A 57,671-nucleotide genomic window follows, 5' to 3' on the forward strand; every position below is an offset into this window, starting at 1 on the left:
CCGGGGAGCACACCGTCAATCTCGACCGGCAGCGCGGGCAGGCGCACCGAGCGGCCATCGGTCAGCGTCAGGTCCACCAACGCGCCGTTGGCGTTGAGGTGCGCGTCTTCCAGCAGATCCTGCGGGCGGGCGATCGGCGCGAAGGCGACGCCGCTTTCCTCCAGCTTCGCCAGCAGGGCTTCGCGCGTGAAGCCCTTCGCCAGTTCGCGCATGCGTGGCAGCAGGGCTTCGCGGGCGAGCACGCGGGCATTGTTCTCCGCCAGCGCCGGGTCTGCGGCGAGATCGTCGAGCCCGAACGTCTTGGTGAACGCCTGCCACTGGCCGTCGCTGACGACGCCGATGAAGACCTGCTCCTCGGGCCGCGCCGTCTCGAACACGTCGTAGATCGCCCAGGCCGAGATACGCTCCGGCATCGGGCGCGCCGCGTTGCCGGTGACGGCAAGCTGCGCGATGTGCTGGCCGACGAGGAACGCGGTGGTCTCGTAAAGTGAGGAACGCACGACCGCGCCCTTGCCGGTACGGTGGCGCTGCTCCAGCGCGGCGAGGATGCCGATCACGCCGAACATGCCGCCGGTCACGTCGATCACCGAGGCGCCCGCGCGCAAGGGACGGCCGCTGGGGCCGGTCATGTAGGCGAGGCCGCCCATCATCTGCGCCACTTCGTCAAGCGCGGCGCGGTTCTCGTAAGGGCCGGTCAGGAAGCCCTTGGCGGAGTAGTAGATGAGGCCGGGATTGCTTTGCGCGAAGTCGTCCGGGCCGAGGCCCAGCTTGGCGAGCGCGCCGGGGCGGAAGTTCTCGATCAGCACGTCGGCCTGGTCGACCAGCCGCTTGGCTGCGGCAACGCCTTCGGGCGACTTGAGGTCGATGGCGATGCTCTGCTTGTTCCGGTTGTACATCGGGAAGTAGCCCGCGCCCGAGCCGAGCAACTTGCGGGTACGGTCGCCGCCGATGGGCTCGACCTTGACCACAACGGCACCCAGGTCGGCCATAACGACACCTGTGGAGGGTCCCATCACCATGTGGGAGAACTCAACCACCTTGATACCCGAGAGAGGAAGGCCGCCTTCCTGAATCATGTCGCGTTCCGTCTTGACTGTCATTTTGGTATATCTACAGTACAAATCAGCAATCGCAAGGTCCGCTGGGGGCGAGAGCGCGGCAGTGTTCGCGTCGCGAACAATCGGCCCGGCCCTCCTATGGCAGCGACCCGATCGGGCGCACCTCTCCCCGTGGGGCCATGTAGCCAGGTAATGGAGCACGAGAATGAGTGAGATCGTCGGCACGCGCATGATCCGCGAGGACAAGACCGCGCGCGAACTCTTCGAGCAGGTGATGGCCAACCCCGCCCGCACCAAGTTCGGCTTCGGCGAGAAGCTGGCGATCGTCAACGTCGACTTCCAGAACGCCTATACCCGGATCGACGAGTTCAAGACCGCCTACGAAACCGACCCGCGCCAGATCGAGTACACCAACACGATCTCCGCCCTCGCCCGCGCGAAGGGAATGCCGGTGATCTGGACCCACGTGGCCTATGCCGAGGATGCCAGCGACGCCGGCGTCTGGGGCACCCGCACCAACACGCCGGACTCGCTCCAGAACATCAAGTACGAGAGCCGCCGCCACGCCTTCGACGACCGCTGCGCCATCGACCCGGCAGACATGATCTATACGAAGCGCATGCCTTCGGCCTTTTTCGAGACGCCGCTGCAGAGCCTGCTGATCTGGCACAAGGTCGATACCGTGGTGATCACCGGCGGCTCCACCTCGGGCTGCATCCGCGCGACGGCGGTGGATCTCGCTCAGCCGCGGCTACCGCACCATCGTCCCGATCGAGACTTGCGCGGACAAGCACGAGAGCTATCACTTCGCCAACCTGACCGACCTGCAGCTCAAGTATGCCGACGTCGAGCCGGTGCAGACCGTCATCGACTGGCTGGAGGCCCGCTGATGCGCGAGGGCAGATCCGAACGTACGGGCGATCCGGGCCTCTACGACTACGTCCCCTATCGCGGGCGCAAGCCCTTCGCCTGGCCGGGCGGCAAGAAGGTGGCGGTCTGGATCTCCCCAACCTCGAATTCTACGAGCTTGATCCGCCGGCCAACCCGCACCGCAAGTCGTGGGCCAAGCCGCATCCGGACGTCGTCGGCTATTCCCACCGCGACCACGCCAACCGCGTCAGCCACTGGCGCATGGCCGACGTGATGACCAAGCACGGCTTCCCGGGCTCGGTCTCTCTCTCGGTGGCGCTGTGCCAGCACCACCCGCGCGTGGTCGAGGACGCCAGCCAGCGCGGCTGGGAGTTCTTCAGCCACGGTATCTACAACACTCGCTATTCCTACGGCATGGACGAGGCGCAGGAGCGCGCGATCATCGAGGACTCGATCCGCACCGTGCGCGACGCTACGGGGCAGACGATCAAGGGCTGGCTCGCCCCCGCCCTCACCCACACGCCGCGCACGCTGGACCTGATCGCCGAGTACGGCCTGACTTATACCTGCGATCTCTACCACGACGACCAGCCGATGCCGGTGAATACCGCCAGCGGCCGCCTGATCTCGATGCCCTACAGCCTCGAAGTCAACGACCACTACGGCTTCTTCGTCTACAACATGAGCCCGCGCGAATACGCCGACACGCTCATCCGCCAGTACGAGCGCCTTGCCGCCGAGCCTTCGGGCACGGTCATGTGCATTCCGCTGCACTCGTACCTGATCGGCCAACCGCACCGCATCGGCCCCTTCGAGGAAGTGCTGCGCCACATCGCCGCAGACGACCGCGCGTGGATCACCCGCTCGGGCGACATTGCAGATCACTGGATTTCCAATGTGGGAGACGCCGCATGAGCCTCGACCCCGCCTACCTCGAATATCCGCGCCGCCGCGAAGGCTACGACCACGATCTCTACACCTGGTCGCCGATGCGCGAGCGTCCGCCCGTGGCATGGCCCGAGGGCAAGACGCTGGCGGTGTGGCCGGTCGTCAGCCTCGAGTGGTTCCCGATCACGCCGAATGACAAGCCGTTCCGCGCGCCCGGGCACATGCAGACGGCCTACCCGGATTATCGCCACTACACCTCGCGCGAGTACGGTTCGCGCGTAGGCGTCTACCGCCTGCTCGATGCCTTCGCCAAGGCCGGCGTGAAGGCGTCCTTCGCCACCAACGCCGCGATTGCCGAGCGCTACCCCTCACTGGTGGCGGACGTGGTTGCGGCCGGGCACGAGATCATCGCGCACTCGACCGACATGAACGGCACCATCGCCTCGGGCCTGCCTGAGGACGAGGAGCGCGCGCTGATCGCCAAGTCGCTCGATGCGCTGGAGAAGGCGACCGGCACCCGCCCGCGCGGCTGGCACTCGATTGCGCGTTCGCAGAGCTTCGCAACTCCGCGCCTGCTCGCCGAGGCGGGCGTCGCCTACTGCTGCGACTGGGTGAACGACGAACTGCCCTACGTCATGACCACCGAGGCGGGTGAACTGGTCAACATTCCGCTCAACCACGAGTTGTCGGATCGTCAGATCATCACGGTGCAGCAGCACTCGGCCGACAGCTACGTGGAGCAGATGCTCGATGCTGCCGACTGGCTGACGGCGGAAGCGGCGCGCGAAGGTGGCGGGCGCATGTTGCCACTGCAGCTGACGCCTTACATCATGGCCCTGCCCTACCGTATCGGTTCGCTGGAAACGCTGCTGGAAACGCTGGCGGCGCGTGCCGACGTGTGGTTCGCGACGGGTGGTGAGATCCTGGATAGCTGGAAGGCGTAAGCAAAATCCTCCCCGAGCTTGTCTCGGGAGGGGGACCGCCGCCGCAGGCGGTGGTGGAGGGGATAAGCAGGCCCCCTCCGTCAGCCCTAACGGGCTGCCACCTCCCCATCGCTTCGCGACAGGGAGGATTTTTTGCGGCTACCTCGCGCCCCAACACCTCGTCACCCTGAACTTGTTTCAGGGTCCATTGCGCCGCAAACGGTGCGTCGGGACCAGTAAACCGCCGGTGCCATTTGCTGTTCTGCACTCCGGCACCAACTGCCCGATGGACCCTGAAACAAGTTCAGGGTGACGGCGTGGCACTGCTGCGGACTTTGTGCTCCCACCCTGGGATTCGGCACGAAAAAGGCCGGGCGATTGCTCGCTCGGCCTTTCCCTCCCCTCCAGGATCAGATCAGAAGCGCAGCGTTGCTTCCATGCCGAATTCCGGCGGACGCGGCGCCGAGGCGTAGAGGCACTGCTGGTTCGTGCCATACGTCGCGGTGTCGCGCTCGATGAACATGCAGCTCGCGGTCGCACCCGCGAGGCCCGAACCGGTCGCGCGCTGGTTGTTGAGGATGTTGCGCCCGAACAGCGCCAGATCAACCATGTCGCTGGTCAGGTTGAGCCGCGCGTCGACCGTCCAGGCCGAACGCACCTTCACGGTGTTCGACAACGTGGCGAAGTAGCTCCCGCGATAGCTGCCGTCGACGCGCAGCGAGGGCAGGAAGCCGCCGACTTCGGGAAGCTGGTACTCGCCGCCGACGAAGCCGTTCCAGTAAGGCACGTTGGCCTGGGTCAGCCCGTCGAGCACCACCGAACCGTTCGTCGTCACCGGGAAGCCCGCCGTCGAGCCGGAGCTGATCAGGATCGGGTCCGGATTGGTGAACTCCTGCTTGGCATAGCCGACCGAGCCGCGCAGCGTCAGCTGCGGGGTCACGCGCCAGTTGCTCTCTGCCTCGAAGCCGACGATGCGCGAGGAACCGACGTTGCCCACCGCCGAAACGGTTACGGTCTGGCCGGATACGGTGCGCTCCAGCGTGCTGACCAGCTGCTGGTCCTTCACCTCGTCATAGAAAGCCGCAAGGTTCAGCGTCAGCGCGCCGCCGAAGAAGCTGTTCTTGCTGCCGATCTCGTAGTTGTAGAGCTTTTCCGGGTCGGCATAGACCGGCTGGGTGACACCGCCCACCGTCACGTAACCGGCGCGCGCACTCTTCACGCCCTTGGAGAACAGCGCATAAAGCATGTTCTGCGGCGTCGCCTTGTAGCTGACGGTCACGCGGGGCGAGAAGTCCTTCGACACCTGCGAATAGTCGCTCGTGGTCGGATAGAAGGCGCAAGTCGGGCAGCTCGGCGCGAAGATCCGCTCACGCGCATAGCGGCCTTCGAGGCTGAGCGTCAGCTGCTGGGTAAAGTCCCAGTCGAGACCGCCGAAGATCGCGCGGTTCTCCAGCCGGTCGTCGCGGGTGCGGCCCGCCGGGTTGGCCGTGGTGGCGAAGGACGTGAAGCCGGTGTCGTCGCGCTCCCAGAAGTAGTAGGCGCCCACGCGCCAGCGCAGCGGCTTGTCGCCGGGCGAAAGCAGCATCAGCTGGTGGCTGGTATTGGTGAACTTCTCGTAGGACGGGAAGGTGCCGAGCGAGGCGGCGCGCAGGGTCACTTCGTTGTTGGCAAGCGCCTCGCCGAAGACCTTGTCCTGGCCCACGCCGCTGGCGCGCGGGGCGTTCGGCGCGTCGGCGGTGCGCGATTCATTCACGTAGCCGCCGCGATAGCTCAGTTCGTAGTCGCCGAACATCTTGGTGACGACGGCGCTGGCGAAGTAGCGGTCGCGCGCATAGCCGTCCGCGCCGCTGGTGCCGATGTTGTCGATGTCGGGATCGGGCAGGTACTTGGGGAAGATCGACCCGCTGCCGCGTGCGAAGGGTGCGGTGGCGATGCCCGACTGCACCCATTCGCGCGGCTGCTCGACGACTTGTGCGGCCACCGAGTCCCGATCATGCTGGTACATCCCGCGCAGCTTGATCGAGAACGTGTCGTCGGGCTTGAAGTAGAGCGTGCCGGACACCGCCTGCGTGCGCTCGCGTCCGATCGGCGCCCCGCCGTCGCGCGACTTGGCGATGGCGCCGTTCTGGAACACCGAACCCGCGACCGAGGCCCAGAGTGCGTCCTTCACCAACGGCGCGGTGACCGTGCCGCCGAAGTAGTAGCTGGCCTCCGGCGCGGAATTCATCAGGCTGCCGCGCGCCTTGACGAAGCCGGTGACCTCGTCGCCCGAAGGATCGACGGTGACGTAGTTGATCGCGCCGCTGTACGTGGCGCGGCCGAAGTTGGCGCTCTGCGGCCCCTTGATGACTTCGACGCGCTGCAGGTTCTCAAGGTCGAGCGAGGCGAGCTGGCCCGACAGCGCGACGCCGTCGATGAACACCGAGATGCCCTGATAGCGTTCGTCCGAAGTATTGGGCGCAAGACCGCGCAGCGAATAGGCGGAAGGATCGTTGCGACCCGAGCCCGCGAAAAGACTGAGGTTCGGCGTCACCTTCTGAAGATCGCGCACGTCGCGGATCTGCGCGCTGGCAAGATCGTCGCTGGTGAGGGCGGTAATGGCGAGCGGAACTTCCTGCAGCGTTTCCTTGCGGCTCTTGGCCGTCACGATGATCGCATTGGAAGAGACGTCTTCATCGGCGGCGACTTGCGCCAGTGCCGACGTACTGCAGAACATCATGGCGATTACTGCAATACCAACAGAAGATGAAAGAGTCCTCATCATTACCAACTTCCCCTTGATGTGTTTGATTTTATCGATATGCGCCTGAGAGAACTCCAAGCTAAGTCATGTCGATTTCTCGACAACAATTTGTGATTTAATGTCCGCTAGGCGAGTATTATTCAAATCTTATCAGGTATAAATAAAACTTTATCTTGACGAATAGTGATGGGCATGGGCCGGCAGCGCAGCGCCAGCCCACACCTCAACCCGCTGCGCCGATGCGCTTGCGCAGGACCGGGACCAGCCCCTCGCCGAACAGGCGCACGTCCTCGATCGTGTAGAAGCCGTTCAGCAGGAACCGGTTGACGCCGATGGCGTGATACTGCTCCAGCGCCGCCGCGACCTGGTCCGGCGTGCCGACCAGCGCGGTTGCATGGAGCCGTCCCTCGGTGGCGCGGGTCATGCCGGTCCACAGGCGTTCGTCCAGCCGATCACCCATCGCCGCCTGCCGCTTCAACGCCAGGGTGCCGGGATCGTTGTCGCCCTTGTCGCGGCCGATCTGCCTGCCGCTCGCCAGATGATCCATGACCGTGCCGAGCAAGCGCTCCGCCTTCTCCCATGCCGCGTCCTCGGTATCGGCGACGATGACCCGCATCGACATCGACACGTCTGGATTGCGTCCGTGCAGCGCCGCTTCCTGCTTGAAGCGCGCGATCGTCGCCCGGGTATCGGCAAGCGTCGCCGGGCCGATCGCATAGACGTCGCAGACTTGCGCGCCCATCTGCACCGCCGCATCGGAGTTCCCTGCCCAGAACACCGGGATCTGCTCCTGCACCGGCTTCACCAGCGCGAAGGCGCCGTTGAAGCGATACCACTCGCCCGCGTGATCGAAGGGAACCTCGCTCGACCACATGCGGCGCAGGATCTCCACGTATTCGCGGCTGCGGTGGTAGCGTTGCTCCTTGGTCAGGTAGTCGCCGTCCGCCTGAGTCTCGACGTCGCTGGCGCCGGTGATGATGTGGACGCCCGCACGCCCGCCACTCGCCCGGTCGAGCGTCGCGAACATGCGCGCGGCCATGGTCGGCGCGATGAAGCCGGGGCGATGTGCGACCATGAATTTCAGCGTCTTCGTCACCGCCGCGATGTGCGCGGCGGTCGAGAGCGGATCGGGCCACGTCGCCGTCTGCCCGACAAGGACGCGGTCGAAGCCCGCCTCCTCGTGCGCGACGGCATAATCGCGCAGAAACTGCGGGTCGTAGACCCCGCGCACCGGATGGGCCTCGGACAGATCCGCGAAGAAGTGGAGGCCGACGACTTCGAAGGCCATCACCGCACCTCCATCGCGGCTTCCCGCTCGGCCACCTTGCGGCGCAGGGCGGGAATGATGTCGCGACCGATGATCTCCGCGTCCCCGATCGGGTCGTAGCCGCGCAGGATGAACTTGTGCACGCCCGCGTCCCAGTAATCCATGATCGCGTCGACGAGCTGGTCGGGATCGCCGACAAGGGTGCCGCTGTTGCTGTGCGCGCCGCGGATTTCGTTGATGCCGTTCCAGAAGCACTTCTCCAGCCGTTCGCCCTTGCCGGCGAGTTCGGCCGTGCGCGCAGATCCGGCGGCGCTGGCGGCGACCTTGTTCTTCTCCGCCTTGCTCTCGAGCGCGGCGATGCGGCTCTTGAGGTCCGCCGCCTGCGCCCACGCCTTGTCTTCACTTTCCCCCACGACGAGGCGCAGCGAAACGAGGAAGTCGGGCTTGCGGCCCAGCGGCTGCGCAGCGGCGGTGACTTTCTGCACCACCTCGGTCATGCCCGCCACGGTATCGCTGAGCGTGGCGAAGACGTCGGCGCAGGCCGCGCCGGTGGCGATCGCCATCGGCGACATGCCGCCGAAGAACACCGGAATCGTGCCGTTCAGCGGCTTGATCTCGGCATAGCCGCCGTTGAAACGATACCACTTGCCGTCGTGGTCCACCGGGGTCTCGCTCGCCCAGATGCGGCGCAGGATGTCGATATATTCGAGGCTGCGGTCGTAGCGTTCCTCCTTGGTGTGGAAGTCCCCGTCGCACTGCATCTCGATGTCGCTGGCACCGGTGATGACGTGGACGCCCAGCCGCCCGCCGAGGAGCCGGTCGAGCGTCGCCAGCATCCGCGCGGCCATGGTCGGCGCGATGAAGCCAGGGCGATGGGCCAGCATGACGCCCAGACGTTCGGTGACGGCGCCGACATAGGCGGCGGTGGTGAAGTTGTCCGGCATCGTCGCGGCATTGGCGATCAGCACGCGGTCGTAGCCCGCCGCCTCCTGCACTTTGGCCAGCTTCACGATGGCGTCGATGTCGTAGTGCGACACCGGCACCGGCGACAGTTCGGAGGCCATGTTGTGATTGATGAGACCGTTGATTTCTATCGGCATGCGCGTTCCCCTGGAATCTGCGCAAAGCCTATGTGCGCCTCCATGCATGGCCTCAGCAGCCGGACGCATATCTCCGCATGACGGTTAGAATCCCCGCAATCGGCGCGTTTGCGGCGAAGAACGCATAGGATGATGCGGCGGACTCATGCCCCCTGCAGAAGCAATCTTGCAGCGATCAACTCCACAGAGCGGACATGCCTTCCTCGGACGGTTGTGTCCGGCACGCCAAGCGCATTGCATGCCCGCATGATCGAGGTCATTCCGATCTCTGACCTACCGGAACGATGCGCATGTCGACCTCCCTTTCCCGCCGTACCCTTCTTGCAAGCGCCCTGCTCGGCGCCACCGCCGCCTGTGCGGGCGGTGCATCGCGCAGCGTCGTCGCGGCACCGATGCCGGAACGCCGCACTTTCGACCTTGCCGGTCCGGGCGGACGCACCATCTCGGTCAGCGAGTGGGCGGGCACTAGCGGCAAGCGCGGGACGATCCTGTTCTCGCACGGCGCCCTGTCCGCGCCGTGGTTCTACGATCGCATCCTCCAGCCGCTGCTGGCCTCGGGCTACCGCGTGCTCGCGCCGCTCCACGTCGATTCCGCGCAGCACCCGCACACGGCCGAGTACAAGGGCCTTGCCAGCTGGCGCTGCCGCATCGAGGACATGCGCACCCTCATCGCGCATATCGGCGACACGCCGTTCATCGCCATGGGGCACAGCTACGGCGGCCTGATCGCCACCGTTCTCGGCGGCGCGGCGGGCGTCATACCCGAAGGGATGGAAGGCCCGCTCATGCCGAGGCTCGCGACGAGCGTGGTGGCGTTCTCGCCTCCGCCGACGATCCCGGTGATGATGACGGCGGAAGGGTACGGCGCCCTCGCCGTGCCCGCGCTGATCCAGACCGGCACCATCGACCTGCTACCCGGCATGACGCCGAGCGATGCGGAAGGATGGCGCGCGCACCTCGCCGCGTTCGACGCCGCCAAGCCGGGCGGGCACCGCTACGGCCTCGTGCTGGAGGGCGTGAATCACTATTTCGGCGGCGCCATCTGCAATTTCAGCCAGCCCGGACCGATGCAGCTTGACGGCCTCAGCCACGCGAATGCAGTGGCGGGGCTGTTCCTCGACGCCTTCGCCAGCGGCAAGGCGAATGCCAAGGCCCTCGCGCGGCTCGACGCCGGGGTCACCGACGCCCTCCCCATCCGCCTGATGCGGCGCTGAGGCCAGCGCTCGTGACTGACGTTCTGGGCTGGCGCAAGCTGCTGGGGGTGATCGCACCCTCGACCAACACCGTCGTGCAACCCGACATGGAGCGCATGCGCCCGCCCGGCGTCACCAACCATCTCTCACGCATACACGTCGAGGACCCGGTGGCGCTCTCGAACGAGGACTTCATCGCCGGAACCACCGCCATTGCCGAGAACACGCTGGACGCCGTGCGCTCGGTGATGACCTGCCGCCCGGACTATCTGGTGCTCGGCATGTCGGCGGTGACCTTCTACGGAGGCGTGGACGGCTCTCGCCGCTTCAAGGCCCGGATCGAGGCGGAAGCCGGGGTGGGCGCAACCACCGGGGCGGAGGCCGTCGCCGCCGCCCTGACCGCCGTGGGCGCGAAGGCGGTGAGCTTCGTCTCGCCCTACTACCCGGTGGCGAACGCCGAGGTCCGCCGTTTCCTTGAAGAATCCGGCTTTGCCGTCAGGCGAGACCGGGCGCTGCAATGCCGCCGCTGGACCGACATTGCCAAAGTCACGCCCGAAACGCTGCGCGAAGTCATCGCGCAGCTCGACGGAGACGACGTCGATGCCATCGTGCAGGTGGGCACCAACCTCTCCATGGTCGATCTCGCCGCCGAGTACGAAGTGACGCTCGGCAAGCCGGTGATCGCCATCAACACCGCGACCTACTGGCACGCCCTGCGCGCCTGCGGGATTTCGGACAAGCTGCGGGGCCTGGGCCGTCTGTTGAGCGAATTCTAGAACGAGAACACGTTGTCATCCCCGCGCAGGCGGGGATGACGGCGAAGGGGCGGCAAATCCACCCTGCGGCCATATCACCAAACGGCATTAGGCCATCGCCCCGAGCCCCCGTGTTCTGCTTTTCAAGCACGAGTACGGAGAACCGCGTGGCAACAGGATCAGGTAGGGCGGCCCATGCAGGCGCCGCAAGTTCCAGAGCATGGTCGATCAGGATAGGGTCGCTGCTGATCCCCCTCGCCCATGCGGCGGGACAGAACGTCGTGACCGTCCTCGGCCTGCGGTTCATGACGGACAGTCTGGCGATCTCCGCCGGGACCGCGGGGCTCATCTTCGCCCTCGTGAAAATCTACGACGGCTTTCTCGACCCCACCGTCGGCGCGTGGAGCGATCGCTTCCAGTCCAAGTGGGGCCGCCGCCTGCCATTCCTCTTCGCGGGCGGACTGGCGATGCCGCTGGGCGTCGTCATGCTGTTCGGCGCGCCCGACGTGGGATCGGTGCTGCTGACCGAGGCTTTCGTGACGCTGGCGCTGATCATCCACGCATCCGGCTATACCCTGATGACGATCCCCGGCTTCGCCATGGTCGTCGAAAGTTCCACCGACCCCGACGAGCGCGCCCGGCTCATGGCATGGCGCACTTACGGCAACGCGGTCGGCACCCTGCTCGGATCGACGCTGCCGACATGGCTGCTGGGCATGATCGGGCCGGGCCGCCAGAGCCACCTCATCCTCGCGGTGCTGGTCGGCGCGATCGTCTTCGTCGCGACCACCGCCGCCGTGCGCCTGCTACGCGACGCCCCCGCACGGCGCCGAGTGCCGAGGCCGCCCGCAAGCCGCGCGGCCGCTTCGAACTGTGGCGGCAACTGGTGGTGGTCTGGGCCAACAAGCCGTTCCAGATCCTCGCGATCGCGCATGTCTTCCTGCTATTCGGCACCGTGATCGGGTCGGCCACCCTCGCCTACTTCACCCGCGTCGTGCTGAAGGTCGGCGATGCCACGCTGGGCACCTATTTCATGCTTTCGACGGTCGCGATGGTGCTGTCGATGCCGGCCTGGGTGTTCGGGTCGCGCCATCTCGGGCGCAAGGCGTGCTACATGATCGCGCTTGCCGTCTACGGCGCCAACCACCTGACGTGGCTGCTTGCCGGGCCGGGCGAGAGCACCCTCGGCATCGGCGCCCGTGCCCTCGTCGGCGGCTTCGCGGGCGGCGGCATGATCCTGTGCGCCTATGCCCTACTTTCCGACGCGGTACGCTATGACTTCGTCCGCAGCGGCGAGCGTCGGGAGGGCGCGTTCGCGGGCATCACCACGCTGCTGGACAAGCTTTCCTCCGCCGCCTCGCTGGCCGCGCTGGGCGCATTCCTGTCGGCGATGGGCTACGTGTCCTCGGCCAGCGGTGGCTCGGGCGCGCAGGGTGCCGACGCCGAATGGGCGATCATGATGTGCGAGTCCGTGATCCCGGCGCTGGCGATGGCCGGTGCCTTCATCACGATGTGCTTCTACCGCCTCGACGCCGGGGAACTGGCGCTGGCGGAAACGACGGCAGCACCCGCGCTTGACCCTGCGGTCGATCCCACGGGCGAACCGACCTGAAGGAAATTGCAGCCCCGGCGGTTAAAGTCGGGGCTTTTCCCTACTCCAACCTCGTCATTGCGAGCGAAGCGAAGCAACCCAGGGCGGCGTTAAACTGCCCTGGGTTGCTTCGCTTCGCTCGCAATGACGAAGTGTTTTCGATCAATTCGCGTGAGGACGCTTTTCCACCAGAACCGCAACCGGAACATGCGGGATCGCCCGGCTTTCCTCCACGTCCGGTCGCCCGACATGGGCGCGCAGCTTTTCGGCGAAGAGTTCCGCCGAACGCTTGATCTCGGCATCCGCCCGGAACAGCAGTCCCGCGCGCAGAGGGCGCGGCATCCGCTCGACATTCAGCGCGACCGCGCCGGTGCCCTCCATCAGCGCATCGGGCAACATGCCCAGCATGCCTTCCTCCAGTACCAGCGACTTCATGAACGAAACCGAGCTGGTCCTGACCCCGGCGGCCGGCATCCCGGCGTTGCCGACCGCGAAGTAGTTGCGAGTGGCTGCCAGCCAGTGCTTCTGGTCCAGCATCGCCCATGCCCAGCGTGTCAGCTCGGCGGGCGTGATACCGCTACGGTGCGCAAGCGGGTGCCCGGGCGCGGCGTAGATCGAGCAGGACGAACTGCGGATCCGCTCATAGGCCAACTTCTCCTGCATCGTAGTCGCCGGAACGGTGGTGAAGACGAGATCGACCTTGCGGTCCATCAGGGCGGGAACGGTCTCGTCAACATGCCCCTCGACGATCCGCAGCGATACGTCGGGATGCTCGCGCGTGAATTCCGCCACGACGGCGCGCAAACCCATCTGTGCCTGCAAGGGGCAGATCGCGGCCACCAGTTCCTCGCCCAGCCCGCGCTTGGCAAGGGCGATGCGCTGCTGCGCCCGCTCCTGCTCGTTGACCATGAGCCGCGCATGCTCGAGCAGCGCGGTGCCCGCCGCCGTCAGTTCCACCCCGCTGGAACGGCGGTCGAACAGCCGCGCATCGATCTCGTCCTCGAGGGTCTTGATGCTGCGGGTAAGCGCGGGCTGCGTCAGGAAGACCCGCTCTGCCGCCCGGGAAAAATTGCCCAGCTCCGCAACCGCAATGAAGTGCCGCAACTGACGAAGATCCATGATCCCACCTCAAGCCTTATGACGGAAAGAGGAAGGGGAACCCGGAGCTGCCCCCGGGTCCAGAATTTAACGCTTCCTCCCCGCTCTGCGGACAATCCTCCGCGCTTATTTCCCTGTGGCGGGTGTCGCCGGAAGTGCGTCGATCCATGCCTTGAGGTCGCGCCCGGTCTGCTCGGGCAGTTCGATCATCGGGTAGTGGCCGACGTCGGGATAGTGGATGATCTTCATCGGCGCATTGGCGAACATCACCCGCGCGTCGTCGGCCCGGTCCTTGGGGATGACGATGTCTCGGTCGCCCCACTGCAGCAGCACCGGCACCTTCACGGCCGCCGCCGCATCGCCCGCACCGGACTTCCACACCGCCTTGGTGTTCGCCTCGTAATAGGTCTTCACCCGCGCGAAACCGCCGGGGATGTTGTTGGTCATGTAGTACCAATGGACCGTCTCGGGCTTCAGCCGCTCCGGACGCCCGTAGAGTTCGGCCAGCGAATGGCGGTAGAAGAACTCGGGCATGTAGTTGGGCACGAGGTTCGTGTGCACCCACAGGACCGATGATACGAGAGCCGAAGTCTCGGTCGGAGGGGCGCCTTGAGCGGCAGGGTGGATACCGCCAGCGCGCGGACCTGCTCGGGATGGCGCGCCGTGTACATCGTCGCGATCGTCGCCCCGCTGGAGCTGGCGACGATGACGAACTTGCCAAGGCCCTTCTGCTTCACGAAACGCTCGATCAGTTCCACGACGCTCGGCATCCCCTGCGAGGCACGCGGATCGACGGAGAGCCCATAAGGCGGCCAGTCGAAACGGATGACGCGGTAGGAGCCCTTGAGCTGGTCGGCCCAGCCGTCCCAGATCCGCAGGTTCGACATGGAACTGTGCAGCATCAGGATGACCGGCCCCTGCCCTTCGTCGCGGACATGCAGCTTGACGTCGCCGACCATCTCGAACTTCGACGGCCCGGTCGCCTGCTCGGCCGCGACAGCCTCATAGCTGGGGTTCCACCAGCCAAGCCGCATAGTGCCCAGCGTACCCGCCGCGACGAGCGCCACTGCCGCCACCACGCCGCCGACGATCCTGCCCACCCGGCGGCTGCCCTTTTCGGAACTGCTTTCGGCCCGATCCCTGACGCTCATCCATGATCCCCTGTGCTGAAACGCCGATGATGACGGGGAGCGCGGCGCGGCTCCAATCAGTAGATTGCAATGAGCCATACCCGCACCGCATGGCGCCACACTACGCGAGCCAATGTCTCCGGCAGGTGGGTAAACGGCGCCTCCCCAAGAATGAGCGGCGGAGAATCGCGCTATCGAACACTCCAAACCGACAGAGGGAGATCAAGATGCGCCACGCCCCGCCCCCGCCTTATGTCCTCGCCACGTGCGCCTCGGCGCCGCAGTGCGTGTTCGCGAATGGCGCCGTGGACCGCGCCGCGATCGACCACAACATCGCGCAGACCATCGCCCTGACCGAGCGGGCGGTCGGCGATCACGGGGCACGGCTGGTCGTGTTCCCGCAGTTCGGCCTCACCGGCTATGCCATGGTTTCCCCCGAGGCCTGGCACGACGCCGCCTTCGCGCTCCCCGGCCGCGAGATCGAGCGCATCGCCGAAGCCTCCCGCCGCACCGGCGCATGGATCGCCGTCCAGGTGCCCGAACGCCACGACGCCTTTCCGGGTCGCCACTTCCTTTCCTGCGTCATCGTCGGTCCTGACGACGGCATCGCCCTCGTCCACCGCAAGGGCTATTCGCTATCGCTGCGCACCAGCCCGATCGATGTGTACGAGCGGTTCGTGGAAGTCTTCGGCAAGGACGCATTCCACCCCGTGATCGACACACCGATCGGCCGTCTCGGCGCGGTGATCGGGGCCGAATTGCACTGGCCGGAAGTGTGCCGTTCACTGGCACTCAAAGGCACCCAAGTGGTACTCAACCCCATAGCAGCGGCGCCGCACCTCGACTATCTGCAGCGACCGGGCGCACTCCACGTTCGATCCGTGCGCGCCTTCGAGAACATGGTCTATCTTGCCACCGCCAACATCGCCGGACCGGCCGACACACCCCCGTCGATCATCTTCGATTACAAGGGCGCCTCCATCGCCGAGCCTGTCGAGGGTGCGCCCGAGATCACCCTCGCCACGATCGACATCGCCGCAATGGAAGCGTGGCGCGGAGCGCCATCCGCCAATTTCCTCGCCCAGATCCAGCCGGCCACGACGATCCACCCGGACCCGCACCTCCATTGGCCCCGCAACGCATGGCCGGCGCAGGCACCATCGACGTTCGAGGATCTCGCTGCCACGGAGGCGGATACCTGGCGCAAGTTGAACGCGCACTGGGGCTGAACGGGTTATGCATCCGAGCGATTGCATAGCTAATCATATTTAGCTACCTATATGCTCGAAAATTCGCGTAAAAACCGCGATTTTATCGAGTAGTTCAAGCATGAATTCCGCTCCTGAGGATGCCCCGGCAGCCCCCTTGAAGCTGACGCTCTCATGGCGTTCGGCCATATGTGCGGCGCCTTGTCGTATTGCCCTGAAGCAACCCTGCGGGTCTTTGCCGGGCAGGCCTTGCGCCACACGCTGATCGCGGCGCTTCGGCAGGAGGGGCATGCCTTTACGGAAATGCGCTTTCACGCCTGGTTCGCAGGGCTGACCACGCTCTCCGAAGACAGCCCGAGAAGCGCCCGCCCCGCCCGCGCCTTGTGCAACGCGATCCTGACCGAGCTTGCCAACTGGGGCGATACGGCGCTCGCCGCCGCAGCAGGCCAGCTGAAGACCGCCCTGCTCGCGCCACTGGAGGGCCACGACGAGAACGCGAACGCGGAAGCCAATCGCATTTTCGAAGCCGCGCGCCTGGTGATCGGCACCCTGCCGACAGCGAAGACCTCCCCCTTGCCGACATGGCAGCGTTGCATGCCGCGATTGCCGGCAACATCGACTTCGCGCCGCCGGAGCGAGCACCTTCTCGCCTTGCCACGCCACTGCGGCAATTCAAGATCGAGCCCCCTCCCTCAAGGCGCCACTCTGGGCGATCGACCTGGTCTTCTCGCGGCGCCTGTTCGAGCAGCGGAACTTGCGCACTGCCCTCCCCTTTCCGGCCTCGCCCGAGCCAACGCCATAAGTGAAGCGGACGTCCTGCAGCGGCGGCTCATCTTCGCCGACGCTATGCAGAGCGCGGTCGGCCCGATGCTGACGATGATGCAGAACGCCGATGCTCTCGCCCGCTTCGCCCATGCTCCGGCACCGGGCCGTCGCGGCAATTCGAGAGCACCCTTGCTGATGGAATTGCTGGCCGGCTTCGGACCGCTACGTTCACGGCAGATCGAGACGATACTTGGCGCGTCGCGCCTCGGCGTCGCGGGAATGATCGAAAGTTGGGAAGCCTTGGGCGCGATCAGCCGGACGACGATCTCGGGTTCGCACCTGCTGGAAATGCGAACCATGCAACGAGCATCAGTACAATCCCCGAGGCCAGAGGCACCCGCATTCTCGACATCGGTTCTCGCCGACTACGAGTCATCGATGGAAGCCATCGACCGCCTTCTGGCACGTCGCGATGACGCGCGACAGGATGACGGCTCCACCTGATCGACCGGCGCCTGAGAACCTTCCCACGGCAAAATGGCGTCAATTTAACCGGATTGCCCGGTTTTTGACCTCCCCGGAAATGGGCCTTTCAGCGCCATAACGATCTGGAGACAACCTGCAGGTCATAAATGTCGCCGCGGCGCCCTACGAGGCCCTGAGGGCAAAAATCGAAAATTCGGGGCCAACACAATGCGCATCGGCCCCGAATATATGTCAGCCTTCGATGAGCCCACGAATCGCGGTCATCAGTTCATCGGTCGATGCGCCGGAGCGCGGAACGATCTTCAGGGTCAGTCCGCTGCGTGCCGAACGGGCGTAACGGAGCATCGGTTTGCCGTTCGCGGCCTTGACCACCAGTTCGCCGCCGCCCGTCTTGGTCTTTGCGACGGTCGCCGCAATCAGCCGCTTCGCCACTTCCGGACCCGACAGCTTCACGCCAAGGTCCGCGCGATCTTCGCGCACGCCCCTGCCCTCTTCGATCATCAGCGCCAGTGCGCGCGGATCGCCGGTCAGTGGTTTGATATCGCGCGCCACGCGTACCGTCAGGTCATGGGTATCGGCGAAGATCTCGACGATCTCTGCAGGCAGTCGCGCCACGTCGAGCAGGCGGCTGAGCCACGAGCGGGAAATCTTGAGATGCTCGGCCATCTCGCTCTGCGAACCGTCATAGAACTCGTCGAGCGCGCGAAGATATTCGTTGGCGCGCTCCCAGTCGGAGATGTCCTTGCGCGACCGGTTCTCGATGTCGGAGACGCGGAACGCCTCTTCGTCCGACACATGCTGGATGGTGACAAGATATTCGTACTCGGGATGGTGGTGCGCCCGCAGCCACTGGACCGTCCACCAGCGACGCACGCCGGCGATGATCTCGTAGTCGTAGTCAGGGTCGTTCGTCAGCCTGCGGACGATCGCCGGGATGCGCTGCTTCTTCGCCGAGAGGAATGCATCGATCAGGTCGCGGCAGCTCTCCTCGTCGAGGTGATCGAGATCACGGTTGTGAAGACGCCAGGGGCGACACCGTGCCGGGTCCACCCACTCGGTCCGGTCAGTGACGACCTTGCCCGAAGCCAGCCGTGCGAGGGTCTGGCTCCGGCTGGCCATGATGCTTTCCGACGGCGCCGAGTTGTCCAGATCCGCGTCATCAAGCCCATCGGTGAGGCTGCTCCCAAATCCGCGATTGCCCTTTGCCATAGTCACTTCCCGTCCGCCGCAGCGCCTGTTCCAGTGCCGGTTGCCACGTGGCAACACCGACACACATTCCCGTTTTTACTCTCGATCCGGATGCAGACAACAACCGGATCGAAACTCACATCACCTTGAATTCAGGCGAGTTTCTTATTCGTTGCCACGTGGCAACTGCTCAATCTATCCGACCAGCCCGGCTCGCCCAGGTTCGCAGAACGTCCTGTTCGATGTCGTGGCAGACATCGTTGAGGAAGCGAACGCAGCGGTTGTGCACCTCATGCGACGTGACCGGGCGATCGAGTTCGAAGACCGTCTTCATGCGCGAGCTGGCGTTGTCGATCTCCGCGCTGACCTTGAGCACGGAGTTGATCATCGAACCGCCGAATACCTGCCGCATCATACCCAGGATCTCGCGGTGCATGGACTTGCTGTCATCCACGCGGCTAGCGACCAGACGGATGAAATTGTACGCAGGGCGCACTCGCCCGCCCAGTTGCTCCAGCTGCTTCATGGTGGTGCGGGCCATGTCGATGAACGAGACGGTCGATGCGAAGTCGATGACGCTCGGCGGCGCCGGAATGACCATTGCATTGGCAGCCTGGAGCACCGCCATCGATACCATGCCGAGCGCCGGCGGCGGGTCCATCACGACGATGTCGTAATCGTCGACGACTTCGTCGATGGCCTGGGCAATGATGTCGATGACGTCGAAGCTCTGGTTCTGGGCCAGGTAGCCGGCGATCTCGTACTCCAGATTATAGAGCTTCAGATTGGCCGGGATCAGGTCGAGCCCGAAGAAGTGCGTCTTGCGAATGATCGAGCGGACGCCCAGCAATTCCGGATTATGGAAGTGCCCATAGAGAGTGTCATCCTCTCCCAGGTCCACGTCGGGACGATAGCCGAACATCATGGTCGAGCTGGCTTGGCTGTCGCAGTCGATGAACAGGACGCGGTAGCCGCGGATCGCGAAGTGCTGCGCCATGTGCAAAGCGAGGGTGGACTTGCCGACGCCGCCCTTGAAATTCGACACCGAGAGGATGGCCGGGGTATCGCCCGGTGCACGCCACGGCCGCGTGCCGAAGACGGCCCGCATGTGATCGAGTTCCTCCAGCGTATATTGCACGCGGTGTCCCGAAGCCGTGCGGTCTCGTTCGGGCAGGCGTCCATCGCGTTCGGCCTCCCGAATGGCGGACGCAGTGCGGCCGACCAGCGAGGCTGCCTTGGAGATCGGGAAGGAAGGGCCGACCTTGTGCCCCGTCTCCGGATCGAGCGCGCCGTCGCGGATACGCTTGAGAATAGTGAGAGCCTTGCGATGAAGCAGGCCAAGGCTATCTTCCAGCAGTTCGTCACCGCTGATTTCAGAAGGAGCAGGGGTCGTCGCCATAGATACCCGTCTTGTGAGTTTGAGGCCCAACCCTACCCCCGTTGGAAGTTTCGAGCAACGACCCGTCCACCAGTGTTACAAAACCACCGATGATCTCCGTGCTTTTTGCCCCATTCCGAGTCGCACGAGACACATGCACGAGTCGAATGACCGATGATCTCGGTGCCGTTAGCGAATCCGGAGCCGTGAAATGACTCTGTCGCGCCATCCGATCTGCATTTCTGTCGTCCTGAGATCGCCGTTTTCCCCCGCTACCGATGATCTCGGTGCCCAGCGATGATCTCAGTGCGTAACAGCGATGATCTCGGAGCCGTTTGGACCGATGATCTCGGAGCGCAAACCTATACAAGAATCCCTAATCAAAATCCGATTCGCGAATCGGTTCGATTGAAAAGCATGGGAAATTGAGTCGAACCTGCAAAACGCACCGAGATCATCGGTGAGGTTGTAGGTTTGAACCGCTAATTCCTGCCGAAACTGCCAAGCTCCTTGCCAATCCGGGCGAAACCTGTTGTCTAAGCGGCAGATGACAGCCCCATGAGTCGGGCAAAGCAGGGCGATATGAACTCGGATAGCAGCAAGCCGATTGGACACCAGTATGCCCTCGCCATGATCGATGGCGGCGAGGAACGGGTGCGTTCGCTTGCCCGGGCCGCAGGGTCGCAATTGACGATGGATGCATTTCTGCGCGTCCATGACGAAGAGCCGGTGCCGGCGTTCCTGCATTCTGCGCTTTGTGCCATGTCGCTGCCGACGAAGCGACCCAAGGACGAGACCCAGCCGATCCTGCGCGAAGACGGCAAGTATGCGCTGGCGATCAACCCGCGGCCGGTCCTGCAAACGGTGGATGGCAAGCCGCTCCTGCGCAGCCTTGGCGTACCTTACGGCGCCTATCCCCGCGTCGCGCTGATCTACCTTTTGTCGCAGGCGGTTTCGAAGCGTTCGCGCGATGTCTATCTCGGCCGCAACTTTACCGAGTGGATGCGCCGATTAGGGTATCAGACCGTGTCCTATGGGCCGCGCGGTACGGCCAACCGCATGCGTGAGCAGGTCGACAGGCTTCTCGCCTGCGAATGGCAGATCTCGCTGGGATGGCACCGAGGCCGACGACAATGCCTTCGCCGTGCGCGACGTCAAGATTTCCAACGAATATGCGGGTTCGCTCGAGAAGAACGGTGCCTTCGCCCGTGAGATCCGGATGTCGGAAGGCTTCTATGCGCACCTCATCGACCATGCGGTGCCGCTCAACGAAGTGGCGATCCGCGAGCTGAAGGGCACGCCTACCGCCCTCGACCTCTATACTTATCTGGCCTATCGTCTGCCGCGCATCGCCGCCGACAAGGGGCAGACGATTTCCTGGGATCAGCTGGCGCGCCACCTAGGCAACGATGCGGACAGCAAGCGTTTCCGGCAGACCGTGCGCGAGACGATGCAACTGGTTTCGGCCGTCTATCCCAACGCCAACATCGACATGACCGGCCGCAAGGTCGTGCTCTATCCTTCGCCCGCGCCGCTGGAACGCAAGCTGGTGGGGCCTCATCTGCGGCTGCTGGGTGCGCCAGCGGCAAAAGAGGCACCGAGATCATCGGTCATGCCGAAGGCCAAGACCCGCAAGGAGGAGGCCGCCAACGAGGGACCCCTGCTCGAATTCCCGAACGGCAGCATGAGCTTCGGCACGCGCGAGGCGGCATACCGCAAGATCGGCCTCGACAAGGGACACCCCTGGTCGGTGGACCAGATGGCCGACGCCTTCCGCGCCGGGTTCCCCGGAATTTCGCGCAAGCGCAGCGAAACCGAGTGGCTGCGCGTATGGGATGCTTTCGTTATCAGCTATGCCAAGCGCAGGGGAGCAGCCGAGGGCGAGTGACCGATGATGTCCGAGCCGTTTGACGGTCAGGGCTGCGCTATGGTCAATCGCCGACCGGTTCTATGAGGCTGCGGAAATTGCGCGTCGTCGGTGAGGCGTCGCGCAGATGGAACAGCACGAGCTGGCTGGAAAACGGCATGTCGATGGGCCGGAACGTCAGCGTGTCGACATTCAGGCGGGCCAGCGACCGGGACAAGATCGTTATGCCGAGCCCTGCGGCGGTCAGCCCGACGAGGGTTCCGAAACTGTCGGCTTCCAGCGCGACGGTCGGACGGAAGCCAAGTTCCTCGCAATGGGTGCTCAGCATCTCATTGAAACCCGCGCCGTTCATCGAGCCAAAGAGGATGAGCTGCTCGCCCTCGATGTCGGCAAGCGACAAAGGCCGATCAGTGCTCCGCAAGGCGGTGATCGCGCCGCATCGCCACCATCATGCCTTCGCACTGGAGCGGAAGGACCTGCATCTGCGGCAGCAGCGCCAGCGGTGAGAAGGCGCGCAAGATACCGATGTCGAGGGTGCCGCGCTCGACGCGGCTGATCTGTTCCTCGCGCGGGAGCTCGCTCAGTTCGACATGCACTTCCGGGAACTGCGCCCGAAACCGCGCGAGCGCGTCGACGACATAAGGCGTGAACGGCACCGAAGGCGAGAAGCCCAGACTCAGGCGGCCGACTTCTCCCGAATCCGCCAGCTTGGCGATGCGGGCGGCACGGTCGGCTTGTGCCAGCGTCTCGCGCGCCTGGGGCAGGAACTGCAGCCCGGCGCGCGTCAGTTTTACGCTTCTGCTCGTACGGTCGAACAGGCGCACGTCGAGTTCCTCCTCCAGCGCACGAATCTGCTGGCTGAGGGGAGGCTGCGATATGCCCAGACGCTGCGCGGCTGCCCCGAAGTGGAGTTCTTCGGCCACGCAGACGAAGTAGCGCAAGTGCCTAAGCTCCAAAGGTCACGCTCCGATTGAGAGGTTTTCGATATTGATCGTGCCTCCATATATATTGGACAGAAAAGATCCAAGCGCGCATCGGCGGTTTCGTGAGGGGTTCCTCTCACGATGCGGCCGGACAACACCGCTCCCGAACAACAAGGCGGGTGACCGATCCGTTTCCTGACGCCGGAGCCACCGGCCGGGCCTTCGTCCTGCGCTTCAGTCGCGGCGGGGCAGGGCGGTGCGACCGGCTTGCGACGAGGATGGCGGTGAAGGGGCCGTGAGGCGCGGATCGACCGTGCCTTCGCGGCACATGGAGAAGTCGATGATCGGTATCGTCAAAGTTGCCCTGAACCGCCCGCTGACGTTCATCGTCATGGCCATCCTGATTGCCGTCGGCGGTATCCTCGCGGCGTTCAGAACGCCGGTCGACATCTTTCCCGAGATCAAGGTTCCGGTGATCGCGGTCGCCTGGCAATATGCGGGCCTGCCGCCGCAGGACGTCGGCGATCGCATGATCACGCCTTACGAGCGCGTGCTGACCACCACCGTCAACGACATCGAACACGTCGAGAGCCAGTCCTACCAGGGCATCGGCATCGTCAAGATCTACTTCCAGCCGGGCGTCGATATCCGCACCGCGACGGCGCAGGTCACCTCGATCTCGCAGACGATCCTCAAGCAGCTTCCGCCGGGTGCGACGCCGCCGCTGATCCTCAACTATTCCGCTTCCACCGTGCCGATCCTGCAGCTTGCGCTATCGGGCAAGGGGCTGACCGAGCAGCAGCTTTTCGATCTGGGCCAGAACCAGATCTCGTCCGCGCCTCGTCACCGTGCCCGGCCTTGCCATGCCGTTCCCGTCCGGCGGCAAGCAGCGTCAGGTCCAGATCGACCTCGATCCGCAAGCGCTGCAGGCGCGCGGGCTTTCAGCGCAGGACGTCGGCAACGCCATTGCCGCACAGAACCAGATCAACCCGGCTGGTTTCGTGAAGATCGGTGCGACCCAGTACAGCGTGCGCCTCAACAACTCGCCGAGCACGATCGACGCGCTCAACGACATCCCGGTCAAGGTCGTCAACGGCGCCACCATCTATATGCGTGACGTCGCCTACGTGCGCGATGGCAGCGCGCAGCAGCAGAACATCGTGCATGTCGATGGCAGCCGCTCGGCGCTGCTGACCGTGCTCAAGAACGGCGCAGCCTCGACGCTGGCCATCGTCAACGGGGTGAAGGAGGCCATGCCTTCCATCCAGCAGACGCTGCCCGACACGCTCAAGGTCCTGATCGTGGGCGACCAGTCGCTGTTCGTGAAGGCGGCGGTCAGTGGCGTCATCCACGAAGGTGCGATCGCCGCCGCGCTGACCTCGCTGATGATCCTCCTGTTCCTCGGCTCCTGGCGCTCGACGGTGATCATCGCACTGTCGATCCCGCTGGCGGTGCTGGCTGCCGTCATGGCGCTGGCGATCTTCGGGCAGACGCTCAACGTGATGACGCTGGGCGGCCTTGCGCTCGCGGTCGGCATCCTCGTCGATGACGCGACGGTGACGATCGAGAACATCAACTGGCACCTCGAGCAGGGCAAGGGCGTCGTGGAATCCATCCTCGACGGCGCGGCGCAGATCGTGACGCCGGCGTTCGTCTCGCTGCTGTGCATCTGCATCGTCTTCGTGCCGATGTTCTTCCTGCCGGGCGTCGCGGGCTATCTTTTCGTGCCGATGGCGCTGTCGGTGGTCTTCGCGATGATCGCCTCGTTCATCCTGTCGCGCACGCTGGTGCCGACCATGGCGATGTACCTGCTCAAGCCGCATGCCCCGCACGGCGAGAACCATCACAACGCCGGAGAGCCAGGCTCGCGCAACGTGTTCGTCCGCTTCCAGCGCGGCTTCGAGGCGCGGTTCGAAAAGGTGAGGGCGGTCTACATCAGCCTGCTGCGCCGGGCGTTGGGATCCAGCAAGGGCTTCATGATCGGCTTCCTTGCGATCGTGCTCGTCTCGTTCGGACTGATGCCATTCCTGGGCAGCAACTTCTTCCCGGCGGTCGATTCCGGGCAGATCGCCATGCACGTGCGGTTGCCCGCAGGCACCCGCATCGAGACTTCGGCCTCGCGGTTCGAGGCGATTACCAGCGAGATCCGCCGGATCATTCCGGCAGAACAGCTTGGCACTGTCACCGACAACATCGGCCTGCCGGTCAGCCCGCTCAATACCATCTATTCGAACAGCGGAACGATCGGTCCGCAGGATGGCGACGTTCTGGTCACTCTCAAGGAAGGCCACCAGCCGACCGAGCAATTCGTCGATCGTCTGCGTGTGGAAATGCCGCGCCGCTTCCCCGGCGCCACGTTCGCCTTCCTGCCCGCCGACATAACCAGCCAGATCCTCAACTTCGGTTCGCCTTCGCCGATCGACATCCAGATCGCGGGCAAGGACCAGGACGCCGCGCGTATCTACGCGCACAAGCTGATGACCAGACTTTCGCGCATTCCCGGGATCGCCGACATGCGGCTGCAGCAGCCCGCGCGCTCGCCGCAGCTTGACGTGGAGGTCGATCGGGCACGCATCGGTCAGTACGGACTGAGCGAAAGGGACGTGACGACCAGCCTTGCCAGTTCGCTGGCCGGCACGGCGCAGACCGCTCCTCTGTTCTTCGTGAACCCGGAAAACGGCGTGTCCTATCCGGTCGTGGCGCAGGCGCCGGAGTATCAGGTCGGTTCGATGAACGCGCTGTCGGACATCCCGGTCTCGGGCACTGCCGGAACGCCCACGCAGCCGCTCGGCGCGCTGGCCTCGCTTACCCGGTCGAGCACGACCTCGGTGGTCTCGCACTATAACATCCAGCCCGTGATCGACATCTATGCGACCACGCAGGGCCGTGATCTCGGCAATGTCGCGGCCGCCGTACAGTCGGCGATCAGTTCGCTCGAGAAGGAACAGCCCAAGGGCACGACCGTCACGATCCGCGGCCAGTACCAGACCATGAACACCGCTTTCTCCGGCCTTGGCTTCGGCTTGCTGGGGGCGATCTTCCTGATCTACCTGCTGATCGTCGTGAACTTCCAGAGCTGGGTCGATCCCTTCGTCATCATCACCGCGCTGCCCGCCGCGCTTGCCGGGATCGTATGGATGCTCTTCGCCACGGGGACCACGCTTTCGGTGCCTGCCCTTACCGGCGCGATCATGTGCATGGGCGTGGCGACCGCGAACTCGATCCTCGTCGTCAGCTTCGCGCGCGAAAAACTCGCCGAACTGGGCGATGCCACCAAGGCGGCGATCGAGGCGGGCCTCGTGCGCTTCCGCCCGGTGCTGATGACCGCGCTTGCGATGATCATCGGCATGGCGCCGATGGCGCTCGGGCTGGGCGAGGGCGGTGAGCAGAACGCCCCGCTCGGCCGCGCGGTGATCGGCGGCCTGATCTGCGCTACGATCGCAACCCTATTCTTCGTCCCTACCGTGTTCAGCTTCGTCCACCGCCGCCGCACCCATGGCGACGAGCAGACCCGTTCGATGGAAATGCAGCCCAGCCATGCTTGAACCCGAGATCACTGAAAACAACAGCCTCTCCAGCGGCACGCTGAAGAAGGTCGGCATCGGCGCCGCCGTCGTCGCGCTGGCCGTCGTCGCCTTCGGCGTCGCGAGCCGGATCAGCGCCACCAACGACCTTGAGGCGGTGGCCGCCGACGCTGCGGTTCCCACCGTCACCGTCGTCTCGCCCGCCACGGCCGAGGGCGGCGACGGGCTCGTCCTGCCAGGAACCATCCAGGCCTACAACAGCGCCGCGATCAACGCGCGGACCAACGGCTACGTCCGCCGCTGGCTGGCCGACATCGGTGATCACGTGAATGCCGGGCAGACGCTCGCCATCCTCGACGCGCCCGAGATCGACCAGCAGCTGGCACAGGCCAAGGCGGACTACCAGACCGCGCTCGCCAACCAGCGCCTTGCCGCGACGACATCGAAGCGCTGGCAGTCGATGCTGGCGCAGGACGCCGTCTCGCAGCAGGAAGCGGACGAGAAGGCGGGCGACCTCGCGGCCAAGACCGCGCTGGCTAACGCTGCGCTGGCCAGCGTGCGCGAACTGAACGCCAAGCACGGCTTCACGCAGCTTTCCGCGCCGTTCAGTGGTGTCGTGACCAGTCGCTCGGCCCAGATCGGCGCGCTGGTCGTGTCGGGTAACGCGGCATCGCAGCCCCTCTTCACCGTCTCCGACGTGCACCGCATGCGCATCTACGTGCGCGTGCCGCAGGTCTATTCCTCCCAGATCCATGCCGGGATGAAGGCCAGCCTCAACCTGCCCGAATTCGCAGGCCGCGATTTCGAGGCGTCGCTGACCCGTTCGGCGGGCTCGGTCGATGCCCAGTCGGGCGCGATGCTGGTCGAACTGCAGGCGGACAATTCCGACGGCGCGCTCAAGCCCGGTGCCTTCGCCCATGTGCGCTTCGCCATCGACGGCGTCGGCGGCGGCCTGCGCCTTCCCGGCAGCGCGATCATGGCTGCGGAGGACGGCCCGAGCGTCGCGATCGTCGGCAAGGACGGGACGGTCACACTGCGCCGCGTCACCATCGCCCGTGACGAGGGCAAGACCGTACTGGTCTCGGTGGGCCTGAAGACCGGCGACAAGGTCATAGACTCCCCGCCGGATGCGATCCGCACCGGCGACCACGTGCGCATTGCCGTGCCGGACAGCAAGGACGTCAAGGGGACCGGCGGCAATGGTTGACGCCATGGCGGACAAGGGCAGGGCCGTGCTCGCCCGAGCGCTGGCATTGCCGATCGCTCTTGCGCTGGGTGCCTGCTCGATGGCGCCGGACTATCAGCCACCCCAGACCGCTGCGCCTGCGCAGTTCAAGGAAGTTGCCGGCTGGACCGCCGCCGCCCCGCGCGATGGCGAGGGCAGGGGGCCTTGGTGGGAGGTCTATGCCGATCCGATGCTTACCGATCTGGAGGCGCGGGCAGCAAAAGCGAGTCCGTCGCTTGCCGCGGCGCTTGCACGCTACGACGCGGCACGCGCCGCAGCGCGGGTGGAGCAGTCGGATCTCTACCCGCAAGCGGGCGTGAGCGGGCAGGCTTCGCGCGAACGGCTCTCGGAAAATCGTCCGCTGAGCACCGGCACCACACGCAAGTACAACGACTATACCGTCGGCGGCTCGATCGACTACGAGCTGGACCTCTGGGGGCGCATCCGCAACCAGGTGAAGGCGGCGACGGCGGAATCGGATGCGAGCCGCGCGGATCTCGCCTCCGCGCAGCTGAGCCTGCAGGCGGCGGTGGCCGATGCCTATTTCCGGCTGCGGGGCCTCGACGCGCAGGCGCAAGTGCTCGACCAGTCGGTCGAGGCTTTCGCGCGGGCCTACGACCTGACCGATAAGCGGCACACCGGCGGCGTCGCCTCCGGGATCGACGTCAATCGCGCCCGCACCGTCCTCGGCAATGCCCGCGCACAAGTGGCGACGATCGCCAACCAGCGCGCCGCCACCGAGCATGAGATTGCGGCCCTCGTCGGCGAAGTGGCTTCCGGTTTCAGCCTGCCGGTGGCTGCGGCCGACCTCGCGCCGCCCGCGCCGCCCGCCGCGACGCCGTCCGATCTGCTGCAGCGTCGCCCCGACATCGCCGCCGCAGAGCGGCGGGTCTTCGCAGCCAACGCCCGCATCGGCGTGGCCAAGGCGGCGTTCTTCCCTTCGCTGACGCTGGGCGCGGCGGGCGGATGGGAGACCACCAACGGTCAGTTGCTGACGACGCCGAACACGTTCTGGTCGCTCGGCCCGCTCACCAGCCTGTTGACGATCTTCGACGGCGGCCGCCGGTCGGCACAAGTGAAGATCTCGCGCGCGGACTACGAGGAGACGGCGGCGGACTACCGGGAAACCGTGCTCACCGCGTTCCGGCAGGTTGAGGACGCCATTGCCGCGATGCATCACCTCTCTTCCGCCGCCGTGGCGCAGAAGGAGGCGGCCGATGCCGCGCAGCGCACGCGGGACATTGCAATGTCCCGCTACCGCGACGGTGCGGCGGGCTATCTTGACGTGGTGACCGCACAGACCGATGCGCTCGATGCGCAGCGCGCGTACATCTCGGTGCAGACGCAGCGGATGCAGGCGAGCGTGGCCTTCGTGAAGGCTCTCGGGGGCGGTCTAACGGCACCTGCGGATGCTACGGCGGGGCATTAATTGAGCCTTAGTTCGCCCTGGAGTGCTTCGCTCCGGGGCGACTGTGGCGCCGGACCCGATCGCCCCATCAGACACCGCGCTCCGCCGACCAGCGTATAGACCGCGTGGCGCCCGCTCCGCGGTTCTGGTGATCGACGCGAAAGCCCTGGTAGTGGCGCCGGATCAGCCCGGCATGCACCAGTTCAGAAACCGCGCGGCTGAGGTTGGTCTTGCCCGACTTGCGGATACGTTCGTGCACCTCGGCGGCGATCACCGCTTCGGCCGCCTGCGGTTCCGCCGGGGCCTTGCCGGAGGCGAGCAGCTCAAGGCGCACTTTCTCCGCCAGCATCAGCCGCTTCGGGTCGCGTGCGCCCATCGGGGCGAGCGCGTCGCAGAGCCAGTCGCGCAGCAGGGTGCTGCGGCCTGCGCGCAGGATGAAGGGCCCCGCGCTGCCGTCGGGCCGCGCGATTTCGGCGATGAGGCTCAGAACCATGAAGGCATAGCGCGGCCGCGAACTTGTCTGTGCCACGCGGTCGAGGAGATCCGCCATGTCGCTGGTCTGCCCGCGATGCGGGGAGAGAGGCGTGTAATGGAACATAGCGAGGCAAAATAGAGCACATAAATGGAATCGTGAGAATCCCCTTTCCGGACCATGTTTCGCTTTGTCAGCAATGACACTTTACCGGGGGCAAAGTGTCACGGGTGAGATCCTCCATTACGCTCATGATTCGCTACGCCCGGCGAACCTTTCACGCCAATTGACCCGATGCGCGTGCAATCAAACATACCCGCGAATTGGTAAGACCGACGTGGGTATCGGACGCACCAAACATTGCCGGTAAGAAGTAGGGGGCGGCGAATTGCGCCGGAATACTTCGGAAAAGTGTCATTTCCGGCACTTATCCTGCCTTCATGCGGACTTGCCTCGACAAATCGCCACAGCGAATGCCCGCACGAGCATCATCGCCGGGAAGATGTTGGCCGCCACTGCTTCATTACTCCGCCGCCCGCCCGTATGGTCCAGCGGCTGATTGCGGAGCTTTCCGGCCTCGCAATTGGACGGACAGGTTCCCGCGTCGACGGGGGCCGCCGAAGAAGGCTCCGCCGCCAAGACGGGGCGATCGACGGGCGTTTCCAGCACCATGCGGCCTCAGGGCCGCAGCCGGGAGCGACCGAACGGTAAGACCAATGATGGGGATGATGTGATGAGGCTGTTTTCGTCTGTACTTCTGTGTTCCGCCAGCCTGGCAGGTCTCTCGACCCCGGCCCTTGCGCAGGATGCGGACACGTCCGCCGACGAAGCGGTCGCCGGCAACGTCATCATCGTCCAGGCTCGCCGCCGCGACGAGGCGGTGCAGGACGTTCCGGCGGTCATCGACACGGTGACGGCGGACGACGTGGCCAAGCTCAACATCCGTGACTTCAAGGAAGTCTCCACCCTCGTCCCCGGCCTCCAGCTCACCACCGAGGCGAACGGCGTCGGCGGCGGCGGCCGCCTGCGCGGCGTCAACTTCGACGTCTCGGCCAGCGGCACCAACCCGACGGTCGAATTCTACTTCAACGACGCGCCGATCACGGCGGGCGTGATCCTGCAGCAGATGTACGACATCGGCCAGATCGAAGTGCAGCGCGGGCCTCAGGGCACGCTGCGCGGCCGCGCCGCGCCTTCGGGCTCGATCACCATCGGCGCCAAGAAGCCCGATCTCTATTCGGTGGGCGGCTTCACCGACATGACCGCCAACGATATCGGCACGCTCAACTTCAAGGGCGGCTTCAACCTGCCCATCATCGAAGGCATCGCCGCGATCCGCGTCGCCGGTGTCTGGGACGAGAACGAGGCCGACCGCGTCCGTCCGATCACTTCTGCGCGCGATCCCTTCCAGCGCACCAAGAGCGGCCGCATCTCCGCCATCGTGCAGCCGACCGACTGGCTGAAGTTCGAGGGCATGTACCAGAAGATGGACCGCAAGGCCCGTCTCTACGATCAGGTCGCGTCCTTCAGCGAAGTGAACCCCGACGCCGCCGCGAGCCCGGTCTATATCGACAGTTCGGACCGCCGCTCGATCATGGAATCGCCGCGTCCGATCCACCAGATCTACGACATCTACAACTGGCGCGCGGAGGCATCGGGCTTCGGGCAAGTGCTGATCTATCAGGGCCAGCACTATACCCAGAAGATCACCGGCATCGAAAATTCGGACGAGGCCAACTTCTTTTCCGCCGGCACCGTTCAGGATACGTATTCGTCGCCCAAGGCGACCTCGCATGAAGTGCGCCTGCAGAACGACGCGCGCATCGCCGACATCTTCGATTACGTCGTCGGCTTCTTCGACTACAAGAACGACAACCCGACGACTCTCAACCGTCCGACCATCCTGGGCTATCCGACGAGCGCGACGACCGGTGCCATCTTCGGCATCGTCAACACCGCGATCCAGCGTACCAATACCAGCCACGAGCAGTCGTTCTTCGGCAACCTGACCGCGCATCTGGGCGAGGGGACCGAAGTTTCCGGCGGCGTGCGCCACATCTCCTACACTTCGCAGAACGGCTTGTTCATCAATGGCGCCTCGACCGCCACGACCGGTCAGGACGCGAAGAAGTGGATCTACTCGGCTTCGGTGAAGCACAATTTCTCGCCAGACTTCATGGTCTATGCGAGCACGGGAAGCTCCTGGCGGCCCGGTATCAACGTGGTTGGCGATTTCAGCCAGCGCATGTCGGAACTGGAGGAGAGCTTCGTCAACCTGCCGCCGGAAAGCTCCAAGTCCTATGAGCTGGGCTTCAAGAGCACGCTTCTGGGCGGCCGCATGCGCCTGAACGCGACGGCCTACCACCAGAAGTTCAAGAACTATCCGTACCGCACCGGCGGACGCGGGGTCTACTTCGTGGACTACACCAATCCGGCCAACCCGGTGGTGACCCAGTTCAACTTCGTCGGCGCCGTCCCGGTCGAGGTCAACGGCATCGAGGGCGACGTCTCGATCGACGTGATGGACGGCTGGAACCTGGGTCTCGTCGCCAGCTACTCGATCGGCAAGATCAAGAGCGGTACGGTTCCATGTAACGACCTCAACGGGGACGGCGTGCCGGATGTGATCACGTCCGCGCCTTCGCTGCCGGTTCTGCAGGCTGCGGTTGGCAGTGACAACATTTCGGCTTGCCAGGTCAACCAGCGCTCCGGCTTCCAGGCGCCGTTCAGCGCAACGCTGACCAGCGAATACAGCTTCGCGGTGAGCGATCACGTCAATGCGTACGTGCGCGGCCTGTTCAACTTCTTCGGCAGTTCGCGCGTCGACCCGGTGAACATCTACGACAACCTCGGCTCTTACGGTCTGGTCAATGTCTTTACCGGCATCCGCGACGCCAAGGGGGCGTGGGAAGTCTCGCTCTTCGCCAAGAACCTGCTGGACACCACCAAGACGCTGACCCGGACCGACCCGCTGTTTACGTCCTATCGCAACATTCTGGCGGGTGGCGCGGCGACCACGTTCACCAGCACTTACAACGGCGTGACCACCACCGCCCCGCGCGAGTTCGGTATCAACGTCCGCTACGCCTTCGGCAGCCGCTGAGAGGCCAAGGACTTCGTCATTGCGAGCCGCGAAGCGGAGAAGCAATCCAGGGCAGCTTTGCGTTGCTCTGGATTGCTTCGCTCCGCTCGCAATGACGAAGTGAGGCGGACTTTCGCTAATTCGCCGTTTCCCCGCCAATAGAGCGGGCAATCGGCGGCGCAGCAGCGCCACGAACAGGCTGACCTTGGGGGAGAGGTGCTTGAGGCGTGGATAGACGGCCCAGATCGGTTCGTCGTCGGGACATTCTCCGGCGAGCACTTCCTCCAGCCGGCCCTCTGCGATCGCCGCTGCCGTATAGAACGCGGGCAACTGGCACACGCCCATGCCTTCCAGCGCCGCTTCCAGCACCATCGTTCCGTTGTTGCAGCGCCAGCGCCCTTCCGGACGAAAGGTTTCGCCGCGCTGGAAGTGCCAGAGCGCGGCCGAGCCGACGAGACAGTCGTGCTCCTTCAACTCGGCGATGCGTTGTGGGCGTCCCTTCGCGGCGAGATAGGCGGGCGCGGCGACGGTGACCATCGCCCGCGAAGCCACCCGTGTCGCGACGAGGCGCGAGTCCTCCAGATGCCCCGTGCGGATGGCGATGTCGTAGCCGTCGCGGATCAGATCGACGACGTCGTTGTCGAGGTCGCAGGCGATCGCGAGCCTGGGATGCTCACGCGCATACTCGCGCAAAACCGGGCCGATGAACCGCTCTCCCAATGTGTACGAGCAGGTGATGCGCAAGTTGCCGCGCGGGCTACCCTGCGCGGTGACGGCGGCGATGGCGTCCTCGCGCTCGGAGATCAGGCGGCTGCCGGTCTCGTAGAAGATGCGGCCCGCTTCGGTCAGCCCCAGCGAGCGGGTGGTGCGATGGAACAACTGGCTGCCGAGCTTCGCCTCCAGCCGGGAAACGGCGCGGCTCATGTGCGTGACCGAAGCGCCGAAGCTGCGTGCGGCGGCGGTGAAGCTGCCGGTCCGCGCCACCGTCACGAATTCCTCGATGCCGTCCCAGGCTCCAATCACGATTTTTTCCACTCGGTTATAATGCTTTTCCCAAGAACCCCATTAACGACAATCCGGCAAGGCGCTAGAACCCGCGGCGAAAAGGAGACACCCCGCATGAAGACCCGCGCCGCCGTTGCCTTCGAGGCGAAGAAGCCGCTCGAAATCGTCGAAGTGGACCTGGAAGGGCCGAAGGAAGGCGAAGTCCTGGTCGAGATCATGGCGACCGGCATCTGCCACACCGACGCCTACACGCTCGACGGCTTCGACAGCGAGGGCATCTTCCCCTCGATCCTCGGCCATGAAGGCGCCGGGATCGTGCGCGCGGTGGGGCCGGGCGTCACCAGCGTGAAGCAGGACGACCACGTGATTCCGCTCTACACGCCGGAATGCCGCCAGTGTAAGTCGTGCCTCTCGGGCAAGACCAACCTGTGCACCGCGATCCGCGCCACGCAGGGCAAGGGCCTGATGCCCGACGGCACCAGCCGGTTCAGCTACAAGGGCCAGCAGATCTTCCACTACATGGGCTGCTCGACGTTCTCGAACTTCACCGTCCTGCCCGAGATCGCGGTCGCCAAAATCCGTGAGGACGCGCCGTTCCAGTCCTCGTGCTACATCGGCTGCGGCGTCACCACCGGCGTGGGCGCGGTGATCAACACCGCCAAGGTGCAGGTGGGCGACAACGTCGTCATCTTCGGCCTCGGCGGGATCGGCCTCAACGTCATCCAGGGAGCCCGCCTTGCTGGCGCGAACAGGATCATCGGCGTCGACATCAATCCGGATCGCGAGGAATGGGGCCGCCGCTTCGGCATGACCGACTTCCTCAACACCAAGGGCATGAGCCGCGAGGACATCGTCGCGAAGATCGTGCTGATGACCGACGGCGGGGCCGACTATACCTTCGACGCCACCGGCAACACCGAAGTGATGCGCACTGCTCTGGAAGCCTGCCATCGCGGCTGGGGCACCTCGATCATCATCGGCGTGGCGGAAGCGGGCAAGGAGATCGCGACGCGCCCGTTCCAGCTTGTCACCGGCCGCAACTGGCGCGGCACCGCGTTCGGCGGTGCCAAGGGCCGCACCGACGTGCCCAAGATCGTCGATATGTACATGACCGGCAAGATCGAAATCGATCCGATGATAACCCACGTCATGGGCCTTGAAGAAATCAACAAGGGCTTTGACTTGATGCACGCGGGCGAATCCATTCGCTCGGTCGTGGTCTTCTGAAGAGGGAAATTTCGATGTTCACGCATATCATGGTCGGCGCCAATGACGTTCCGGCCGCCAAGACCTTCTACGATGCCGTTCTCGGCGCGCTCGGCCATGGCGAGGGCAACTTGATCGGCGAAGGGCACGGTGTCGGATACGCCACGTCCGGCGGCTTCTTCGCGGCGGTGACCCCGCGCGACGGCAATGCGCCGAGCTTCGCCAACGGCGGCACGATCGGCTTTGCCGCACCCGGCCCCGAGGCGGTCGATGCCGCCCATGCTGCAGGTCTCGCTGCAGGCGGCACCTGTGAAGGTGCGCCCGGTCCGCGCGAGATGTTCCCTGGTGCCTACGGCGCGTACTTGCGCGATCCGACCGGCAACAAGCTCTGCCTCTGGCAGGCACCGAAGGCCTGATGCGATGAGCCTGGAGACGATTTCCACCAACCGCGGCCACGGCGGCACGCAGGGCGTCTATCGCCACGACAGCGCCGAGACCGGAACGCCGATGACGTTCTCCGTCTTCGTACCCGACCATGAGCCGGGTGCGAAACTGCCGGTGCTATGGTATCTCTCCGGGCTCACATGCACGCATGCGAACGTCACCGAGAAGGGTGAGTTTCGTGCAGCATGCGCGCAGCATGGCGTGATCTTCGTCGCGCCGGATACCAGTCCGCGCGGCGACGACGTGCCTGACGATGAGGGCTACGACTTCGGCAAGGGCGCGGGCTTCTACGTCGATGCGACGCGTGATCCCTGGGCGCAGCATTTCCGCATGCGCTCCTACATCGAGGCCGAATTACCCGCGCTCGTCGCGCAGCATTTCGCGGTGGACACTGCGCGTCAGGGGATCACCGGCCACTCGATGGGCGGCCATGGTGCGCTGACGATCGCGCTGCGCAACCCGGATCGTTTCCGCTCGGTCAGCGCCTTCTCGCCGATCGTCTCGCCGCTGAACTGCCCCTGGGGCGACAAGGCGCTGACGGGCTATCTCGGCGATGACCGTGTCGGCTGGCGTGCCTATGACGCCTGCGCGCTGATCGAGGACGGCGCGCGCGTTCCGGCGCTGCTTGTGGATCAGGGGACGGCGGACGGCTTCCTCAACGAACAACTGCGCACGCCGCTGCTCGTCGCGGCATGCGAGAAGGCGGGGCAGCCTGCGACGATCCGCATGCAGGAGGGGTACGACCACTCGTACTACTTCATCTCCACGTTCATGCCCGAGCACGTCGCCTGGCACGCGGAGCGCCTTCGCGGCTGATCGCTCAGCCGAACGCGCGCTTTTCGTAGACGGTGGCGATCGCGCTGCCGTCCCAGACGTAGCACAAGTGGCGTTCCTGCCGGCAGTTGGAGAGCAGGCGTGGCCGGAACACAGCCGCGCATTCGCCGCCCTCATGCCGGACACTGGCATAGACGATGCCGTCCGAACCTTCGCCGCGCAGGGCTACGGCAAACGCCTGCGACGCGCCGTAGTGGTCGGGGTGGTAGATCGCCGCAAGATCTTCCCGCCGCTCACGTATGTCGTGCATCCGCGCGGCAAGATCGACGGCATAGACCCGCATGTCGAGTTCCTGCGCAGGCTCCAAGGTGAAGGCCATGAACCGGCCGCGATGGTAGCAGGTTTCCGCCACTGCCGTATCGACCGAGCGCGCCGCGTAGAAAACCCCGAATGCCCCGTCGGTGAACCGGTCGCCTTTCGGATTGAGATGCGTAAAGGCCGCCATGATTGGCGTCGAACCGGGGCCGGAGACGCGGTCCTCGGGCGGCACCAGCGCCAGTTGGCCGGTCTCTTCGCGCAGACGGTCGTTCGTCATCGCCTCCAGTGCGAATACGGCTTCGAGGTCGGCCGGATCGGCAACCTTGTCGAACACGGAGACCGGAGGGAACCGGCTCGGCACGATGCGATAGCACGGCGTCCAGAGCAGGGCGGTTACCGGAACGTCCATGAGGATGTTTGCCGTCAGCCGCGCTGGGCGTCGACGTACTGCCGCACCACATAGAGGTCCGCGACGTTGCCTGAAGTCATGCGATCAAGCGCCGAGCGGCCGCTGAATAGCGGTGCGGCATTGGGTTTGCGCACCCAATCGTCGGCCGTTCGCGGTAGCAGGATTTGCAGGCCCTTGTAGATGCCCAGGACGTAGGAAATGCGCTCTAGCGCATCCTTGGGAATGGCCGCCACGGCGCCGCGCTTCCACGACTGGAACGTGGAACGGTTGTCCAGTCCGAGCAGCCGCATCTGTTCGTTCTCCTTGAGTCCCCAGGCATCGGCGATGCGAAAGAACGTGCGCAAGGCAGGGCCGGTCAGATCCTTCCGGTTCGGTTCGCGGGACTGCATGATCGTGGCCATGACCATCAGATGTACGCATTCTGATCAAATTTCAATAAATGATCATAAAATAATCGAGAAAGAAACGTAAGGAGAAGGTAGTGTTCACGTTCGTGAACGCATCGTGCGGACTGGCTTGTGCCAGTGATGCGGGACTGCGTGAAATTCAGGTCATCTGGTCTATGCGCTTTGTCTTCCCCGACGATGCCACATTGCAGATCATCCGACGGTTCCCCGCGATACCGTAACAAACATGCGCAGATCGGCGCAAAAGACAAACATTTGACACCTCCGGGCAAACAGCGCACAGTCTGTTCACAGATATGAACGTGTCGTTCTGATTCATGAACGAATGACGTGAAAGTGATCAGGGGCCGCGATGACCAGTGATATCAAGTCCGCAGCACGCGTGCTCGACATGCTCGAGCTGTTTTCGACGCGGTGCGACGGGCTGACGCTCAGCGAAGTCGCGCGCGGTCTGGAACTGCCCAAGAGCAGCACGCTGGGCCTGCTGCGCACCTTGCACAAGCGTGGCTATCTGGTCCGCGAGGACGAGGACGACAGCTACCGCCTCAACGACATGATCCGCCGCGACGGCTTCGCGCGCCATGGCCGCATCCTGCGCGTCGCCCCGCCGGTGATGACCGCGCTGGCGGTGGATGCGGGCGAGACGGTGCTGCTGGGCATGCCCGATGCGTCCGGCCTCGTGCGGCTGCTGGCCAAGGAGGCATCGCCTTCGGACATCCGCTACGACATCGAACTGCCGCGCAAGGTTCCCGCATACTGCACCGCGCTGGGCCGCGTGCTGCTGGCGCGAATGGAGCCCGCCGCCTTCGAGGCCGCGCTGGACAGCGTGCCGCGCGCCGCGCTCACCGCCTCCACGCAAGTCGATCGCAGCGCCGTGATCGACGCCGTGGAAGCCGCGCGCGAAACGGGCTTCGCGGTGGTCGAGGACGAATTCGCGGTCGGCGGCACGGGTGTCGCCGCCGTCATTCCGCTCGGGCAGGGGCAGCCGCTGGCGGCGCTCGGGCTCGCCTGCATCTCGCAGCGCTACCGGCAGGACCCCGCGCGCCTTCAGGCCCAGTTGGGCGGCGCGATTTCCCGCATTGCCGAGGCAATGGCGGGTCAGGGCAACATGTAACCAAAGCTTCGCGCAAAACATGACGGTCGCAAACATCATGAAGCATTCATTTCGTAACATTGGCCGTAACCTCGTCCTTGCCGGCACCGCTCTTGGCCTGTCGGGCATGGCTTCCGCCGCCGCGCCCGAGCGCGATGCCGCAGTGCCGCGCACCGACCGCCACGAGTGGATCGCGGGCGGCACCAACACCGATCACACCCCGCGCATGATCCCCGAGCGGCCCGAAGCGGCCACTGGACCGGTCACCGTGCTGCGCGGCGGCTTCGTCTTCGACACGCAGTCCCTTCGGGTCGCACCGGGAAGCGTGGTGATGCAGGGTCGGCGGGTCATTGCCGTGCTGTCTGCGGACAGCACCGCGTGGCCCGCCGATGCTAAAGTGATCGACGTGACCGGCAAGTTCGTGATGCCCGGCCTGATCGACATGCACGTGCACCTGACGTACCCGGACAACGATACGCCCTACGACGTGCAGGCCGAGGACGCCGACGGCGTGCTGCGCGGCGAACGCAACCTGCGCTGGTTCATCGAGGCGGGCTTCACGTCCGTGCGCGATCTCAACGGCGTGGGCGATGCGCCTTATCGTCTGGCCGACTGGGCGGCGCAGGATGCCATCCCTTCGCCGCGCGTGTTCACCGCCGGGCACATCATCACCGGCACCGGCGGCCATGCCACCGAACGTCCGGTACGCCCCTCACACGGCCCCGACTATGCCTGGGAACGCAACGGCGCCGACGCCTGGCGCGCCGCCGTGCGTGAGACGTTCAAGAAAGGCGCCAGCGTCATCAAGGTCGCCAGCCACTTTGCCCCGGACGAGATCCAGGCGGCGGTGGACGAGGCGCATCGCCTTGGCCTCAAGGTGACGTGCGACTGCGAGACGATCTACACCCAGATGGCGGTGGAAGCAGGCATCGACATGATCGAGCATCCGCTTCCGCGCACCGACAGGACCATTGCCGAAATGGCGCAGCATCACACCGCCTCGGTGCCGACGCTGCAGGTCTACCAGAACGTGCTCGACCGCGCGGGCGGCTTCTGGGATTCGACCTCGCGCCGCTTCACGATGACCTCGGACGCGAACTTCGCGCTGTTCCAGAAGATGAAGAAGGCGGGCATCGTCATGGGCGTGGGCACCGACACGATCGGTGATGCGAACAAAATGATCCCCAACATCTACCTCGCCGAACTCAAGTGGTTCGTGAAGGGCGGCTACACGGTCCCGCAGGCGCTGCAGGCGGCGACGCTGACGAACGCGAAGCTGCTGGCGATGGACGACCTCATCGGCTCGATCCAGCCCGGCAAGCTGGCCGACGTGATCGTGGTGGACGGTCGCCCCGATCAGGACATCGACGCGCTGCGCAAGGTATCGATGGTGTTCAAGGATGGGCGCATGATGGTGAAGGACGGCGCCGTCGTCATTCCGCCGCATGTTCCCGTGCCGCTGCCCAAGCCTTCGCCCGCCGAAGCCCCCTAAGACGCAAGGAAGACCTGCCATGACGACTACGGCGCTTCCCGCCGAGGGACCTGTTGCGCGTTCGGTTCCGGGCCGCAAGGACATTGCGAGGGCCCTGGCCTCGGCGATGATCGGCAACTGGTTCGAGTTGTTCGACTTCATCATCTACGGCTACTTCGCCGCGCAGATCGGCATCGCCATGTTCCCGGCCGCCGATCCGGTGACGACGATCCTCTCCAGCTTCGCGACGTACGGCGTCGGCTTCGTGATGCGCCCGGTCGGCTCGATGGTGCTGGGATCGATGGGCGACCGCTTCGGGCGCAAGTCGGCGCTGGTGCTGACGATGATGCTGATGGCGGGCGCGACATGTGCGACGGGGCTGATCCCGACTTATGCTTCTGTAGGCCTGGTGGCGCCTTGTGCGCTCGTTGTGTGCCGTTTGGTGCAGGGTTTTGCGGCCGGCGGCGAGTGGGGCGGGGCGACCACGTTCCTCGTCGAGTACGCGCCCGCCCACCGGCGCGGCCTGTTCGGCGCGCTGCAGCAGTTGAGCACCAGCCTCGCGGTGGTCTCCGCCGTGCTGGTGGCGCTGACGCTGAATTCGGTGCTTTCGGCCGAGGACCTGCAGGCGTGGGGCTGGCGCGTGCCCTTCGTGCTGGGCATCCTGATCGCGCCTTTGGGCTTCTACCTACGCGCGAAAGTCCCTGAAACCCCGTACTTCAAAGCCGAACGCGAAGTGCCCGAGCACCCCTTGCGCGAGGCTCTGACGATCCACCGCCGCACCGTGCTGACGATCGCGGGCATGGTCGTGATCTGGACCGTGGCGGGCTATACCTACGGCACTTTCCTCGTCAGCTTCGCCAGCCAGGTGCTGGAAGTGCCCTCGCGCTACGCGCTGCTCGGCACCCTGACCGGCGCGCTGTGCAATGTCGCGGTGATCCCGCTGGCGGGCTGGGCTTCGGACAAAGTCGGGCGCAAGCCCTTCCTGCTGGTGAGCGCCGGCGGTTTCGCGATCGTCTCGATCCCGCTCTTCCTGTTCATGGCGGAGGCGCGCAGCGGCATCTCCGTCATTACGGCAACCGCAGTGGCCGGCGTTTTCTCCGGCCTCTTCAGCGGCACCGCGCCGACGTACTTGTGCGAACTGCTGCCGACCCGGGTGCGCTACACCGCGCTGTCGATGGGCTACAACGGCGCGGTCATGCTGTTCGGCGGTTTCGCGCCCTTCATCGCGACGCTGCTGGTGCGTGTGACCGGGGTGACCATCGCCCCGGCCTTCTACGTCACGGCCGCTGCCCTGCTTTCCTTCCTCGTGATCGCCTTCGTGCGCCCCCCGATCCTGCAAAGGCCATCGACCGATGAGACTGACCCGCGCTCCCCTCCTCGCCACCTGCCTGACGCTGGCAACGCCTGCACTGGCGCAGGAAAAGCCGGTGCCGACCCCGGAACAAGTGCTTGGCCACCCGATGGGCGAGGATCGCTACGTCCCGTCCTACGACGGCATGATGGCCTACTGGAAGGCCGTTGCCGCATCCAGCGACCGGGTGAAGTTGGTCGACATCGGCCCCAGCACCGAGGGACGCAGGCAGGTCATGGCGGTCGTCTCCTCGCCGGAAAACCTTGCCAAGCTGGACGCATACCGCGAGACAAGCCGCGCGCTCGGCGCTGCCGAGGGCATCGATGCGGCGAAGGCCCGCGTCATGGCGGCCACCGGGAAGGCGCTGGTCTGGATCGACGGCGGCCTCCACGCCAGCGAGGTCGAGGCGCAGACCGCGCTGATCGCGCAGGTCCACGATCTGGTTTCGTCCGACGACCCAGAGGCGCGCAAGATCCGCGACAACGTCGTCACCCTGTTCGTGCCGGACAACCCGGACGGCCAGCAGTTCGTGGCCGACTGGTACATGCGCTTCAAGGATCCGATGAAGCGCGAGGCGGACTTCAAGTCGCTGCCGCGCCTCTACCATCCCTACGTCGGGCACGACAACAACCGTGACTTCTTCCTCGCCACGCAGGTCGAGACGCAGAACATGGTGCGCGTGCTCTATCGCGACTGGCGCCCGCAGATCGTGATGAACCAGCACCAGACGGGCCCCGCGGGCACCGTGCTGTTCCTCCCGCCGTTCCGCGATCCGTTCAATTACCACTACGAGCCGCTGGTGATCTCCAGCCTCGACGAAGTGGGTGCCACGCTGCAGAGCCGCCTGCTGTCGGAGAACAAGGGCGGCGCCACCGCCCGCAGCGGCGCGCACTACGACACCTGGTACAACGGCAACCTGCGCACCTCGACGTACTTCCACAACGCGGTGGGCATCCTCGTCGAGATCATCGGCAGCCCGGTGCCCGAGACGATCCCCTTCGTTCCCGAGCGGCAGGTGCCCGGCAACGATCAGGCGCTGCCCGCGAAGCCCGGCCCGTGGAGCATGGCGCAATCGGTGTCCTACAGCCTCTCGCTCGCGCGCGGACTGCTGACCTATGCGGCCAACAACCGCGAGAAATTGCTGTTCGACCGCTGGCAGATGGGCGCCAATGCCATCGCCAAGGGCTCGACCGACAGCTGGACGATCTCGAAGGACCGCATCGAGGCCGCCCATGCGGCGCTGGCCGAGCGCGGCGGCAAGCCCAAGCCGGTGCGCACGCGCGGCTGGAGCGAGATCGACGCCGACCTCTACGACACGGTGCTGCATGATCCGGCGCAGCGCGATGCGCGGGCCTATATCGTCCCGATCGACCAGCACGATTTTCCGACGACCGCGAAGTTCCTCACCTCGCTCTCGCGCCTCGGCGTGGAGATGGGCCGGGCGGAGGAGCCGTTCACCGCCGCAGGCAAGACCTGGCCGGCTGGCACCTACATCGTCCCCGCCGCGCAGGCCTACCGCGCCCATGTGCTCGACATGTTCGAGCCGCAGCACTACCCGAACAACTTCGCCTATCCGGGCGGTCCGCCGATCCCGCCGGCCGACGCTTCGGGCTATACCCCGGCGTTTCAGGCGGGCGTGGAGTTCGCCCGCGCGCTTGATCCGGTGGGGGTGAAGGTGCGCCCGGTTAGCGGAGAGATCGCGCCCGATGCGCAGCCGATCGCGGATGCGGGCGTGGAGGGCACCTCCGGCGGCTGGCTCGTCAGCCATGACCAGAACGACGCCTTCCGTCTCGTCAACCGTCTCCAGGCGGCGGGCATCGCGGTGAGCGCGTACAAGACGCCGCTCGCTGTTGCCGGACGTGCCGTAGAGCCGGGCGCATGGTTCGTGCCTGTGTCCCCCAAGGCGCGCGGCATCGTCGAGGAAGGCGCGAAGTCACTCGGCCTCACCGTGCAAGCGGTCGCTGCCGCGCCGCAGGGCGAGCGGCTTGCCGTGAAGAAGCCGCGCGTCGCCGTGGTCGATCTCTACGGCGGCCTCCATCCCACCGGCTGGCTGCGCTGGATTCTCGACGGGCAGGAACTGCCGTACTCGATCGTCTACCCGCAGGAACTCGACAAGGGCGGCCTCGCGAAGTCGTACGACATCGTCGTCGTGCCCGATGCTGCTATCCCGAATGCCCGCTCGGGCGTGGACGGCGGCATGTTCCGTGGCCGCTTCGACAGCGTCCAGCCCGATCCCAAGGACATGCCCGCCAAGTACCGCGCCTCGCTGGGTGACATCAGCGCGGAAAAGACCATCCCTGCGCTCAAGGCTTTTGCCGACGCGGGCGGCACGCTGCTGGCGATGGGGTCTTCCTCGTCCGGCCTCGCCGCCGCGCTGAAGTTGCCGGTTGCCGATCCGCTGCTGGTGGAGAAGGACGGCAAGCGCGTGCCGCTGTCGAACACCCAGTTCTACGTGCCCGGCGCCGTGCTGACGGCCGATGCCAATTCGGCGGACCCGATCGCCTGGGGCCTCAATCCCAAGGTGGACCTGTTCTACGATTCCAGCCCGGTCTTCCGTCCGACCGCACCCGGCACCTCGGTCGCGGTGTCGTTCGGTGAGGGCGCGCTGCTGCACAGCGGCTGGGCCTGGCATCCCGAATACCTGAAGGACACCGCCGCCGTGCTCACCGTCCCGCAGGGCAAGGGCAAGGTCGTGCTCATCGGTCCCGAGATAGCCCTGCGCGCCCAGACTCAGGGCGCTTTCAAGATTCTGTTCAACGCCATCGCGCTCTCCGCCGCGCGTCCTCAAGGAAAGTAAGATGCTGCGCGCAGCCGTCATCCAGCTCAATACCCGCAGCGACAAGGCCGCCAACCTCGCCGCCATCGAGGCCGCCGTGCGCGAATGCGTGGCGAAGGAGCGCCCCGACTGGGTGCAGCTTCCCGAGCATTGCGAATGGCTTGGCGGCTCTGCCGGTGCCCCCGCCGTCGCCGAGCCTTACCGCGATGGCGACACCTGGACGCTGCTCTCGCGCCTGTCCCGCGAACTGAAGGTGTGGATCCACGGCGGCTCGTTCTACGAGCAGTCGGACAATCCCGGCCGTGCCTACAACACCACCGTCGTCTTCGACCGCGACGGCGTTGAACAGGCCCGCTACCGCAAGATCCACCTGTTCGATGTGACCACCGCCGACGGCGCCAAGTTCCACAGAATCCGCCACCGTCGATCCCGGCAAGGCAATCGTCACCTACGATTGCGAGGGCGTCACCGTCGGCTGCTCGATCTGTTACGACGTGCGCTTTCCGGAACTTTATCAGCAGCTGGCGAGGCAGGGCGCGCAATTGATCGCCGTGCCCGCCGCCTTCACCCTGCTGACCGGCAAGGACCACTGGGAAGTCCTGCTGCGCAGCCGTGCGATCGAGACCGAATGCTGGGTCGCCGCCGCAGGCCAGTGGGGCACATACCAGACGCCTGCGGGCGAGCGGCAGTCGTTCGGCCAATCCATGATTATCGATCCGTGGGGAACCGTCGTTTCGCGCGTGTCCGAAGGGCTGGGCAGTGCGTCCGCCGCCATCGACATGGGCATCCTGAACCGCGTGCGCAGCCAGATTCCGGTCGCTGCGAACAAGGCCATCCGCATCGAGGCGTCGCTATGAACTGCGTTCGCCCGCACGCCCTGCAGGACCTGAGTCACGCCGCTTTCGCCGCGCGCATCGCGCAGGACCGCCCGGTGATCGTCCTGCCGCTGGGCAGCCAGGAGGAGCAGGGGCCTCATGCGCCGATGGGCGATTTCGTCGCCGCCGAGCGCATCGCCATGGCAGCCGCCGAAGCGGCGGGTGCGGTCTGCGCGCCGGTGCTGCCGTTCGGGTTTGCTGAGTTCTTCCGGGGCTTCCCCGGCGGCATGCAACTGCGCGGATCGACCTTCCGCGCGGTGCTGCGCGACATGATCGACAGCTTCCTCGACCACGGCCTCGACCGCATCGTCATCGTCAACGGCCATTCCACCAACGCGCCGCTGATCGCCGAAGTGGTCCACGCGGTGCGCCGCGAGACGGGCGTGGTCATTCCCGCCGTCCATCTCTGGCGCTCGCTGCCTGAGACGGTGTGGCAGGAGGCCCATGGCGACAAGGCTGCTGCCGCACGCGGCCATGGCGCCGATCCGGTGACCTCGGTGATGATGTACCTCGCCCCCGGGCTCGTTGGCGAGGCGAAGTCGGGGCCCACCCCGCGCAAGCCCGTGTTCGGGCTGCCGTCCGACCCGCACTTCGCCAGCGCGCAGTTTGGCGGCGTATCCGTGGACCTGCCGCTCGATGCTACCGAAGTGGCGGACGACGGCGTCGGCTCGGGCGATCCCTCGCTGTCGAGCGCGCGGGCAGGGCAGGTGTTCACCCGCTTCCTCGTCGGCCACGTCGCCGATTTCCTGCGTCACTTTGCCAAGTGCGATCCGCGCCGCCCCGAAGCGGCGCCGGGAGAATGACGTTCGATCGCCATCCGATGCCCCCGCAGGCCGCGCTCCATCTGGTGCACGGTCTGTCTCGCGTGGAGACTTCGACGCTGGGGCACTGGCGGCTATGGGGCCTGTGCGATCCGGCGCTACGGCCGCTCGCACCCGGCATGAAGGCGTGCGGAACGATCGTCACGCTCGCTCTGTCTGGTCCGGACGGCGCGCTGCTGCACGAGGCGCTCTCGCATCTGCGCGGGGGCGACGTGCTGGTGATCGACCGGCTTGGCGACACCCGCCATGCTGCGGTTGGCGGCGTGGTCGCGGCGGCGGCGATGCTGCGCGGGATCGCGGGCATCGTCGTCGATGGTCCCGTGGCGGACCTCGGCGAAATTCTCGAGACCGGGCTGCCGGTCTGGGCGCGCGGGGTGAGTGCGCGCACCACCCGGCGGCTGGGCCTCGGCGGGCGGTTCAATGCTGCGGTCAGCGTCGGCGGCGTGGTCGCGCGGCCGGGCGACATCGCGCTGTGCGATGCGGACGGCGTGGTCTTCCTCTCGCCCGAGGACGCGGCGGGAGACATCGACCGCGCCGAGGCCGCCGTGCGCCGCGAGACGCTGATCCGCGACGGGCTGGCCAAGGGCATTGCGCTCGAAGACCTGCTCGCCCCGCCTGCGCTGGCGGAGGCACGCTGATGGCGCCCACCCTATCCGGCGCCCCATCCGGACGGCTGACGCTCGACGATGCCGATATCCGCATCCTCGGCGCGCTGCAGAAGGACGGCACGCTGTCGGTCGCGGCGTTGTCGGAGGTCGTCCACCTGTCGCACAACAGCTGCTGGCGGCGGCTCAAGCGGCTGGAGGCTGCTGGCGCGATCACCGGCCGTGTGGCGCTGCTCGACCCGGTGAAGCTGGGGCTGGAACTGACCGCCTACGTCTCGATCCGCACCAGCGAGCACAGCGACGAATGGCTGCGCAGCTTCGCGCACGCGGTGGAGACGATGCCCGAGATCGTCGAGCTGTACCGCATGACCGGCGACGTGGACTACCTGATGAAGATCCGCGTCTCCAGCATCGCGGCCTACGACGCGGTCTACAAGAAGCTCATCGGCATGGTGAAGCTCACCGACGTCAGCTCCGCCTTCGCGATGGAGGAGATGAAGAACACCACCGAACTGCCCCTCGCGATGTCGCCCTGCAGGACCGGGTGATGAATGTGCGGGTAATGAAGAATTCGGCGTGATGTCCATCACGGCATTTCGCGAGACGGCACGAAATCTGGGTGAGATCGTCAACGCCGCTACCGACTAGAAGATACGACAAGGCCGCGCGGGCTTCTAGCCGCGCAGGATAAGACAGGAATTTCAAAGTGATTACCGAAGACGGCGGCAAGGGTGAAGCGACGCGGATGATCCATCCTGCAATGGATGGCGAATTCGCGCTGCGCACGGCCGCACCTGTTCTTCAGCGCGGGACGACGGTACTTCTCGACGACTACGGCTGCTTCGGACGCGAAGCGCCCACATACGGACGCGGCGGGCTGGCGACGCAGGCAGCGCTGCGCCGTTCGCTGTGCGAGTTGGAGGGGGCGAGGTGGCCGAACTCTACCCTTCGGGCCTCGCGGCGCTGTCTGGCGCGATCCTCGCGGCATGCCGCGCGGGCGACGAATTGCTGGTGTGCGACACGATCTACGGCCCCACCCGCCGCTTCGCCGAGACGACGATGGCCGACTACAGCGTCACCGTCCGCTACTTCCCTGCCGATATCACGCTCGATGATCTGGAGGCGATGATCGGCGACAAGACCCGCCTGATCGTGCTGGAGGCACCCGGTTCACTGACGCTCGACATGCTCGACATTCCGGGCATCGCCGCGCTGGCGCGGTCGCGCGGCGTGCTGACGCTGGTGGACAACACTTATTCCGCGGGCGTGTTGTTCAAGCCGCTGGCGCATGGCGTCGATATCTCGGTGCAGGCGCTGACCAAGTACGTTTGCGGCCATTCCGACGTGTTCATGGGCAGCGCCGTCGCTAGCGGCGAAGTGGGCGCGTTGCTGCGGCGCGGGTCGCGCAGCATGGGCTGGGCGGTGTCTTCGGACGACGCCTACCTTGCCCTGCGCGGCATGCGCACGCTGCATGCGCGCCTTGCCCGTCACGGCGAGGCGGCGCTGGAAGTCGCCGCATGGCTGCGCGCGCAGCCGATGGTGCGCGAAGTGCTCTGCCCGCAGCTGCCGGGCGCGCCGGGGCACGACCTGTTCATGCGCGACTACAGCGCGGGCAACGGCCTCGTCACCGTGGTGCTCGACGGGCCGGAGAGCGCCGAGCGCGCCTTCCTCGACGCGCTGAAGCTGTTCGGCCTCGGCTTCTCGTGGGGCGGGTTCGAGAGCCTTGCCATCCCGTGCAACGGCCAGATCCGCCAGCGGTCCTTCGCCGCTGACACGACTTTCCCGGTGATCCGCCTCCACGTGGGGCTGGAGGACACCGCGGACCTCATTCGCGAACTCGACGGCGCGCTTTCCGCATTTGCGGCGGCGGTCGGCGAGGGCGCGCAAACCGGGACGGGACAACCCGCCGGACACGTCGGCGCCGTCGCCCCTTCGGGCAACGATGCCCAGGGAGACAGCGTCATCTATCCGGCGGCAGCAGATACGCCGCCCATCATGGGGGTTTGAATGCGTAGAATACTCGTTACCTCGTCCATCCTCGCGCTGAGCGTCGCCACCGGCAACGCGGCGTACGCCCAAGCTGCTGATGATACCGCAGCACCGGGCGGTTCGGACATCGTCGTCACCGGCTCGCGCGGGCAGGCCCGCACGGTCGCCACCAGCCCGACGCCGATCGACGTCATCAGCGGCGAGCAGATCGCCCAGCTCGGCGGCTCGATGCAGCTGCGCGACGTGCTGAGCCAGCTAGTGCCTTCGTTCCAGTCGCAGCAGGTCGGTTCCTCCTCGTGGAACTCGGTCACGCGTCCAGCGGGCCTGCGCGGCCTCTCGGGCGTGCATGTGCTGGTGCTGGTCAACGGCAAGCGCCGCCACAACTCGGCGCTGATCGACCTCAATTCGGGCTCGACCTCGATGGGCGGCAATCCGGTCGATCTCGACCAGATCCCGGCCAGCGCGATCGCCCGCATCGAAGTGCTGCGCGACGGCGCGGCGGCGCAGTACGGTTCGGACGCCATCGCCGGCGTCATCAACGTCATCCTCAAGAGCAACCCCGACGCGGGCAGCGGCTCGATCGAGGCGGGCCAGCGCTACAAGGACAGCGTCAACGGCAGCGACGGCGAGACCGTCTCGGCGCAGCTGTCCAAGGGCTTCCACCTTGGCGACAACGGCTCGATCGTAGTCTCCGCCGAAGCCAAGCGCCAGAAGGCGACGGTGCGTAACTCGGACTACACCGGCCGCATCTATTCGCGCATCAACGGCGCTGACGATCCGCGCGAAGCGACCGGCGACCGCCGCCGCTACCAGGGCGGCCTGCCCGACCTCAAGTCGATCAACCTCGCCCAGAACAGCGAGATCCAGGCGGGCGACCTGACGCTCTACAGCAACGCCACCTTCGGCTACCGCGAAGCGCGCGTCGGCCAGGCGGGCCGCTATCCCAGCACCACCAGCGACATCGTCGAGATCTACCCCGACGGCTTCACGCCCTACTACACGATGGCCGAGACCGACTGGCAGGCGACGGCGGGCATGAAGGAGACGGTCGCCGGCTGGAATCTCGACCTCAGCACCACGTACGGCCGCGACTACGTGCGTTCGGGCGCGGACAATACGCTGAATGCCTCGCTCGGCACTTCCAGCCCGACGAAATTCGACACCTTCAGCTCGGCGTTCGACCAGTGGACGACGAATTTCGACGTCACCAAGGGCTTCGAAGTCTTTGGCGGCCGCAACCTGCAGGTCTCGGCCGGCGCGGAGTTCCGTTATGAGAGCTACGTCACCAAGTCGCTCGACACCGCGTCGTGGCAGAACGGCGGCTACGTCTACCCGACCGGCTCGGCGCTGGCCGGACAGCCCGGCGCGATCGGTGCACAGGGCGCCACGGTCATCACCCCGGCCGACGAGGCGAGCATCCAGCGCACCATCGGCGCGGCCTACATCGACCTCGCGCTCGACCTCACCGATCGCCTGCTGGTGACCGGCGCGGGCCGCTTCGAGACGTACGACGACAGCTCGGGCAGCGTTTGGAGCGGCAAGGTCTCGGCCTTGTGGAAGGCGACCGACTGGCTAAACTTCCGCGGTGCGTTCTCCAACGGCTTCCGCGCGCCTTCGCTCTCGCAGCAGGCGTATGCGCAGACCGCCACGCAAGTCTCGCTGGTCAACGGTTCGTATCAGCTGATCGAGATCCAAGATCCTGCAGACCGGCTCCGCCATCGCGCAGGCGCTGGGCGGCAAGGACCTGAAGCCCGAGAAGTCGCGCAACTACAGCTTCGGCGTGACGCTGACGCCGCTGGCGGGCTTCACGCTGACCGTCGATGCCTACCAGATCAACATCGACGACCGCATCACCCTGACAGGCCTGCTCTCGAGCGCCGGGGTGCGCCAGATCCTGCGCGACAACGGGTTCTCGGGCGATCAGTACGTACGCTTCTTCGCCAATGCCATCGACACCCGCACGCGCGGTATCGACGCGGTGGCGAACTACAGCTTCACGCTGGGCGACTTCGGCAACGTCCGTGCGAGCGCGGCGTACAACTACAACAAGACCAAGATCACCCACATCGCCGACAACCCCGAGGAACTGGCGAACCTGGGCCTGACCCTGTTCGACCGGCAGACGCAGGGCTACTTCACGGTCTTCACCCCGAAGGACAAGATCATCCTCGGCCTCAACTGGTCGAAGGGTCCGTTCTCGGTCAATGCCAAGGAAACCCGCTACGGCAGCTGGAAGGCGCTCGCCAACGCCGCTACCAGCGACCAGAGCTACGGGGCCAAGTGGATCACCGACTTCGAGGTGGGCTTCCAGGTGACCGAGAAGCTCAAGCTCTCGGGCGGCGCGTACAACGTGTTCAACACCTATCCTGACAAGAACACCGTGACCAACACCATCGGCAGTTCGCCTTACGGCAGCAACTCGCCGTTCGGTGCCTACGGCGGCTACTACTACGGCCGCCTCTCCTTCGACTTCTAACCTACCCATCCTGGCGGCCGGACCGGCGCCGACTGCGTCGGCCGGCCGCACTTTTCTCCTTACAACCTGACGATTTCACACCGGCGAACCTGCGGGCTTCGCGCGGGGTGTCGTCCTGCGCACGGTTCCCGCGATGCTGTTCCTGCTCCATGCCCACCCCCTGATGACCGCGATCGGCTGCGGCGGCCTGATCGGCCTCGTGCTCGCGCTGATCGGCGGGGGCGGCTCGGTGCTGGCGACGCCGATGCTGGTCTACGTGATCGGGCTGGGCAATCCGCACCTCGCGATCGGCACCGGCGCGATCGGCGTCGCGGTGAACGCGGCGATGGCTCTGGCCGGACACGCGCGGGCGGGCCGGGTGCGCTGGCGCAGCGGCATGCTGTTCGCGCTGTGCGGCCTTGGCGGGGCGAGCCTCGGTTCCACCCTCGGCAAGCTATGCGACGCCGAGTGGCTGCTGCGCGGCCTGTCGGTGTTGATGCTGGTGATCGCCGCGTCGATGATCCTGCGCCGCGCGGCCGAGGATGTCGCCGCCGTGCCTGCCGGCTGGCGCCGCCTCGCCGGGTTCGGCGCGGGCAGCGGCGGCCTTGCGGGCTTCTTCGGCATCGGCGGCGGCTTCATGATCGTGCCCGGCCTCGTCAGGGCGACCGGCATGTCGACGGCCGAGGCGGTCGCCACCTCGCTCATCGCCGTCGCCGCGTTCGGGGCCACGACGGCGGCGAACTACGCGGCGTCGGGTCTGGTCGACTGGCCGGTGGCGAGCGCGCTGATCGCTGGCGGACTGCTCGGCGGCCTTGGCGGCGGCATGCTCGCCGGGCGCCTCTCGGGCGGCCGGGATATGCTGCGCTACCTCTTTTCCACGCTCGTCGCGGCAATGGCGCTGGCCATGCTGGCGAGCACTCTCAACTGAAGGAATATCCCCCATGCTTCGCAAGATCTTCCAGGATCATCCCGAGTCTGTCGGCGAGACCTACGGCCAGCATTTCCAGTCGGCCTTCGGCTTCGGCACCGCGATGGTCGCGGGCGGCATCAAGTGCCTGATCCACGGACTGCTGCCGACGGTCTTCACGACCTCCGGCAGCGACGTGGTCCGCACTCTCCATCGCCGCATGGTGACGCACCGCCACCGCGACGACCAGCAGGGCGACTAACGCCCGGCGAGGATCACCGGCGCGATCTGGCGGCTGGCCACTTCGCGCAGGACGAAACTGCTGCGGATGCGGCGCACGTGAGGAAGAACCGAAAGCTCTTTGCGGTAGATCATGTCGTAATCTTCCAGCGATTGCACGTTGAGGATCATCAGGAAGTCGGTGTCTCCAGTGACGAAGGCACAGAACTGCATCGATGGGCTATCTAGCACGGCCTTCTCGAAGTCCTGCAGTACCGATTCGGTTTGCGATATGAGCTCTATGGAGACCATCACCAGCGTCCCATAGCCCAGCGCGCGGACATTGAGGTTGGCGGAATAGTTCGAGATATAGCCCGCTTCTTCCAGTATTTTGCGGCGACGGGCGACTGCGGTGCTCGACAGATGGACTTTCTCGCCCAGCCACACGTCCGATGCGCGCCCATCGGAGACGAGGGCACGCATCAACCTGAGGTCGGTGTCGTCGAGTTCGTGCTGCGCTGGCTTGCCGCGCGCGGCATCCAGCCAGTGCAGTTTACCGGACTGCATATCCATCTTGTTGAGCGCCCCTCTTTTTAATTTCGAAACCATAGTGCCGAATGTCCTCTGGATTTCAAACAAAAGGGATCGAGTGGGGGTGTTATTCCGACAGAATGTTATCGAACCAGCCTGTGTCACCGCCGATGGGCATTCCGGCGGGGATCGGCGGACGCGGGCGGCTGGCCTTGCCGATCTCGTCGGCGAGGCGACTGGGATCGCGCAGCAGTGCGGCCATCGAGACTTGCCACAGCGCATCCTCGGAGCCGCCCTTCGCCTTCGCGAAGCCGGTCGCGGTGTCCTTGAGGTAGCCGTCGAGCAGGGCGGCGACGTCGGCGGGGGTATCGGCATCGGCCCGCGCGGCGGCGATGGCGAGTAGGGTGGCTTGCGAAATCCGGCGCGAAACCGCGTTGCCGTGCGCGGCCACCACCGGCGAAAGCTTGTCCAGCAGCGTGCCGACGCCGGGCTGGCTCGAGATCGTAGCCATGCTGGATGTGCAGACGGGTGAGGCGTGTGGGCGCGAGCAGGCTGTCGAGGGTGACTTGCGCGGCGACCTGCGCGGCGACGAGCGGATCGAACACCGCAGCGCCCGCGCCGCGCATCACTTCGGGCACGGCCTCGGCATCGGGGCGGGCGCTGCTGCCGCTCGACAGCATCATCGTCAGCGATGCGGGCACCGTCAGAACGCTGGGCGAAAGCGTGCCGACAAGCGCGTCGATCGCCTCCAACTGCTGAGCGGCGGGGACCGGATAGGGCGCACCGCGCCCGTCACCGACGACGGCGTATTCATAGTTCACGCCGCCCACCAGCTTGCCGGTGGCGTCGATCGAATAGCGGTGGAACAACCAGATCGGCACGAACTTGCGGCGCAGGTTGGACAGCGGCTCGCCGGAAAGGAGCACGCCGGGGCCGAAGTTCGCCAGCGCGATGCGGCGAACCTCCATCGTGTGGGCAAGGTCGGCGGGGGTGTCGTCGCCCTCGGTCCACATGTTGACGCCGGGCACCGCGAGGTCGGGCGCGCGGCCGTCCACGTCGGTGCCGAAGATCAGGCCCGCCTTGCGGATCGCATCGGCCTTGGCGGCGGCTTCCGCGTCCCCGTCGACGCCGGGCGCGGGTTGGCCGTAGAGCCAGTCCACGGTGAACTTGTCCCACTTGCCGATGCCAGTAGCGTAGGCGTCGCCAAGGTCCAGCCTGCCATCGGCGATTGCGACCTTGGGCGCGGGGTAGTCCATCACCGAGGCGCGGTCTTGCAGGCTGGCCTTGAAGTTGTGGACGAAGCCGATCGCATGGCCGACCTCATGCGCACCGAGCTGGCTGATGCGGGCGAGCGCGGCGCGGACCGGGTCGTTGGGGCCGCCGGTGTTGTTCTGCGCGGTGCCGACGAGCCCTTCGAAGATGGTGATGTCCTGCCGCACGCGCAGGGCGCCCAGCACGACCACGCCCTTGACGATCTCTCCGGTGCGCGGGTCGATCACGCCGCCGCCGTAGGACCAGCTGCGGTTCTGGCGGTCGGTCCAGTTGACCACGTTGTAGCGCACGTCCTGCGGATCGACGCCGGGGGCAGGATCTCCACCCTGAAGGCATCGACGAAGCCCGCCGCGTCGAAGGCGTCGGCCCACCATCGCACGCCGTCGGCCAGCGCGGTGCGGATCGGATCGGGCGCGGCGCTGTCGATGTAGAAGACGATCGCCTTCTTCACCGGGGAGCGCGCGGCGGACGGATCGGTCTTCTCCAGCCGGAAGCGGTTGGAATATTCGACCAGCATCGGCGTGCCCAGCGGGGTGCCGAAGTCATAGGCCTGCGTGGCGTGGCTGCCCGAGCGGATGTCGAACTTGCGCGGCACGAAGCCGGGTTCGGGCAGCGCGATCAGCGAGGAATGGACGGTGACGCTGACCGCGCGGCCATCGGGCGCCAGCGTATCGAGTTCGCGGCCCGCGCTGTCGGCGGTGAAGGTCTGGACCGTTTCCAGTTCGACGTTCTTCGGGAACACCTTCACAGAGGCGGGATCGAGCGCGCTGAGCTTTTCGGACAGCTTGTAGCCCTTTGCGCTCTCGCCGATCGCGCCGGCCAGGTCCATCGCGTCGGTCATCAGCAGCGGGGTGAGGTCCACTGTGACGCTGCCCCCGTTCATGTTGGCACCCTCGCTCACCACGTCGAGCATGGCGACGGTGCTGAACGGGAAGCTGGCCTTCGCGCCCATCTGCACGCCCGCGTCGCCGCTGGCGCGGAAGCGCGGGTTCTCGAACACTACGGCGACCTTGCCGCCCATGCGGCGGAAGGCGAGCACCTTGGTATCGCCCTGCATACCCCGGTCGATGCGGATCGCGGCGGAGCCGAGGCCGGTCTTGATCGCCTGCGTGAACAGGTAGCGGCCCGAAGTGCCGTCGGCGGCGGGGGCGGGCAGGGTGAACAGCACCTTGCCCTTGGCGGCATCGACCTGCACCGGCAGCAGCGCGCCATCAGCGGTGGAAGCGACCGCAACCGGTGCGGCCCATGCGGACGGGGCGCCTGCATAGGCTACGGCAGCGCAACCGGCGACGAGGAAAGGCTTCATGCGGGCGACGAAAGACATCGTGAGTATTCCCCCTGTGGAGCTGGTGGCGAGAGCGTGAACCCCTCATCTCGCCGTTGCAGCAAAGCCTAGCGCAAACCTCGCGCAGCTTCCCCGAACTTATCGGGGCGGAATGGCGCATCGTTGATGGAATCCTGCGCAGAGAATTAGAAAGCCGCGAAAATCATGCGCAAGTGCTCGGTCGCTTGCACAAGTCGCCTACCGCATCGCCGATGCTGCGCTGCATTTCGCGAGATCACGGCGCGATCGGGTTCGGGAAAATGCGCGGGTTCCGGAGCATCCGCACCAATCTTGCGCGGATCGCGATATTAACGCTGAAATCCATCAAGCGATCGGCAAAATAGCCGCAACTTTATTGGGATCATTCGCCCCCTTCCGGATAGTATCGACGGCATCAGGCAGCGATCCGGATCGGGGGCAAACCGAAATCCAAGACGGACACTGCCGGATGATGGGGTTCCCGCAAGGGTAGGCGGGAACGGGGAATACGGGTTTTTCATCAAGCGCTTTGCCGGCGGCACCGCGAGGGCGGTGAGCACATCCGTGTGCCTGGAGGAACCGCGTCCATTCTCCGTCCATCGGGATGAGGGCGCCTGTGGCGAGAGATTCGGTCACAGGGAGTTTTTCGCGATGCGCAATGCAAACACGGCCTTGGGCCAGACCTCGCAAAGTCGGGGCATGATGGAAAGCTTTTCAGTGCGTTCGGCCCGTGCCCTGCTGCTGGCAGGTGCTGCGGTACCGCTGTTTCTTGCGGCTCCGGCGATGGCCCAGGGCGCGCCGACGCCTGCGGACGAGGAGCCGGTCAACGACATCGTCGTGACCGGTTCGCGCATCGTCGGCGACGGCTACAGCGCGCCCACGCCCGTGGCGGTGCTGGGCGAGGCGGACATCGCCGCGCAGGCCCCGGCGAACATTTCCGACTTCGTGAACCAGATGCCTGCCATCGCCGGTTCGGGCACTTCGGGCACGAACTCGGGCGGGCTTTCGAACGCGGGTGCGGGCATCAACTCGATCGGCCTGCGGGGGCTTGGCGTCGGCCGTACGCTGGTGCTGGTGGACGGGCAGCGCTCGGTCGCCTCGACCGTGGGCGGCACGGTGGACATCAACACGATCCCGCAGGATCTGGTGAAGCGGGTGGAAGTCATCACCGGTGGCGCTTCCGCCGCTTACGGGTCGGACGCGGTGGGCGGCGTCGTCAACTTCATCCTCGACACCGGCTACAAGGGCTTCAAGATCGGTGCCGACACCGGCATCTCGACCTATGGAGACGCCTTCAACTACCGCTTCACCGGCACCGCGGGCTTCTCGTTGCTGGATGACCGGCTGCACCTGCTCACCAACGTGTCGTACTTCAAGCAGAACCGCGAGGAGGGGATCGACCGCGACTGGAACAACAAGGGTTATTTCCAGATCAATAACCCCGCCTACACCGCCACCAACGGCGAGCCACAGCGGCTGGTCGGCAGCGGGATCGGCCCGGCGGGGTACACGGCGGGCGGCCTCATCACCAGCGGCCCGCTGCGCGGTACGTACTTCCTGGGCGAGGGGCAGACCGGGCAGCTCAACTACGGCACCGTCTCCAGCCCGTGGATGATCGGCGGCGACTGGCAGACCACGCTCGCCGGCCATGTCGGCACCAACACCCTCGTTCCGCTCGATGAACGCCTGAGCGCATTCCAGCGCGTCGGCTTCGAGATCACGCCCGACATCGAGATCTTCGGGCAGTTCTCCTACAACCGCTCGGTCAGCGCGTCCTCGTACCAGCAGACTCCCAGCACCGGGGTGACCATCGCGGCGGACAATGCCTACCTGCTCAGCCAGTACCCCACCGTCGCGGCGCAGATGGCGGCGCAGGGGCTGTCCTCGATCACCGTGGGCACCTCCAACGCAGGCTTCCCGATCCCGGGCAGCAACATCAAGCGGCAGGTCTATCGCGGCGTCATCGGCGCCAAGGGCAAGTTCGACCTGTTCGACAAGCCGATGAACTGGGACGTCTACTACCAGAAAGGCGTCACCAAGGCGCGCGAGGAACTGACCAACACCTGGGTCAATTCGCGCATGGCGCTGGCGCAGGATGCGGTGTTCGACGGATCGGGCAACATCGTGTGCCGTTCCACGCTGACCAATCCGGGCAATGGCTGCGTGCCGATCGACCGGCTTGGCACCAACGGCCCTTCGCAGGCGGCGCTCGACTACATCTACAACGACGGCAACCAGCCGCTGCGCCACCAGACGATCAAGCAGGACGTCGCCGCCGCCACGATCTCGGGCAAGGCCTTCGCGCTTCCGGCGGGCGATCTGGCCTTTGCCACCGGCGTCGAATGGCGACGCGAGCAGATCAACGGCAGCGTGGATTCGCAGTACAATTCCGGCTGGCTCTACGGCAACTTCCGCGTCAACCAGGGTAAGTACGACGTCTATGAAGGCTTCCTCGAACTCGACGTGCCGATCTTCGACGGGATGAATGTCAACGCCGCCGCGCGCGGGACGCATTATTCCACGTCGGGCTGGGTCGGTACGTGGAAGGTCGGCGCCAACTGGCAGGCCATGAACGCGCTGCGCTTCCGCGGCACGCTGAGCCACGACATCCGCGCGCCCAACCTCGACGAACTGTTCGCGGCGGGCACTGCGCGTACCAACACCGTCATCATCCCGGACGGCGCCGATGCCCCGCAGACCGGATCGCTGCAGTTCGTGCAGAACGCCTTCGGCAACTCCTCGCTCAAGCCCGAAGTGGCTGACGGCTGGACGCTGGGTGCGGTGTTCGAACCCAGCTTCCTGCCGGGCTTCTCGCTTTCCTTCGATTACTACCAGATCAAGATCAAGGACGCGATCGGCTCGATCACCGCGCAGCAGACGGTGGACCTGTGCTACGAACAGGGCATCTCCTCGTATTGCCCCAACATCAACTTCGTGAACGGGCAACTCAGCACGATCGACCTGACGCCGATCAACTTCGCCCGCCAGCAGACCAAGGGCTTCGACATCGAGGCCAGCTACACCGCGCAAGTCGGCCCCGGCACCCTGCGCCTGCACGGGCAGGCCACGCACTATATCGAGAACGTGGTCGATGACGGCATCAGCTTCCCGATCGACTATGCGGGCGTGCTGACCAATAATACCACCTATGCTTCGCCCGACTGGGTTTACCGCGTCAGCGCATTCTACGACATCGACCCGGTCAGCCTGAATCTGGTGGCGCGCGGCTTTACCAATGGCGTCTACGGCAACGACTGGATCGAGTGCGATGGCGACTGCCCGGCCAGCACCGCGCAGT

General features: G+C 65.7%; 43 protein-coding genes and 11 pseudogenes (2 of these 54 only partly in view). 34 read left to right on the forward strand and 20 right to left on the reverse strand.

The window, feature by feature from the left end; genetic code table 11:
- Positions 1-1,100, reverse strand: the 5' portion of a protein-coding gene (locus KZO24_RS24065) for a CaiB/BaiF CoA transferase family protein (protein WP_271184101.1). The gene continues 145 nt to the left of window position 1, outside the view; 1,100 of the gene's 1,245 nt are visible here — the first part of the coding sequence; its start codon is at positions 1,098-1,100; its stop codon lies off the left edge, out of view.
- A gap of 187 nt (positions 1,101-1,287) precedes the next feature.
- Between KZO24_RS24065 and KZO24_RS24070 the strand changes: the two are divergent.
- From KZO24_RS24070 to KZO24_RS24080, 3 genes and pseudogenes are all read left to right on the forward strand, one after another.
- Positions 1,288-1,948, forward strand: a pseudogene (locus KZO24_RS24070) (isochorismatase family protein).
- A pseudogene (locus KZO24_RS24075) lies at positions 1,948-2,843 on the forward strand (polysaccharide deacetylase family protein). The pseudogenes KZO24_RS24070 and KZO24_RS24075 overlap by 1 nt, the downstream one beginning before the upstream one ends.
- Positions 2,840-3,760, forward strand: coding sequence for a polysaccharide deacetylase family protein (locus KZO24_RS24080; protein ID WP_271184104.1), 921 nt, complete (start codon positions 2,840-2,842; stop codon positions 3,758-3,760). Before KZO24_RS24075 ends, KZO24_RS24080 begins: the two are co-directional and overlap by 4 nt.
- Positions 3,761-4,154: 394 nt before the next feature.
- Here KZO24_RS24080 and KZO24_RS24085 read toward each other — a convergent pair whose 3' ends face one another.
- The 3 genes from KZO24_RS24085 to KZO24_RS24095 all read right to left on the reverse strand — a co-directional run bounded on the left by KZO24_RS24085 (position 4,155) and on the right by KZO24_RS24095 (position 8,849).
- Positions 4,155-6,458, reverse strand: coding sequence for a TonB-dependent receptor (locus tag KZO24_RS24085; RefSeq protein WP_430098739.1), 2,304 nt, complete (start codon positions 6,456-6,458; stop codon positions 4,155-4,157).
- A 247-nt stretch (positions 6,459-6,705) separates the two neighbouring features.
- Positions 6,706-7,770: an LLM class flavin-dependent oxidoreductase gene (locus KZO24_RS24090; RefSeq protein WP_486487342.1), complete on the reverse strand. Its 1,065-nt coding sequence runs from the start codon at positions 7,768-7,770 to the stop codon at positions 6,706-6,708.
- Positions 7,770-8,849: an LLM class flavin-dependent oxidoreductase gene (locus tag KZO24_RS24095; protein WP_486487343.1), complete on the reverse strand. Its 1,080-nt coding sequence runs from the start codon at positions 8,847-8,849 to the stop codon at positions 7,770-7,772. Before KZO24_RS24095 ends, KZO24_RS24090 begins: the two co-directional genes overlap by 1 nt.
- Before the next feature lie 290 nt (positions 8,850-9,139).
- On the opposite strand from KZO24_RS24095, the gene KZO24_RS24100 reads away from it, so the two are divergent.
- The 4 genes from KZO24_RS24100 to KZO24_RS24115 all read left to right on the forward strand — a co-directional run bounded on the left by KZO24_RS24100 (position 9,140) and on the right by KZO24_RS24115 (position 12,409).
- Positions 9,140-10,063 carry an alpha/beta fold hydrolase gene (locus KZO24_RS24100; RefSeq protein WP_271184107.1) on the forward strand — a complete coding sequence of 308 codons (924 nt, stop codon included), beginning with the start codon at positions 9,140-9,142 and terminating at the stop codon, positions 10,061-10,063.
- A gap of 11 nt (positions 10,064-10,074) precedes the next feature.
- On the forward strand, positions 10,075-10,818 hold the full coding sequence (locus tag KZO24_RS24105; RefSeq protein ID WP_271184108.1) for a maleate cis-trans isomerase family protein: 744 nt from the start codon (positions 10,075-10,077) through the stop codon (positions 10,816-10,818).
- 146 nt (positions 10,819-10,964) lie between these two features.
- Positions 10,965-11,756 (forward strand): MFS transporter, encoded by a 792-nt coding sequence (locus KZO24_RS24110; protein WP_486487344.1) that lies wholly within the window; start codon positions 10,965-10,967, stop codon positions 11,754-11,756.
- Positions 11,684-12,409: an MFS transporter gene (locus KZO24_RS24115; RefSeq protein WP_486487345.1), complete on the forward strand. Its 726-nt coding sequence runs from the start codon at positions 11,684-11,686 to the stop codon at positions 12,407-12,409. Before KZO24_RS24110 ends, KZO24_RS24115 begins: the two co-directional genes overlap by 73 nt.
- A gap of 141 nt (positions 12,410-12,550) precedes the next feature.
- Here KZO24_RS24115 and KZO24_RS24120 read toward each other — a convergent pair whose 3' ends face one another.
- The 3 genes from KZO24_RS24120 to KZO24_RS24130 form a co-directional block, all read right to left on the reverse strand.
- Complete coding sequence (locus KZO24_RS24120; protein WP_051586947.1) at positions 12,551-13,507, reverse strand: LysR family transcriptional regulator; 957 nt, start codon at positions 13,505-13,507, stop codon at positions 12,551-12,553.
- 105 nt (positions 13,508-13,612) lie between these two features.
- Complete coding sequence (locus KZO24_RS24125; RefSeq protein WP_486487346.1) at positions 13,613-14,020, reverse strand: alpha/beta fold hydrolase; 408 nt, start codon at positions 14,018-14,020, stop codon at positions 13,613-13,615.
- The gene (locus KZO24_RS24130) at positions 13,960-14,637 is read right to left on the reverse strand and encodes an alpha/beta fold hydrolase (RefSeq protein WP_486487347.1); all 678 of its coding nucleotides are present in this window, start codon (positions 14,635-14,637) and stop codon (positions 13,960-13,962) included. The genes KZO24_RS24125 and KZO24_RS24130 overlap by 61 nt, the downstream gene beginning before the upstream one ends.
- Before the next feature lie 206 nt (positions 14,638-14,843).
- Between KZO24_RS24130 and KZO24_RS24135 the strand changes: the two genes are divergently transcribed.
- A complete protein-coding gene (locus tag KZO24_RS24135) occupies positions 14,844-15,845 on the forward strand; it encodes a nitrilase-related carbon-nitrogen hydrolase (RefSeq protein WP_271184111.1) in 1,002 nt (333 codons plus the stop codon).
- A 153-nt stretch (positions 15,846-15,998) separates the two neighbouring features.
- On the forward strand, positions 15,999-17,093 hold the full coding sequence (locus KZO24_RS24140) for a hypothetical protein (RefSeq protein ID WP_486487348.1): 1,095 nt from the start codon (positions 15,999-16,001) through the stop codon (positions 17,091-17,093).
- 213 nt (positions 17,094-17,306) lie between these two features.
- On the opposite strand, the gene KZO24_RS24145 is transcribed toward KZO24_RS24140, so the two are convergent.
- Complete coding sequence (locus KZO24_RS24145; protein WP_271184113.1) at positions 17,307-18,284, reverse strand: ParB/RepB/Spo0J family partition protein; 978 nt, start codon at positions 18,282-18,284, stop codon at positions 17,307-17,309.
- A gap of 169 nt (positions 18,285-18,453) precedes the next feature.
- Entirely contained in the window at positions 18,454-19,662 is a 1,209-nt protein-coding gene (locus tag KZO24_RS24150) for an AAA family ATPase (RefSeq protein WP_271184114.1), read from the reverse strand.
- A 561-nt stretch (positions 19,663-20,223) separates the two neighbouring features.
- Here KZO24_RS24150 and KZO24_RS24155 point away from each other — a divergent pair.
- Positions 20,224-21,529 (forward strand): annotated as a pseudogene (locus KZO24_RS24155) (replication protein RepA).
- 43 nt (positions 21,530-21,572) lie between these two features.
- On the opposite strand, the gene KZO24_RS24160 reads toward KZO24_RS24155, so the two are convergent.
- Together KZO24_RS24160 and KZO24_RS24165 are read right to left on the reverse strand one after the other, a co-directional pair.
- Positions 21,573-21,908: a LysR substrate-binding domain-containing protein gene (locus KZO24_RS24160; RefSeq protein ID WP_486487349.1), complete on the reverse strand. Its 336-nt coding sequence runs from the start codon at positions 21,906-21,908 to the stop codon at positions 21,573-21,575.
- Between the two features lie 7 nt (positions 21,909-21,915).
- On the reverse strand, positions 21,916-22,449 hold the full coding sequence (locus KZO24_RS24165; protein WP_486487350.1) for a LysR family transcriptional regulator: 534 nt from the start codon (positions 22,447-22,449) through the stop codon (positions 21,916-21,918).
- A gap of 322 nt (positions 22,450-22,771) precedes the next feature.
- Here KZO24_RS24165 and KZO24_RS24170 point away from each other — a divergent pair.
- From KZO24_RS24170 to KZO24_RS24180, 3 genes and pseudogenes are all read left to right on the forward strand, one after another.
- Positions 22,772-25,976 (forward strand): annotated as a pseudogene (locus tag KZO24_RS24170) (efflux RND transporter permease subunit).
- Positions 25,969-27,162 (forward strand): efflux RND transporter periplasmic adaptor subunit, encoded by a 1,194-nt coding sequence (locus tag KZO24_RS24175; RefSeq protein ID WP_271184117.1) that lies wholly within the window; start codon positions 25,969-25,971, stop codon positions 27,160-27,162. The pseudogene KZO24_RS24170 and the gene KZO24_RS24175 overlap by 8 nt, the downstream one beginning before the upstream one ends.
- 4 nt (positions 27,163-27,166) lie before the next feature.
- Positions 27,167-28,609, forward strand: coding sequence for an efflux transporter outer membrane subunit (locus KZO24_RS24180; protein ID WP_271184156.1), 1,443 nt, complete (start codon positions 27,167-27,169; stop codon positions 28,607-28,609).
- Here the strand turns inward: KZO24_RS24180 and KZO24_RS24185 are convergent.
- Both KZO24_RS24185 and KZO24_RS24190 read right to left on the reverse strand, forming a co-directional pair.
- Positions 28,606-29,138 (reverse strand): annotated as a pseudogene (locus KZO24_RS24185) (hypothetical protein). The gene KZO24_RS24180 and the pseudogene KZO24_RS24185 sit on opposite strands and share 4 nt — an antisense overlap.
- A 360-nt stretch (positions 29,139-29,498) precedes the next feature.
- Complete coding sequence (locus tag KZO24_RS24190) at positions 29,499-29,732, reverse strand: hypothetical protein (protein WP_370424482.1); 234 nt, start codon at positions 29,730-29,732, stop codon at positions 29,499-29,501.
- Between the two features lie 61 nt (positions 29,733-29,793).
- On the opposite strand from KZO24_RS24190, the gene KZO24_RS24195 reads away from it, so the two are divergent.
- On the forward strand, positions 29,794-32,163 hold the full coding sequence (locus KZO24_RS24195) for a TonB-dependent receptor (protein ID WP_271184119.1): 2,370 nt from the start codon (positions 29,794-29,796) through the stop codon (positions 32,161-32,163).
- A 207-nt stretch (positions 32,164-32,370) separates the two neighbouring features.
- Here the strand turns inward: KZO24_RS24195 and KZO24_RS24200 are convergent.
- Positions 32,371-32,886, reverse strand: a pseudogene (locus KZO24_RS24200) (LysR substrate-binding domain-containing protein); the annotation flags it as partial.
- Here KZO24_RS24200 and KZO24_RS24205 point away from each other — a divergent pair.
- Positions 32,846-32,968 (forward strand): hypothetical protein, encoded by a 123-nt coding sequence (locus KZO24_RS24205; RefSeq protein WP_486487351.1) that lies wholly within the window; start codon positions 32,846-32,848, stop codon positions 32,966-32,968. The pseudogene KZO24_RS24200 and the gene KZO24_RS24205 overlap by 41 nt on opposite strands.
- Positions 32,969-33,033: 65 nt before the next feature.
- On the opposite strand, the pseudogene KZO24_RS24210 reads toward KZO24_RS24205, so the two are convergent.
- Positions 33,034-33,177: pseudogene (locus KZO24_RS24210) on the reverse strand (helix-turn-helix domain-containing protein); the annotation flags it as partial.
- An 84-nt stretch (positions 33,178-33,261) separates the two neighbouring features.
- Between KZO24_RS24210 and KZO24_RS24215 the strand changes: the two are divergent.
- The 3 genes from KZO24_RS24215 to fghA are packed head-to-tail and all read left to right on the forward strand — an operon-like array spanning position 33,262 to position 35,613.
- Positions 33,262-34,374 carry an S-(hydroxymethyl)glutathione dehydrogenase/class III alcohol dehydrogenase gene (locus tag KZO24_RS24215; RefSeq protein WP_271184121.1) on the forward strand — a complete coding sequence of 371 codons (1,113 nt, stop codon included), beginning with the start codon at positions 33,262-33,264 and terminating at the stop codon, positions 34,372-34,374.
- A gap of 14 nt (positions 34,375-34,388) precedes the next feature.
- Positions 34,389-34,769, forward strand: coding sequence for a VOC family protein (locus KZO24_RS24220; RefSeq protein WP_271184122.1), 381 nt, complete (start codon positions 34,389-34,391; stop codon positions 34,767-34,769).
- 4 nt (positions 34,770-34,773) lie between these two features.
- A complete protein-coding gene (fghA, locus tag KZO24_RS24225) occupies positions 34,774-35,613 on the forward strand; it encodes an S-formylglutathione hydrolase (RefSeq protein ID WP_271184123.1) in 840 nt (279 codons plus the stop codon).
- Positions 35,614-35,617: 4 nt separating this feature from the next.
- Here the strand turns inward: fghA and KZO24_RS24230 are convergent, their stop codons facing one another.
- A complete protein-coding gene (locus KZO24_RS24230; protein ID WP_271184124.1) occupies positions 35,618-36,298 on the reverse strand; it encodes an RES family NAD+ phosphorylase in 681 nt (226 codons plus the stop codon).
- Between the two features lie 14 nt (positions 36,299-36,312).
- A complete protein-coding gene (locus tag KZO24_RS24235; RefSeq protein ID WP_271184125.1) occupies positions 36,313-36,699 on the reverse strand; it encodes an MbcA/ParS/Xre antitoxin family protein in 387 nt (128 codons plus the stop codon).
- A 358-nt stretch (positions 36,700-37,057) separates the two neighbouring features.
- On the opposite strand from KZO24_RS24235, the gene KZO24_RS24240 reads away from it, so the two are divergent.
- The 15 genes and pseudogenes from KZO24_RS24240 to KZO24_RS24310 all read left to right on the forward strand — a co-directional run bounded on the left by KZO24_RS24240 (position 37,058) and on the right by KZO24_RS24310 (position 51,310).
- Positions 37,058-37,819, forward strand: coding sequence for an IclR family transcriptional regulator (locus KZO24_RS24240; protein ID WP_271184126.1), 762 nt, complete (start codon positions 37,058-37,060; stop codon positions 37,817-37,819).
- A 37-nt stretch (positions 37,820-37,856) separates the two neighbouring features.
- The gene (locus tag KZO24_RS24245) at positions 37,857-39,290 is read left to right on the forward strand and encodes an amidohydrolase family protein (RefSeq protein WP_271184127.1); all 1,434 of its coding nucleotides are present in this window, start codon (positions 37,857-37,859) and stop codon (positions 39,288-39,290) included.
- Positions 39,291-39,396: 106 nt separating this feature from the next.
- Positions 39,397-40,587, forward strand: a pseudogene (locus KZO24_RS24250) (MFS transporter); the annotation flags it as partial.
- Positions 40,588-40,621: 34 nt separating this feature from the next.
- On the forward strand, positions 40,622-43,417 hold the full coding sequence (locus KZO24_RS24255; RefSeq protein WP_486487352.1) for a M14 family metallopeptidase: 2,796 nt from the start codon (positions 40,622-40,624) through the stop codon (positions 43,415-43,417).
- Position 43,418: 1 nt separating this feature from the next.
- Positions 43,419-43,724: pseudogene (locus KZO24_RS24260) on the forward strand (nitrilase-related carbon-nitrogen hydrolase); the annotation flags it as partial.
- 112 nt (positions 43,725-43,836) lie between these two features.
- Positions 43,837-44,253, forward strand: a complete 417-nt coding sequence (locus KZO24_RS24265; RefSeq protein ID WP_486487761.1) for a nitrilase-related carbon-nitrogen hydrolase — start codon at positions 43,837-43,839, stop codon at positions 44,251-44,253.
- Positions 44,250-45,074, forward strand: a complete 825-nt coding sequence (locus KZO24_RS24270; protein ID WP_271184131.1) for a creatininase family protein — start codon at positions 44,250-44,252, stop codon at positions 45,072-45,074. The genes KZO24_RS24265 and KZO24_RS24270 overlap by 4 nt, the downstream gene beginning before the upstream one ends.
- A complete protein-coding gene (locus KZO24_RS24275) occupies positions 45,071-45,730 on the forward strand; it encodes an RraA family protein (RefSeq protein ID WP_271184132.1) in 660 nt (219 codons plus the stop codon). Before KZO24_RS24270 ends, KZO24_RS24275 begins: the two co-directional genes overlap by 4 nt.
- On the forward strand, positions 45,730-46,245 hold the full coding sequence (locus tag KZO24_RS24280) for an Lrp/AsnC family transcriptional regulator (RefSeq protein WP_271184133.1): 516 nt from the start codon (positions 45,730-45,732) through the stop codon (positions 46,243-46,245). Before KZO24_RS24275 ends, KZO24_RS24280 begins: the two co-directional genes overlap by 1 nt.
- A 382-nt stretch (positions 46,246-46,627) precedes the next feature.
- Positions 46,628-47,704: a cystathionine beta-lyase gene (gene metC, locus KZO24_RS24285; RefSeq protein WP_486487353.1), complete on the forward strand. Its 1,077-nt coding sequence runs from the start codon at positions 46,628-46,630 to the stop codon at positions 47,702-47,704.
- Positions 47,705-49,276 (forward strand): annotated as a pseudogene (locus KZO24_RS24290) (TonB-dependent receptor plug domain-containing protein); the annotation flags it as partial.
- A 154-nt stretch (positions 49,277-49,430) separates the two neighbouring features.
- Positions 49,431-49,979 (forward strand): annotated as a pseudogene (locus tag KZO24_RS24295) (TonB-dependent receptor domain-containing protein); the annotation flags it as partial.
- Positions 49,980-49,997: 18 nt separating this feature from the next.
- Positions 49,998-50,162 (forward strand): hypothetical protein, encoded by a 165-nt coding sequence (locus tag KZO24_RS24300; protein WP_486487354.1) that lies wholly within the window; start codon positions 49,998-50,000, stop codon positions 50,160-50,162.
- A 133-nt stretch (positions 50,163-50,295) separates the two neighbouring features.
- Positions 50,296-51,069, forward strand: coding sequence for a sulfite exporter TauE/SafE family protein (locus tag KZO24_RS24305; RefSeq protein WP_271184136.1), 774 nt, complete (start codon positions 50,296-50,298; stop codon positions 51,067-51,069).
- A gap of 13 nt (positions 51,070-51,082) precedes the next feature.
- Positions 51,083-51,310, forward strand: a complete 228-nt coding sequence (locus tag KZO24_RS24310; RefSeq protein ID WP_271184137.1) for a DUF6356 family protein — start codon at positions 51,083-51,085, stop codon at positions 51,308-51,310.
- Here the strand turns inward: KZO24_RS24310 and KZO24_RS24315 are convergent.
- The 3 genes from KZO24_RS24315 to KZO24_RS24325 all read right to left on the reverse strand — a co-directional run bounded on the left by KZO24_RS24315 (position 51,307) and on the right by KZO24_RS24325 (position 54,394).
- Positions 51,307-51,834, reverse strand: coding sequence for an Lrp/AsnC family transcriptional regulator (locus KZO24_RS24315; RefSeq protein WP_370424483.1), 528 nt, complete (start codon positions 51,832-51,834; stop codon positions 51,307-51,309). The genes KZO24_RS24310 and KZO24_RS24315 overlap by 4 nt on opposite strands.
- 125 nt (positions 51,835-51,959) lie before the next feature.
- Positions 51,960-53,360, reverse strand: coding sequence for a zinc-dependent metalloprotease (locus KZO24_RS24320; protein ID WP_486487355.1), 1,401 nt, complete (start codon positions 53,358-53,360; stop codon positions 51,960-51,962).
- The gene (locus tag KZO24_RS24325; protein ID WP_486487356.1) at positions 53,294-54,394 is read right to left on the reverse strand and encodes a DUF5117 domain-containing protein; all 1,101 of its coding nucleotides are present in this window, start codon (positions 54,392-54,394) and stop codon (positions 53,294-53,296) included. The genes KZO24_RS24320 and KZO24_RS24325 overlap by 67 nt, the downstream gene beginning before the upstream one ends.
- Before the next feature lie 630 nt (positions 54,395-55,024).
- Here KZO24_RS24325 and KZO24_RS24330 point away from each other — a divergent pair.
- On the forward strand, positions 55,025-57,671 hold the 5' portion of the coding sequence (locus tag KZO24_RS24330; protein WP_486487357.1) for a TonB-dependent receptor plug domain-containing protein. The gene runs 251 nt beyond the window's last position; the window shows 2,647 of its 2,898 coding nt (coding positions 1-2,647); the start codon lies at positions 55,025-55,027; its stop codon lies off the right edge, out of view.

Source organism: Novosphingobium sp. NFX11, assembly GCF_057376415.1.

Bases quoted from the DNA above. Each gene is read 5' to 3' on its own strand.
- KZO24_RS24245 (WP_271184127.1), top strand. From the start codon at position 37,857: ATGAAGCATTCATTTCGTAACATTGGCCGTAACCTCGTCCTTGCCGGC.
- KZO24_RS24080 (WP_271184104.1), top strand. From the start codon at position 2,840: ATGAGCCTCGACCCCGCCTACCTCGAATATCCGCGCCGCCGCGAAGGC.
- KZO24_RS24190 (WP_370424482.1), bottom strand. From the start codon at position 29,732: ATGGTGCTGGAAACGCCCGTCGATCGCCCCGTCTTGGCGGCGGAGCCT.
- KZO24_RS24175 (WP_271184117.1), top strand. From the start codon at position 25,969: ATGCTTGAACCCGAGATCACTGAAAACAACAGCCTCTCCAGCGGCACG.
- KZO24_RS24220 (WP_271184122.1), top strand. From the start codon at position 34,389: ATGTTCACGCATATCATGGTCGGCGCCAATGACGTTCCGGCCGCCAAG.
- KZO24_RS24280 (WP_271184133.1), top strand. From the start codon at position 45,730: ATGGCGCCCACCCTATCCGGCGCCCCATCCGGACGGCTGACGCTCGAC.
- KZO24_RS24310 (WP_271184137.1), top strand. From the start codon at position 51,083: ATGCTTCGCAAGATCTTCCAGGATCATCCCGAGTCTGTCGGCGAGACC.
- KZO24_RS24130 (WP_486487347.1), bottom strand. From the start codon at position 14,637: ATGAGCGTCAGGGATCGGGCCGAAAGCAGTTCCGAAAAGGGCAGCCGC.
- KZO24_RS24150 (WP_271184114.1), bottom strand. From the start codon at position 19,662: ATGGCGACGACCCCTGCTCCTTCTGAAATCAGCGGTGACGAACTGCTG.
- KZO24_RS24090 (WP_486487342.1), bottom strand. From the start codon at position 7,770: ATGGCCTTCGAAGTCGTCGGCCTCCACTTCTTCGCGGATCTGTCCGAG.
- KZO24_RS24235 (WP_271184125.1), bottom strand. From the start codon at position 36,699: ATGGCCACGATCATGCAGTCCCGCGAACCGAACCGGAAGGATCTGACC.
- KZO24_RS24120 (WP_051586947.1), bottom strand. From the start codon at position 13,507: ATGGATCTTCGTCAGTTGCGGCACTTCATTGCGGTTGCGGAGCTGGGC.
- KZO24_RS24215 (WP_271184121.1), top strand. From the start codon at position 33,262: ATGAAGACCCGCGCCGCCGTTGCCTTCGAGGCGAAGAAGCCGCTCGAA.
- KZO24_RS24230 (WP_271184124.1), bottom strand. From the start codon at position 36,298: ATGGACGTTCCGGTAACCGCCCTGCTCTGGACGCCGTGCTATCGCATC.
- KZO24_RS24135 (WP_271184111.1), top strand. From the start codon at position 14,844: ATGCGCCACGCCCCGCCCCCGCCTTATGTCCTCGCCACGTGCGCCTCG.
- KZO24_RS24085 (WP_430098739.1), bottom strand. From the start codon at position 6,458: ATGATGTTCTGCAGTACGTCGGCACTGGCGCAAGTCGCCGCCGATGAA.
- KZO24_RS24180 (WP_271184156.1), top strand. From the start codon at position 27,167: ATGGCGGACAAGGGCAGGGCCGTGCTCGCCCGAGCGCTGGCATTGCCG.
- KZO24_RS24095 (WP_486487343.1), bottom strand. From the start codon at position 8,849: ATGCCGATAGAAATCAACGGTCTCATCAATCACAACATGGCCTCCGAA.
- fghA (WP_271184123.1), top strand. From the start codon at position 34,774: ATGAGCCTGGAGACGATTTCCACCAACCGCGGCCACGGCGGCACGCAG.
- KZO24_RS24100 (WP_271184107.1), top strand. From the start codon at position 9,140: ATGTCGACCTCCCTTTCCCGCCGTACCCTTCTTGCAAGCGCCCTGCTC.
- KZO24_RS24325 (WP_486487356.1), bottom strand. From the start codon at position 54,394: ATGTCTTTCGTCGCCCGCATGAAGCCTTTCCTCGTCGCCGGTTGCGCT.
- KZO24_RS24305 (WP_271184136.1), top strand. From the start codon at position 50,296: ATGCTGTTCCTGCTCCATGCCCACCCCCTGATGACCGCGATCGGCTGC.
- KZO24_RS24140 (WP_486487348.1), top strand. From the start codon at position 15,999: ATGGCGTTCGGCCATATGTGCGGCGCCTTGTCGTATTGCCCTGAAGCA.
- KZO24_RS24315 (WP_370424483.1), bottom strand. From the start codon at position 51,834: ATGCAGTCCGGTAAACTGCACTGGCTGGATGCCGCGCGCGGCAAGCCA.
- KZO24_RS24275 (WP_271184132.1), top strand. From the start codon at position 45,071: ATGACGTTCGATCGCCATCCGATGCCCCCGCAGGCCGCGCTCCATCTG.
- KZO24_RS24145 (WP_271184113.1), bottom strand. From the start codon at position 18,284: ATGGCAAAGGGCAATCGCGGATTTGGGAGCAGCCTCACCGATGGGCTT.
- KZO24_RS24125 (WP_486487346.1), bottom strand. From the start codon at position 14,020: ATGCCCGAGTTCTTCTACCGCCATTCGCTGGCCGAACTCTACGGGCGT.
- KZO24_RS24195 (WP_271184119.1), top strand. From the start codon at position 29,794: ATGAGGCTGTTTTCGTCTGTACTTCTGTGTTCCGCCAGCCTGGCAGGT.
- KZO24_RS24255 (WP_486487352.1), top strand. From the start codon at position 40,622: ATGAGACTGACCCGCGCTCCCCTCCTCGCCACCTGCCTGACGCTGGCA.
- KZO24_RS24270 (WP_271184131.1), top strand. From the start codon at position 44,250: ATGAACTGCGTTCGCCCGCACGCCCTGCAGGACCTGAGTCACGCCGCT.
- KZO24_RS24240 (WP_271184126.1), top strand. From the start codon at position 37,058: ATGACCAGTGATATCAAGTCCGCAGCACGCGTGCTCGACATGCTCGAG.
- KZO24_RS24205 (WP_486487351.1), top strand. From the start codon at position 32,846: ATGAACCGCTCTCCCAATGTGTACGAGCAGGTGATGCGCAAGTTGCCG.